We start from the raw sequence: 57,671 nt of genomic DNA on the forward strand, positions 1-57,671 counted from the left end.
CCGGWCAAGGATTACGCCGAGCTGATGGAAAGCCTGTTCGATTTCGAGGCGCTGCGTAAGCTCTTCAAGTCGGGCTTCCGCATGCGCTTCGACGCCATGCACGCCGTGACTGGTCCCTATGCCAAGGAGATCCTCGAACGCCGCCTCGGCGCGCCGGACGGCACCTGCCGCAACTTCAAGCCGCTGCCGGATTTCGGCGGCCACCATCCCGATCCGAACCTGGTCCACGCAAAGCACCTCTATGACGAGATGATGGGGCCCGACGCGCCGGATTTCGGCGCCGCTTCCGACGGCGACGGTGACCGCAACCTGATCATCGGCAGGGGCATCTTCGTCACGCCGTCGGATTCGGTGGCGATGCTTGCCGCCAATGCCAAACTGGCGCCGGGCTACAAGGACGGCTTGAAGGGCATTGCCCGCTCAATGCCCACCAGCGGCGCCGCCGACCGCGTCGCCGAAAAGCTCGGCATCGGCATCTACGAGACGCCGACCGGCTGGAAGTTCTTCGGCAACCTGCTCGACGCCGGCATGGCGACCATCTGCGGCGAGGAAAGCGCCGGCACCGGCTCCAACCATGTGCGCGAGAAGGACGGGCTGTGGGCCGTGCTTTTGTGGCTCAATATCCTCGCCGCGCGCGGCGAGAGCTGCAAGGACATCGTCACCAAGCATTGGGCGACTTACGGCCGCAACTACTATTCGCGCCACGATTATGAGGAGGTCGAAAGCGATCGCGCCAACGCGCTGGTGGACGAACTGCGGGCTAAGCTCGGCTCGCTGCCGGGCTCGACCATGCGCGGCCTGAAAATCGCCAAGGCCGACGATTTCGCCTATCACGATCCGGTCGACGGCTCGGTGAGCGAGCATCAGGGCATCCGGATCCTGTTCGAAGGCGGCTCGCGCGTCGTGCTTCGCCTCTCCGGCACCGGCACCTCGGGTGCGACGCTGCGCGTTTATATCGAGCGCTACGAGCCGGAGAAGACGCGCCACGACCTCGACACCCAGGAAGCGCTCGCCGATCTGATCGCCGCCGCCGACGACATCGCCGGCATCAAGAGCCACACCGGCCGCGACAAGCCGAGCGTGATTACTTGAGGGTGCAAGAGAAGGCTCCCCCTTCTCCCCTTGTGGGAGAAGGTGGCCGAGCGAAGCTCGGACGGATGAGGGGTGCTCCAGCTTGGCGCACACCGACGCCTGAAGCACCGGCGCCTCATTCCTTCCAACACCCCTCATCCGTYTCGGCGCTGCGCGCCGATCCACCTTCTCCCACAAGGGGAGAAGGGGAGGCGCGCGCATGACCCAGCTCGGCGCCACCATCACACCCGACGGCATCCGCTTTGCCGTCTGGTCCTCATCGGCGCGACGCCTCTGGGTCTCGCTTTTCGACGACAGCGGGGCTCGCGAACTCGATCGGCTGGAGCTGAAGCCGGAAGGCGAGGGCGTGTATGCGCTGCTTGTCTCTGGCCTCGGCGACGGCACGCGTTACGGCTTTCGCGCCGACGGCGACTACGCGCCCGAACGGGGTCTGTGGTTCGACCCGGATAAGCTTCTCACCGACCCCTATGCCGTTGAGGTCGATCGTCCATACCAATACCATTGGCGGCTTGCCGCCAAACGCAACGAAGGCGCCGATACAGCCTCGCTGATGCCGAAGGCCGTAGCGCGGTCCCTGCCCAAGCCGGTGCCGGCCAAGCCGCCGCTGTTCCAACCCGGCGGCCTGATCTACGAGCTCAATGTCCGCTCTTTCACCAGGCTGCACCCGGACGTCCCGGAAGCGCAGCGCGGCACCGTCGCGGCGCTTGCCCATCCGGCCATCATCGAGCACCTGAAGCGTCTCGGCGTCTCGGCCGTGGAACTGATGCCGGTCACCGCATGGATCGACGAGCGGCATCTGCCGCCGCTCGGCCTCGGCAACGCCTGGGGCTACAATCCCGTCACCTTCATGGCGCTCGATCCACGCCTGGCGCCTGGCGGCCTTAAGGAGTTGCGCGACACCGTCGCCGCGCTGCGCAAGGCGGGCATCGGCACCATCCTCGACCTCGTCTTCAACCACACCGGCGAGAGCGACCGGCTCGGGCCGACGCTGTCGCTGCGCGGGCTCGACGCGCTGGCTTACTACCGGCATCAGCCGGATGGCAGGCTGGTCAACGACACCGGCACCGGCAACACCGTCGCCTGCGACCATCCGGTGGTGCGCGAGATGGTGCTCGATACGCTGCGCCACTTCGTCCGCTTCGCCGGCGTAGACGGCTTCCGCTTCGATCTGGCGCCGGTGCTCGGCCGCGTCGACGGCGCTTTCGATCCGGAAGCGCCGCTGCTCCGGGACATTGCCGGTGATCCTGTGCTCGCCGACCGCGTGCTGATCGCCGAACCGTGGGATATCGGCCCGAACGGCTACCAGCTCGGCAATTTCCGCCCGCCCTATCTGGAATGGAACGACCGCTACCGCGACGATGTCAGGCGCTTCTGGCGCGGCGATGCCGGCGCGATCGGCGCCTTGGCCACCCGGCTTGCCGGTTCTTCGGATGTCTTCGGCAGGGAGGACGGTCCGGTCAGCCGCACGGTCAACTTCATCGCCGCGCATGACGGCATGACGCTGGCCGACATCGTCGCTTACGAGCGCAAGCATAACGAAGCCAATGGCGAGCAGAATCGCGACGGCCACAACGACAATCTGTCCTGGAACAACGGCGTCGAGGGCGAAACGGGCGATGAGGCGATCAGCRTGTCCCGTTCCGGCGACCGGCGCGCGTTGCTCGCCACGCTTTTCGCCTCGCGCGGCACCATCATGCTGACGGCCGGCGACGAGTTCGGCCGCACGCAGAAAGGCAACAACAACGCCTATGCGCAGGACAACGCCATCACCTGGCTCGACTGGGYCGGCCGCGATCACGCGCTCGAGCAATATGCATCGTCGCTCGCTACGCTGCGCCGGGCCTTTCCTGCGCTGACGGATAYGCACTTCCTGACCGGCGAGCCCGCCGACGGATCGGAAATCCCCGACGTCGCCTGGCTGACCGAGACCGGCGCGCCGCCCGGCGAGGCCGACTGGAACGATCCCGGCCGCCATCGCCTCGTCATGTTGCTCGGCGACAACGAGGGCGGCCGCCTTGCCGTGATGATCAATGGCGACCGCCGGCAATGCGTCTTCACCTTGCCCGCGCGGGATGGCTTCGAGTGGCTCCCGGCGGTCGAGACGCAGCCGGTCGATCTTGCGCGGCCGTTACCCGGCCGCAGTGTCGGTTTCATGATCGAGCGGCGTGCCGCTGGATCAGGCAACAGGAAGGGCTCGTGATGGCTGGCGACAATTCCGGGCAAGGGAGYGAATGGTGGCGCGGCTGCGTCATCTACCAGGTCTATCCGCGCTCATTCCAGGATACGACCGGCAACGGCAGCGGCGACCTCAAGGGCATCACCGCGCGGCTCGCCCATWTCGCCTCGCTCGGTGTCGACGCGRTCTGGCTGTCGCCCTTCTTCAAGTCGCCGATGGCCGACATGGGCTATGATGTGTCGGACTACCGCGATGTCGATCCGATGTTCGGGACGCTGGAGGATTTCGATGCGCTGGTCGCCGAGGCGCACCGGCTCGGCCTGAAGCTCATCATCGACCAGGTGATCTCGCACTCTTCCGACAAGCACGAATGGTTCGTCGAAAGCCGCGCCAGCCGCGACAGCGCCAAGGCGGACTGGTATGTCTGGGCCGATGCGAAGCCGGACGGCAGCGCGCCCAACAATTGGCAATCGCTGTTCGGCGGCCCCGCCTGGGAGTGGGACGCCACCCGCCGGCAATATTACATGCACAACTTCCTGGCCGCCCAGCCGGACTTGAATTTCCACAACCCGGCGGTCCAGGACGCGCTGCTCGACACCGTGCGCTTCTGGCTGGAGCGCGGCGTCGACGGCTTTCGGCTCGATACGGTCAACTACTATGTCCACGACCGCTGGCTGCGCGACAACCCGCCTTTGGCCTCAAGCGTCGCCGGCACCAACGGGGCGACCAGCACCTATGCCTTCCAGGAGCATCTCTTCGACAAGACGCGCCCCGAGAACCTCGATTTCCTGAAACGCTTCCGCGCGCTGCTTGACGAATATCCGGGCCGCGCCGCGGTCGGCGAGGTGGGTGACGAGGAGCGTTCGCTGCAGACGCTCGCCGCCTATGTCTCCGGCGGCGACAAATTGCAGATGTGCTACACGTTCGACCTGCTCAGTCCGCAATTTTCCGCCGCCCATGTGCGCGGCTGCGTCGAGGCGTTCGAGACGACCGCCCCGGACGGCTGGGTTTGCTGGGCCTTCTCCAACCATGATGTCGTGCGCCATGTCAGCCGCTGGACGCGGCCCGGCGAGAGCTCCGACGCGGTGGCGAAATTCTCGATCGCGCTGCTGTCATGCCTGCGCGGCTCGATCTGCCTCTATCAGGGCGAGGAACTGGGGCTGGAGGAGGCGGAGCTCGCCTATGAGGATCTGCGCGATCCCGTCGGCATTCGCTTCTGGCCGGGCGTGAAGGGCAGGGACGGCTGCCGCACGCCGATGGTCTGGGAAGCGGAGGCCGAGAATGCCGGTTTTTCGACGGCCAAGCCMTGGCTGCCGGTGCCGCAGGCGCATCGCGCCCGGGCGGTCGACGTCGAGAATGGCGAGGAGCGTTCGGTGCTTGCCGCCTATCGGTCGATCCTTGCCCTGCGCAAAGCCCATCCGGCGCTGATCGAAGGCTCGATCCRCTTTCTCGATGCCGACGGCGATGTGCTCGCTTTCCTGCGCGAGCGCGACGGCGAAAGGCTGCTTTGCGTTTTCAATTTCTCGGCCGAGGCCACAGGTTGGGCGCTGCCCGCGGAGATCGGCGAGGCCGAGATAACGGCCTTTGACATCGACGCCGCCGGCGTTCTTACCGGTGTCGTCGAGGAGAGCGCGGTGGCGCTGCCGCCTCTGGGCAGTTTCGTCGGCAGAGTTGGCTGACGCTTGACCTACTGGACGAGCACCGAGCGACCGCAGGTCGCGCCGGTCACGCGCACATCGGCCTCGCCGACCCGGACGCCAAGCGCGCCGAGCACATTGTAGAGCAGGCTGTCCACCGGCGCGGTCACGCCGTTGAGCAGCGTCGTCACCGCCGGTTTCACCGTGCCGAGCAGGGCGGTCACGTCGAGGCCGAGCCCCAGCGCGTTGACCGAAAGCGACAGCTTGTTGACCAGCGATGTCGTCAGCGACTGCGTCAGGTTCTTCGTCGACACCGTCTTGATCGCCTTGTTGGCGATGTCGGTAGCGTTGTAGGTCAGTGTGGTCGGCGTCATGTTGGTGGCCGAGAAGGCCGACGATCCGGTGATCTGCAGCAGATTGAGGTTGATCAGCAACAGCTTGAGGCTGACATCCGCAATCTCCGCGTCGGAAAAGGTTTGCGGCTTGGTGAAGTCGGCGAAACCGCTGGCGCTGCTGTTGGCGAGATGGGCTACGACCACGCCCGGCTGCGCGGCGATCGAGACCTTGATGCTGGAGGGACCGGTCGGGCAGGTGATATCGGTCAGCTTGGCCTCCGCATAGGCGACTTCGACATTGAGCGGCAGGTTGACGGCAAGCAGGTTGATGCCGCCGCCGAGATTGGAATTGCCGAGCGTAACGCTGGYGTTGAGCTTGATGCGGGTCTGCGCCGTGCGCACCACGGTGCCGGCTTCTCCCACCGCCAGCCAGRCCGAGTTCTGCATCGGCTCGCCGATGGCGATCGCAAGCGTCGTCGATGCYAGCCCCGGTATGGTGGCGCCGAGATTGACCGCGACCTGGTTCGTGCCGTTGGCCAGAGCGGCGGCGGCGGTGAGCATGGTGAGCGCGCTGGCATTGACCGACAGCCCGGCCGGCTTTTGCCCGATGCCGAGATCGCCGACGGAGCCGAGATCGATGAGGGTGCTGAGCGGAATCTTGACGGTGTTGGTGGCGCTGGAAGCCATGGTCTGCAGGGCGATCTTGGCCGTGCGGTCCAACCCGGGCACGTTGGCCATGGCGGTGGCGATCTGGCCGATCGTTGCCTTGGAGGCGAGCACGTCGGAATAGCTCACACCGGTCAGGTGCAATTGCGTCGCCAGCGCGTCGGTGAACGAAAGAACGTCGACATCGGCCGACACCAGTGAATTGTAGTCCATCACGCTGAGCGAGATGTTGCCGCCGAGAAGGCCGCCGAGAAGCGCGTTGAGAATGCCGCCATTGAGGCTGGCAAGCCGCGAGCCGACCGAAAACGCCGCTTGCGGCTGCGCACTGGCGATTGCGGTCGTGCCGAGGGTGGGCGGCGCCATGATCGAGCCGGCGAAGTAGAGCGTGCCTCGCTTCTTCAGCGAAACCTGCACGGCATTGTAGGGCAGCTTGCCCGCCTCGAACCGGCTGCCGGCGGCAATGGTGCTGACGCCCGTGTAGCGCCCCGGCACGATCTGGACGACAGCCTTGGTGGCGGTCGGCGCCACAGTGGTGCCTTGTTGCTGTACGGCGACCGAGGTGATGCCATTGTCGGCGAGCGTCGTCAGCACCGCCTGCTGGGCATTGGTGATGTTCGAGGCCGCGGCGATGGCGGCAAGGTCGACGATCGACTGCGCGGCCCGGCGCTCGTTGTAGAGCGAGCCTTCGTCGATCGCGAAGGCGGTCAGCGCCAGCGCCACCGGCGCGCATAGCGCCGTCATGACGGCGAAATTCGCGCTACGGTCGGCGACGAGCCTACGCGTCGCCGCCATCAATCCCCCCTTGACCGGCATCATATGCCTCCGACACGGATCGTCGACTGGCGCTGGATCGTCGTGCCCGGCAGCGGCAGCGTCTTGAACAGGTTCCAGATCGGCAGGTTGCGTGCATCGTAGGTGACCGAAACCACGAACTGGCTGCCGTCGGCGACACTGTCCTGCGCTTTGACGGTCAGCTTGTTGGGATCGACGAAGGGATAGCCCGAGACGTCGTGTGCGATGAAATCGGTGACCAGCGCCTGTCGCTCGGTCTGGTTCAGGCCGGCAATCGCCGTGCGCGCCGCGTCGGCGGCGATCTGCTGCACGGAGTGGCTGGCGCCAAAATAGATTCCGTATGCAACCATGCCGAGCAGAAGCAGGATGAAGATCGGCGCAAGCATGGCGAATTCGATTGCCGATGTGCCCGTGGCGTCAGCCCGGAAACGACACCACGAAGCAGGGAATTTTCGGTTTTTCAGCATGATGCGGAGAATGCCAAAACCTGCCTGCAAAAACAGAAAACGCGTCGAACAACCGGCAGGTGTGCCAAGTTGAAGACAAGCTCTAAGCTTTAGTTTTCGCTGTTTTAGCGTGATGACGCTCACTCTGCGTCAAGCAGGCAATGGTTGAAATAAGATTTCCCTCTGTCTAGTCTCCTGCCACCAGCTGCCGGATGGGACCGGCGGCACGCCTGAAACGGGGCCGTTTCAACGGTTCCGGGGTGTCAAAACTTAAGAAGGCGCGGCTGAGGGGCTGCGCCGACAGGGAGAAACTTCATGCTGAAAAACATGCTGAAGGCGACGGCGTTCGCCACCACCATGGCTCTGGCCACAGGCTCCTTTTACACGCATGCTTTTGCCGAAACCGTCTACAACCGCGGGGCCGCTGCCGAGGCGGAARCGGTCGATCCGCACAAGACGTCGACGGTCTACGAAGCCGATATCATACGCGACCTGTTCCAGGGTCTCGTCATGCATGACCAGAAGACGAACCTCATTCCGGGCGCCGCCGAAAGCTGGACGGTCTCCGACGACGGCACTGTCTACACTTTCAAGCTGCGCAAGGACGGCCTCTGGTCGGACGGCACACCGGTGACGGCGGACGACTTCGTCTATTCGTTCCACCGGCTGGAAGATCCGGCCACCGCCGCGGAATACGCTTCGATGCTCTATCCGGTGAAGGGCGCCGAGGACTTCAACACCAAGAAAGGCAAGGCCGAGGATATGGGCGTGAAGGCGATCGACGCCAACACGCTTGAAGTCACGCTCAAGGCGCCGACGCCCTACTTCCTGGAGATGCTGACCCACCAGGCGACCTATCCGGTCAACAAGGCTTCCATCGACAAGCTCGGCGCCGACTGGATCAAGCCTGGCAAGCTGGTCTCCAACGGCGCCTATACGCTGGCGGAGTGGGTTCCCAACGACCATATGAAACTGGTCAAGAACCCGAAGTTCTGGGACGCCGCGAGCGTCAAGCTCGACGTGGTCAACTACATTCCGACCGAGGATCGCTCATCGGCGATGAAGCGTTTCGAGGCCGGCGAACTCGACAGCTATGGCGACCTGCCGACCGAACAGCTCGCCGATCTCAAAACCAAGTTTGGTGACCAGGTCCGCGTGGGGCCATATCTCGGCACCTATTATTACGCGATCAAGACCGACAAGGCGCCTTGGGACAATGTCGAACTGCGCAACGCCATCTCGATGGCGATCGATCGCGACTTCCTCGCCGAGAAGGTTTGGCAGAACTCGATGCTGCCTGGATATTCGATGGTGCCTCCGGGCATCGAGGGTTACACCCCGGCGCTGGCCAAATACGCGGACATGCCGCAGATCGACCGCGAGGATGAGGCCAAGAAGATCCTGGAGAAGCTCGGCTACACGCCCGAGCATCCGTTGAAGATGGAGATCCGCTACAATACTTCGGAAAACCACAAGAACACCGCGGTCGCCATCCAGGAACAGCTGAAGCCGCTCGGCGTCGAGGTGACGTTGCTCAACACCGATACCAAGACCCACTACGGCTTCCTCGAGCAGAAGGGCAATTACGACGTCGCCCGCGCCGCCTGGATCGCCGACTACAAGGATCCGGAGACGTTCCTCGGCATCTCGCGCAAGGCGAGCGGCAACAACTACTCGAACTACAACAGCCCGGCCTATGAGGCCGCCATGGACAAGGCAGCCGCCGCCGGCGGCAAGCCTGAGGAGCGCATGAAGGACCTCGCCGCGGCCGAGCGTATCCTCGTCGACGATGTCGGTGAGATCCCGTTGCTCTACTACAGCTACCACGACATCGTGTCCTCGAAGCTGCATGGCTTCGACGACAACGTCATGGACATCCACCCGTCCCGCTTCATCTCCAAGGACTGACAAGTAACCTTGGYCGTGCCGCCGCTCCTTTTTGGGAGCGGCGGCCGCGGTCTGTCGTCGTGCCGGGCCGAAAGTCGGGTTGGATTTTCAGGCTGCCCGGTGCGAAGATCAGAGATGCCAGCGCGCCACGGTCTCGTCTGGAGAGCTGTCGCCCTGGCTGAAGCGGGGCGCCGATGCTGCGTTATGTCTTCCGGCGGCTGTTGACCGCCATCCCGACGCTATTCGTCATCGTGACTGTGGCGTTCTTCCTGATCCGCGTCGCGCCAGGCGGCCCGTTCAACCAGGAACGGGGCCTGAGTCCCGAGATCAGGGCCAATCTCGAAGCCCAGTTCGGCCTCAACGATCCGCTCTGGCTGCAATATGTCCATTATCTCGGCAATCTTTTGCGCGGCAGTTTCGGCCCGAGCTACAACCTGCCGGATTTCACCGTCACCGAGCTCTTCGCCAAAGGCCTACCGATCTCGGTGCAGATTGGCACCTCGGCGCTGGTGCTGGCGCTGCTGCTGGGCTCGATTCTCGGCACGATCGCGGCGCTCAACCAGAATAAAATAGCCGACTATTCGGTGATTGCCTTGGCAACCGCCGGCAGCACCATCCCGACCTTCGTCACCGCCCCGGTGATCCAGCTCGTCTTCGGGCTTTCCTGGAAGCTGTTGCCGATCGGCGGTTGGGGTGACGGCGCCTTGATCAACAAGGTCGGCCCGGTGCTGACGCTCGCCTTGCCGCAGATCGCCATCGTCGCGCGGCTGATGCGCGGCTCGATGATCGAGAGCCTGCGCTCGCACCATATCCGCACCGCCCGCGCGCTCGGCCTCTCCGACTGGTCGGTGGTGGTCAAGCACGCGCTACGCGGCGCGGTGTTGCCGATCGTCTCCTTCACGGGTCCGGCGGCCGCCGCGCTCCTGACCGGCTCGATCATCGTCGAGACAATCTTTTCCATTCCCGGCGTCGGCCGCTACTTCGTCGATGCAGCGCTTAACCGCGACTACACGCTGGTCATGGGAACCGTGGTGGTGATCGCGCTCTTCACCATCGTTTTCAACCTGATCGTCGACCTGCTCTACGCGGTCGTCGATCCGAGGGTGCGCTATGACTGAACTTGCCGTCGCCGTGCCCGAGCCGATCGTCGGCCGCTCACTCTGGGGCAATGCCTGGGCGCGGCTCAAGCGCAACCGCGCCGCCATGCTCAGCCTCTATTATCTGGCTTTCATCGCCGTCATCAGCGTGTTCGGCCCTATGGTCGTGCCGCATGAATACACCACCATCTATGGCGATTATGTGCGCACGCCGCCAAGCCTCTCGGCCTATCCGAAGCCGGACATGATCCAGGGGGCGCTGGGTGACGCTATCAAGCGCATGCGCGCCGACATCAAGGAATGGCACCAGGACGGCAATCGCGTCATCGTCACCATCACCGCGACCAAGCCCATCGACGACCGCAACATCCGCTATCTCGACCRCTCCGACGCCTTCGACGACACCAGGATCGAGAACAAGTCGCCCGACGGCCGCGAAATGACGATGAGCTCGGCCGTGAAGCAGCAATATTTCTTCTTCGGCACCGACAACACCGGCCGTGACCTGCTCTCGCGCACGCTGATGGCCGGACGCATATCCCTGGCGATCGGCCTGCTTGCCGGTGTCGTCGCTGGTGTCATCGGAGTCATCTACGGTGCGACCGCGGGCTTCGCCGGCGGCAGGGTCGACGAGGTGATGATGCGCATCGTCGACGTGCTCTATTCGCTGCCCTTCATCTTTTTCGTCATCATGCTCGTGGTGTTCTTCGGCCGCAACTTCGTRCTGATGTTTCTGGCGGTGGGCGCTGTGCTGTGGCTCGACATGGCCCGCATCGTGCGCGGCCAGGCGCTGTCGATCCGCCGGCAGGAATATGTCCAGGCGGCGGAAGCCATGGGCGTCGGCCAGCGCGGCATCCTCTTGCGTCACGTCATTCCGAACCTGCTCGGACCGGTGGTCATCTACATGACGTTGCTGGTGCCGCAGGTCATCATCCTGGAAAGCTTCCTCTCTTTCCTCGGCCTCGGCGTGCAGGAGCCGATGACCAGTTGGGGCGTGCTGATCTCGGTCGGCGCCAAGAACATCGGCTACGCCAACTGGCTGCTCCTGTTCCCGGCCTTCTTCCTCGTCTCGACACTGTTCGCGCTGAATTTCGTCGGCGACGGTCTGCGCGACGCGCTCGATCCCAAGGATCGATGACGATGGGGACCGCTGACATGACCGCTCCCGAAACGATCCTCAGCGTCAAGGACCTGCGCGTCCGCTTCCAGACCCTCGACGGCACCGTCGAGGCGGTCAAGGGCATCAACATCAAGGTCAATGCCGGCGAGACGGTCGCCGTCGTCGGCGAATCCGGCTCCGGCAAGAGCCAGACGATGATGGCGGCGATGAGCCTGTTGTCCTCCAACGGCGAGGCCACCGGCCAGGTCGACTATCGCGGCCGCAATCTTCTGGAGATGACCAAGAGCGAGCTCAACAAGGTGCGCGGCCGCAAGATCAGCATGATCTTCCAGGAGCCGATGACCTCGCTCGACCCGCTCTACACCATCGGCAACCAGCTGATGGAGCCGATTCGCCGGCACCGCGGGCTTTCCGCGCCGGCTGCACGGGAAGAAGCGCTGAAGCTCTTGAGGCTGGTGCACATACCCGATCCCGAGCGGCGGATGAAATCCTATCCGCACGAAATGTCGGGCGRCCAACGGCAGCGCGTCATGATCGCCATGGCTCTGGCCAACGACCCCGACATCCTGATCGCCGACGAGCCGACGACGGCGCTCGACGTTACCATCCAGGCGCAGATCCTGATGCTGCTGGCAGAGTTGCAGCGCAAGCTCGGTATGGCGATCGTCTTCATCACCCACGATCTCGGCATCGTGCGCCGCTTCGCCGATCGCGTCTATGTCATGCGTCAGGGCGAAGTGGTGGAGGAGGGCCAGGCGGAAGCGCTTTTTGCCAATCCGCAGCATGCCTACACCAGGATGCTKCTCGCGGCCGAGCCGACCGGCAGCAAGGCGCCGCCGCCTGCCAATTCGCCGGTGCTGCTCGAGGGCCGCAATGTCGAGGTCGTCTTCAAGATCGGCGGCGGCTTCCTCGGCGGCGAACCGCTGATGCTGCGCGCGGTGGACAAGATCTCGGTCCGGCTGAAGCGCAATCAGACCATCGGCATCGTCGGCGAGTCCGGCTCGGGCAAGTCGACGCTCGGCCGCGCGCTGCTGAGGCTGCTCCCCRGCGACGGCGTCATCCGCTTCAGCGACCGTGACATTTCCGAGGCGGACCGCCAGGCGATGYGGCCGCTGAGGCGCGAATTGCAGCTCGTCTTCCAGGATCCGTTCGGCTCGCTGTCGCCGCGCATGACCGTCGGCCAGGTCATCACCGAGGGCCTTTTGGTGCATGAGCCCTCGCTCACCGGCAAGCAGCGCGACCAGCGCGCCGTCGAGGCGCTGCGCGAGGTTGGCCTCGATCCCAACGCGCGCAACCGTTACCCGCACSAATTCTCCGGCGGCCAGCGCCAGCGCATCGCGATTGCCCGCGCCATGATCCTGAAGCCGAAAGTGGTGGTGCTGGACGAGCCGACCTCGGCGCTCGACCGCTCGGTGCAGAAGCAGATCGTCGAGCTGCTGCGCAAGCTGCAGGCCGATCACGAACTTTCCTACCTCTTCATCAGCCATGACCTCGCGGTGGTGCGCGCCATGGCCGACTACATCATCGTCATGAAGCAGGGAAAGATCGTCGAGGAAGGCCCGACGCAGGAGATCTTCGACAATCCGCGCGAAGCCTACACCCAGACGCTGATGAACGCCGCGATCGATTCGACACGGTTCCGCATCAGCGCTTGAAGCCGGTCCGGTCCGGCTCGCCTCACTGCGCGGAGGGGCACCTTTGCTTTCGCGTCGCGACGATCACCTGCTGCTGTTGCTGCAGCCTGTCGATCCGGGCGGTTTCGCGGTTGGCGACCGCCGTCTTCACGCGCTCGCCGCCAAGCAACCACGTTGGCACGGAGGTATTGGCGACCTTGCCGCGGGCGATTGCGGTGCGTGAAATATCGGTGGCGGTGTCGCCGACCGCATTGTTGAGCTCGGGGCAGTCCATCTTGTCGTATTTCGCCGGGCTGATCGACGCGGTGGTCGACGAGCAGCCTGCGGCGAGCGGCAGAATGGCGGTCAACATGAGCGGCAAGGCTGTCATCGRCATGAATTTCATTCTTGCTCCTCGGTCGACGCGGTGACGGCGCGAGGCCCAGCATAGCCGCCTAGGGCCATCTTGTCTCAATTGGCAGCCTCGAATCCTCTGCTGCGCGCCCGAAGGTCGTCCAGTTGATCACAGAGTCCGGCATCTTCCCCGTGCTCGATCTTGCGGCAGAAGAACGCTCCGGACTTGAGGATATCCGGAAGATCGGTGCGGGTCAGGAGCTTGGGAAAGCGRCCATTCTCGTCCGTCGCGGTGTAGCGCAGATTGTCGGTCGCGCGGTTGCCCCAGTATTTGCTGTTGCGCAAAAGCATATGGGGCTCCATCTCGTCGGGGATTGCCGTCCACGCAAAGAACCGCTTGATCTCGGGGTCGAGCATTCCTTGCACAACTGTCTCGATCGCTTTGCGGGTGAGCGTGAACCACTGCGAACCGAATGTGGGCAGCAGACCGGCCGGGAGCTTTCGGTCAATGCCCAGCGCGCCTTGCAGGCGGATGCTCGACAGGCGTTTGCGGHGGGACGATACCAGCCGTTCATATGGCCAATAGCAGGAGAACCTGTTGCTGAGATTGTCCGGTGTTTCGCCTGGCAGTCCTTCATGCGTGACCAGGACGTATTCTTGAGGATGGTTCTGGTGAAGATATGTCGCGAAGTCGTCGATGCTTCGCACGGGGTAGTCGGCGCCGCTTAGCAGCGAACCATACAGGAATGGGTGATCGAGCAGGCGTCGCAGGGCCTGGAGGGTCGCCTCGACGATAGAGTAGCCTCCCCACCGGCAGGMCACCATGCTGAACACGTCTACGTTCGGCAGGTCGGAAAGTCGGGTCTGAAAGCTGGCAATTGCCGGAGCGCCAACCCTCGTATCGAGATGGACGACGATCCTGTCCTGTGGCCGCGAGATCGCCCGGATCAGCCGCTCGGTGTGACCGAGTTGGCGGTGAGCCAGGATGGCAAAGCCCAGTCCTATATCGGTTGGATCACTTCGCACGATTTCTCTCGCCTCCATGCCGCGCGCACAGCCCTTACCGACCCTTCGGGCCATCCGCAACGGGTTCGTCGCCGCCGGTGCCGATGTTCAGAAATTCGTGGCGGAAGCGATAGCTGCGGGAGCATTCCTTAGGGCGCGACGCGGACAGCTGCGATCTGGCTCTTTAGACCTCGGATAGGTTTTGCCTATATTCATCGGAGAAAAGGAGCAGGAARGTCATGACCGAAATCTGGCGATCACTCCTCGCTAATCTTGCCCTGGTCTCCATCCTGGTCGTCGCTTGGGACCYTTTGGCTGATTTTACCGGACGTCTTCCACGGCTGATACAGTCGCTGTTACTCGGCATGGTCATGTGCGCTGGCTCGGTCATCTCCATGGCGACGGCCTTGTCCGTCTYGGGCTTCGTCGTCGATCTGCGGGCCGCCTTCATTGRCGCGGCCGCCTTCTTCGGCGGATGGCCGGCAATGTTCGTCGCGACCGCCGGCTCCATTGCCTATCGCGCCTATCTTGGCGGGCAGGGCACGAGTGTGGGCATCATGAGCATCCTGATCACGGCCGTCGCTGGGCTGGCTTGGCACCATGTCGTCGCGGTCCGCTCGCGTACCATGCTCGACATACTCGGCCTCGGCGTGACGGTCGCGCTTGCCGGGCTGATCACGCTTGTGGTCATTCCCCAGCAGGTCCTCGCAGGCTTCCTTCAGCAGAGCACGCTCCCGTCCGTGGTGTTCCGGTTCATCGGCACCTTCATCATCGGCGTGTTGCTCGATCGGCAGCAGCGGCGTCGCGATCTCACCATGTCCAACATGATCTACCGTGCCATGGTTCGCGAGCTGCCGGATTGCCTCAACGTGAAGGATGCCGCCRGCCGCTTCGTCGTTGCAAACCCGGYCACCGCCGAAATGATGCGCGCAGCCTCACCGGAGGACCTTATCGGCAAGRCGGATTTTGATTTCTATCCGAAGGATGTCGCCGAGCGCTTCAGGCAGGATGAATTAGGTCCACTGGAAACGGGGCAGACACTGCGCATCGACCAGCCCGCGCTTTTCCCGGACGGCAGCCAGGGCTGGCTCTACACCTTGAAGGCGCCCTTTCGCGACGAGACCGGCAAGGTCGTCGGYGTCATCACCTACAACCGCGACATCACCGARCAAAAGAAAAACGCGCAGCTCAAGAACGACTTCATCTCGACCGTCAGCCACGAACTGCGCACGCCGTTGACATCCATTCGCGGCTCGCTCGGGCTGATCGCGGCGGGCGTCGCGGGCGAATTGCCGCCCAAGGCCGCCAATCTCGTCAACATCGCCCACAACAACAGCGAGAGGCTGGTCCTTCTCATCAACGACATCCTCGACATGGAGAAGATCGAATCGGGCGTCATCAGCTTCAAGATCAAGCAGATGCYCCTGCGTCCGGTCCTGGAGCAGGCCATCGCCGCCAGCTCCAATTACATGGCCGAGAGCAGGATACGCATCGTCCTCGTCGACGATGCGCCGCGCGCGGAGGCCAATATCGACCCTGACCGCCTGCACCAGGTGATGGCGAACCTCCTGTCCAATGCGATCAAGTTCTCCGATCACGGCGGCACCGTGATGGTGAAGCTGCAGCGCCGCGATCGCGACATGCTGCGCGTCTCCGTGATCGATCAGGGCGCCGGCATTCCCRAAGCGTTCCGCAGCCGCATATTCGGCAAGTTCGAGCAGGCCGACGCGTCAAGCACCCGCAGGAAGGGAGGAACCGGTCTAGGCTTGAGYATCGTCAAGACCATCGTCGAAAAGCTGGGCGGCGCTGTTTCCTTCGAAACGGAGGAAGGCAAGGGAACGTCGTTTCACGTCGACCTTGCCGAAGCGCAGAGGCAAGAGGCGAAACCGGTCCTTGTCGAGCGCCGGTCGAAGAAGCGCGATCGCCGCCTGCGTGTCCTGATTTGCGAGGACGAGCCCGATGTCGCCGCGGTGATCGCAGCGCTTCTCGAAGCGGAAGGCTTCTCAAGCGACGTCGCCCCCGACATCGACACCGCCAAGGCGCTGCTCAACTCCCGCGATTACGTGGCGCTGACGCTCGACATCAAGCTGGCGKGGGAATCCGGCATCAAGCTCTTCCATGATATCAGGGCGTCGAAGGTCAATTCCGACATTGCGGTCATCGTCATCTCCGCCGTCGCCGACGAAGCCAGACGCTCGCTGAACGGCACCGCCGTCGGCATCGTCGACTGGCTGGAGAAGCCTGTGGATCCGAAGCGTCTTCACGCCGCTTTGGCAAAGATCGTCGGCCGCAGGGTCGAGYTGAAGCCGAAGATCCTACATGTCGAGGACGACGAGGGCGTGCTTGCGGTGATGTCGGAGGGTTTGGGTTCGGGTGTCTCGATTATCTCGGCGAAAACGCTGAAGGACGCGCAGCAGGCAATCGCGAACCATCGCTTCGATCTGGTCATCCTGGATATCGCGCTCCCCGACGGATCGGGGTTGGACCTGCTTGCCGATCTGCCGCTCGAAACAGGGGTTATCGTGTTTTCAGCGGCGGAGCTGGACGACAAGCTGGGCGATCGGGTCCAGGCGATCATGACCAAGACCAAGGCGTCGGAGATCGACGTCGCGAAGCTGGTCAGGAACATGTTGGCTTCGGCCCGCGAGGGCGCCGAGGCCACCGCGCAAGCCAAGGAGTAACCCTTATGCCGGCAAGAATCCTTTATGTGGACGACGAGGACGATATCCGCGAAATTGCCCAGATGTCGCTGGAGCTTGAGCCGGAATTCGAGGTGYGGTCCTGCGCTTCAGGCGCCGCGGCGCTGGTCGATGCGGCGACATGGCGACCCGATCTCATCCTGCTCGACGTGATGATGCCGGACATGGACGGACCGGAAACGCTGAAGCGCCTGGCCGCGTCGCCGCCGACGGCATCGATACCCGTGGTGTTCATCACGGCGCGCACCCAGACCCATGAGGTCGAACGCTATCTGAACATGGGCGCGGTGGGCGTCATTGCCAAACCCTTCGATCCGCTGGCGCTTGYCGGTGAAGTGAGGAAGCTGCTTGCCTCGCGCGGCGGTGGCCCGGCGAACTAGTCGGAGACAGCGCCGAGAAGCTTGCCGGCAAGCTCCGTCTGGTGTTTACGCCTCCTATACCATGYGCCGATATTCATCTACTGATTGCATCGAAATGCGGCCGCCGCGAATCAGCCTGTCTATGATTGAGCAGCAATTGGTCGGCTCGGGTGACTGTGCGCACCTGGTTTCAGGGGCGCGGTTCATGGTTGGTTACTCCGGGGGGCGACGGAACCGGAGCAGGACTGGTGGATGGAGCAAAGGCAAGAATTCTGATCTGCGATGATGACCCGTTGCTGCTCGAGCTGATGGAATTCAGGTTGAGGGCGAAGGGATAYGATGTCGTCAAAGCGGTCGACGGGGCGGAGGCGCTGGAGAAGGCGCGGCAGGACGCCCCCGATGTGGTCGTGCTCGACGCGATGATGCCTAAAGCCGACGGCCTTGAAGTGCTGGCGCGCATCAAGGGCGACCCGGCCTTGTCTGAGACGCCGGTGGTGATGCTGACGGCCCGCAAGGGCCAAAGGGACATTGTCTCGGCCCTGGACAAGGGCGCCGAYGACTATCTGGTGAAGCCGTTCATTCCCGAGGAGCTTCTGGCCCGGCTGGCGCGTCTCATCGCGCGCAAGAGCGGGAAGCGCTGATGCGGCGCGGCCGGCGCTTGAGCTTTGCCGCATGCCTGATCCTGGCCGTTGCCGCCGCTCCGTCCGCGTCGTTGGCGCAGACGGTGGACGATCTCTACGCTTCGGCCGTCAAGGCGAGRCAAGCGCAGCATTTCGACGAGGCCGCCGACCTGCTCAAGCGCGCGCTGGCGCTCAAGCCCGATAATGCCGACGCGCTGGTTCAGCTAGGCTTCGCCGAGCTCGGCCGCAACGACCTTCAAGCGGCGCGCGACGCCTTTTCCAGGGCGCTGTCCATCGCGCCGACCTATCGGGACGCCTCCTTCGGCATGGCCGAGGTCGAGTTCCGGTCCGGCAACCTGGACGCAGCACTGCCGCTCGCCGAAACCGTCGCCAACGCCGACCCCGGCAATGCCGACGTAGCAAAGCTGGTCGAAAACATCCGCGCGGCGAAACAGGCGGCCGGCAGCAAGCCGAAACCGGCTGCCGCGGCTCCGGCGGYGGCGAAGAAACCGCCGCATCGGCGGCCCGATCCCGTTTCTGGCTTGATGAAAGAGGGCAGGCGCCTGCGCCAGGCAGGYAGGCTGCCCGAGGCGGAAAAGGTCTATCGCCGCGCCCTCGGGCTGGCGCCGAAGGACACCGACATCCTGGTCGCGCTTGGCCTTGTCGTGGGCTCCAGCCAGCGCTTCGACCAAGCCGGGCAGTTCTTCGACCGGGCACTGGCGATCAAGCCCGGCCTTCTCGATGCGCGTCTGGGCAAGGTGCGCTTGGCGATCTGGCAGGGGAACACCGCTCGTGCCCGCGCCCTGATCGACGGCGCGCTGGCCAGCGCGCCGGACAATGTCGAGGCGCTCGACCTCGACGGCAAGGTCGCGCTGCTGGAGGGTGACCATGCGCGGGCCGAGGGTTCGTTCCAGCGCGTGCTGGCGCTCGAGCCGCGGAATGCCGAGGCGCTGGTGGGGATCGGCGACGTGCGCCGGGCCGAGGGCGACGACGAGGCCGCGCGGCAGGCCTATCATCAGGCGCTTGCCATCGAGCCGGGCTCAGCCGACATCGAGCAGAGGCTCTCCGTGCCGCCGCCGCGCAAATGGCGGCTCGACCTCGGCAGCGAGGTGAGCGATCTCACCAATGGTCTGGGCGATTGGACCGACAGCTCGGCGGGTCTTGCCTATCGGCTCTCGCCGCGCACGACGATCTCCGGCCACACCAGGCTGGCGACCCGTTTCGGCCGCACCGACTTCCAGATGGAGGGCCGCATCGACCGGGCGTTCACGCCGGTCTTCTCCGCCTATGCGCTCGCGGYAGTGACGCCGGATGCCGACTTCCTGGCCCGCTATTCGATCGGCGCGGGCGCGTCCTGGCAGGTCGTGGCGCCGGCAAAGGCGTTCGGCCCGCTCTCGCTCAACATCGATGCCCGCTACGACGACTTCGCCGACACCAGCGTCACCAGCATCCAGCCTTGGATCCAGGGCTACGTCCTCGACGGCCGCCTGGGCCTCTCCGCCCGCTGGGTGCATGCGCAGGACRACATCGGCACGCGCGCCGACGGCTATGTGCTCCGCGCCGACCTCGCGGTGACRCCACGCTTCAACGTCTTCGCCGGTTATGCCGACGCGCCCGAGATCGAYGACGGCGCGCTGGTGCCGACGCGCACCGTGTTCGGCGGCATTTCCTTCGACGTCAGYGACCCGCTGACGCTGCGCGCCAGCATCGCGCACGAAGAACGCCCGGCCTTCGACCGCAACATATTCGGCCTCGGCCTGACGGCGCGGTTCTGACCATGTGGTATATCTGGGACCTCTCGATATTGCTGAGCGCACTGTCGCTGGCGATCATGCTGCTCCTGATCGCGCGCCGTGTGYTGCAGGAACGCCGGGGCAGGGCGGCGGCTGACCAGCGGCGCCAAGTGCTGACGGCGCTGATCGCCTTTACCGAAAGCCGCGATCGCGAGGCCTTGAAGGCGACGGTGCTTGGCGTGCCGGCAGGCGTGGCGATCGATGYCGRCTTCGAGTTCATTGCGCTGCTGCGCGGCGAGGAGAGGGACGACGTGCTGGTCGCCTTCAACGAATGCGGCCTGCCGGCGCGTGTCGCCAGGCAGCTGCGCAAAGGCAACATCGCTGAGCGCATCCACGCCGCCGAGATGCTGGCATCGCTGGGTTCGGACGATGCCTCGGCAAACCTGCTAGCAGCACTCGCCCAGGACCGCGCGCGCGAAGTCAGGATCGCGGCGGCCATCGCGCTCTGCGATCTGGGCAGCCTGCCCCTGYTCGGCACAGCGCTGGACTTCATCGGCGTGGCGGGGCAGCGCTCGCGCCGGCTGATCGAGCTGTTCCGGCGCTTTCCGCGTTCGCGCTTCAACGAGCTTGCGGTCCACGCGTCGCGTGCGGACGCCTCGCCCTTTGTCAGGGCGGCCGCGATCGACGCGCTTGCCCATGCCGGCGGCTTCGGCTTTGCCGATTTCTTCGCCGGCCTGACCGGCGATGCCGCGCCCGAGGTTGTCGCCGCCGCGTTGCGGGCGCTGGGCCTGACTGGTCACGGCCAGGCGCCGGCCATCCTGAAGCGCGCCATGGCCAACGACGACTGGGACGTGCGCGCCGCCGCCGCCGAATCCGCGGGGCGCCTCGGATTGCCCGAACTCGCCGCGCCGCTCTCCAGGCTCTTGGACGACGAGGTCTGGACCGTGCGCTACGCCGCCGCCAACGCGCTGCGGTCCTTCGGCCATCCAGGAGAATTGCTGCTGCGCGAGATCGCCGCCAGTGAGGTTTCGCGCAGCCAGCGCACCGCTTCGCTCATCCTTGCCGAGGGGCCTGCCGCATGATCGCCGACTGGAGCCACGAGGTCGTTCTTGCCGCCACCATCCTGTCCTGGTTCATCATCGGGGCTGGGCTGGCGCAGACGACCGTCTACCTCCTGCAGCTCGTCTTCGCCGGCTATGCGCTGTCGAAGCGCCCGCCGGTGGCGCGCTCGGCGCTGCTGTGGCAGCGCTATGGCGACGTCGCGCCACCGATCGCCCTGCTGGTGCCGGCCTATAACGAGGCGCTGAACGTGGTCGAGAGCGTGCATTCGATGCTCGCGCTCGAATATCCGAATTTCGAGGTGGTCGTCATCAATGACGGCTCGAAGGACGACACCTTGCAGCGGCTCATCAAGGCTTTCAAGCTCGTGAAGTTCCACCGGCCCTACGAGGAGGCGCTCGCGCACCAGCCGATCCGTGGCCTCTATTCCTCGCCCATGACCGAGCGGCTGTTCGTGGTCGACAAGGAAAATGGCGGCAAGGCCGATGCCCAGAATGCCGGCATCAATGTCTGCCGCGCGCCGCTCTTTTGCGTCATCRATGGCGACTCCATCCTTGAGCCCGATGCGCTGATGCGCGCCGCCCAGCCTTTCATCGACGACCCCGAGCGCACCATTGCCGTGGGCGGCACGATCCGCATCGCCAATGGCTCGAGCATCGAGGCGGGCAGGGTGCGCGAAATCCATCTGCCGCGCCGCCTGCTGCCTTTGTTCCAGGTGGTCGAATATCTGCGCGCCTTCCTCATGGCGCGGCTGGCCTGGAGCAGCATCAACACGCTGATGCTGGTGTCCGGCGCCTTCGGCATGTTCCGCCGCGCGGAAGTGGTGGCGGTTGGCGGCTTCACCAAGGGTTCGATGGGCGAGGACCTCGACCTCGTCATCAAGCTGCACCGCCATATGCGCGATAAAAAGCGCAAATACCGCATCCAGTTCATCCCTGAGCCGGTGTGYTGGACCGAGGCGCCGGAAACGCTGAGCGTGCTCGCCCGCCAGCGCTCGCGCTGGCAGCGCGGCGCGCTCGAATGCTTCTTCCGCTACCGTTCGATGCTGTTCAACCCGCGCTATGGCCGCGTCGGCTTCCTCGGCTTTGGCCACATCCTGATCGTCGACGTGCTGGGGCCGGTGGCGGAGGTGCTGGGCTACGTCCTGATCCCGGCCTTCTGGCTGCTCGGAATCCTCTCGGCCGAATATCTCTTGGCTTTCACCGCTCTCATCTTCACCTATGGCGTCTGCGTCAGCGTCTGCTCGCTGATCCTGGAAGAGGCCGAGCTGCAGCGCTTCCCCCGCGCCAGCGACCTCGCCGTGCTGACGGTCGCCGCCGTGATCGAGAATTTCGGCTACCGCCAGCTCAACAATTTCTGGCGCGTGAAAGGTTGGTGGCAATTCCTGCGCGGCAACCAAGGCTGGGGCGAGATGACCCGGACCGGCCTCGGCGCCGCCAAGAAATAGGCGCGGCCGGCGGCATCAGGCCGGGGCAATTCCAGGAAAAATGTGCAACGGTTGGGTTCGGCGCCTTCGCCATAACCTTCCGTCCGGAATTGCAAAAGAACAAAGAGTCACGCCAGCGTGCGCTCAATCTCCGCGATCAAGCCATCGAGCGCCGCGCGCACGCTCGCGCCATCCGCCTGCTCGATAAGCAGCGTCTCCAGCGCCGAAGCCCGCGCGCTGATATCCGTGAAGCCGAACGTGCCGGCCGCGCCGGCGAGCGAGTGGGCGAGCCGGATGAGCGAGTCGTTGCCGGGAAGGGGAGCAGCCTGATGCGCGATGGCCTTCAGCTCGGCGAGCTGATCGACGCACCTGGCGAGGAAGCGTTGGCGAAGCGGGGCGAAAGGGTCGTTTGCGATGAGGCTGGCTCCATTGCGGGATATGYGCGCGAGCAAGCTGGACCGAGAGGTTCAGGTCCTGTTCTATTCTTCTGCGGAGACAGAAGTTAGCGGACTGCAATACCGCTAATCAATTGTTTTTCTGGTCGGAGTGGCAGGATTTGAACCTGCGACCCCCTCGTCCCGAACGAGGTGCGCTACCAGACTGCGCTACACTCCGTGACCAGACCGCGGGCTTATAGCTGCCACTTTCCGATCCTGCAAGCGTCAATGACAGCACTTCTGTCGCATTTCCTTTCTTTCGCGAAGCTTGGCCGAATGGCATAGGATTTGGCTGCCGGGTAAAGGTGGGCTTAAAGGCTTTTGTCGTAAGTCCAGGGCATCGGAGCCGGACTTTTTGACAAGGTCGTTCATGAGCCAGCGCATCGTCAGTTTTGTCATGAGCGGCGGCGTCGGCTCGCGGCTGTGGCCGCTGTCGCGCGAGGACAACCCCAAGCAGTTCCACGATTTTTCCGGCGACGGCTCGATGCTGGCAAAAACCCTGCGGCGGCTGGCGGCGCGGCCGCAAGGCGAGACGCCGATTTTCCTGATCGCCGCGGAGCGTCACGCCGAGCRCGTCCATGCCGACCTTGCCGGCGTCGATCTTGCCGGCGGCGGGCCGCTGTTCGAGCCGACGGGGCGCAACACGGCGGCCGCGGTGGCGCTGGCCAGCCTGCGCACGCTCTCCGAATATGGCGACGAGCTTGTGCTGGTGGTGCCGTCCGATCATGAGATTTCGACGCCTGACCAGTTCTGGCAAAGCATCGAGGCCGGCGCGGCGGCGGCAAATGCCGGCCGTCTGGTGGTGTTCGGCCTCAAGCCGACCCAGCCCGAGACGGGCTATGGCTATATCGAGGTCGGGACCGACAAGGGCGGCGTCTTCGACGTCTCTCGCTTCGTCGAGAAGCCGGATCTCGCCACTGCGCAGGCCTATCTCGACGCCGGCAGCTTCTACTGGAACACGGGCATCTTCCTGTTTCGCGCCGGCGCCATGCGCGACGCCTTCGCGGCCCATGAACCGAAAATCTGGCAGGCGACGGAGGCCGCCTACAAGGCTGCGACCATCGATCTGTCCGGCCTCTATATGCCGCTCGAGCTTTATTCCGCGATCCCATCGACCTCGATCGATTACGCCATCATGGAGCGGGCCAAGGACATCGCCATGGTGCCGGCCGGCTTCCGTTGGAATGACCTCGGCTCCTGGCAGTCGCTGCTCGATGTCGGCCCGTCCGATGAACAAGGCAATGTCATCATCGGCGACGTCGTCGCCATCGATTGCGAGAACTCCTACATACGCGGCGACGGCCGTCTGCTGTCGGCCATCGGCATGAAGGACGTGGCCATCGTCTCCACCGCCGACGCCACCTTCGTCGCCCCGGTCAGCCACAGCCAGCACGTCAAGAAGGTCGTCGAGCAGTTGGAGAAATCCGGCCGGCTGGAGACGCGGTTCACGCCCGCGCATGACCGCGTCATCGAGAGCGGCGCCTGGCGGCGTCGCGTGCGCCACTGGCTGTTCGAGGAGACGCTGCCGCTGTGGTCGACGGTCGGCGTCGACGAACGCCATGGCGGCTTTCACGAGGCGCTGGGCTTCGATGCTTCGCCGCTGATGAAGCTCAAGCGCATGCGCACGCAGGCGCGTCAGGTCTATGCCTTCGCGGTGGCCAAGGAGCGCGGCTGGGACGGCCCGGCGGACCGGCTGATCGCGCATGGCATCGACTTCATGGCAGGGCAGGGCCGCACGAAGCGCGGCGGCTGGGTGCGCACGCTCAACATCGATGGCTCGGTCGCCGATCCCGTCGAGGACGCCTACGATCATTCCTGCGTGCTTCTGGCGCTGGCGCATGCGCATATGTCGGGCCATCCCGACGCCTTGCGGCTCGGCGAGGAGACGTTCGCCTTCCTCGATGCGCATCTGGAAGACGCCCGCATGACCGGCTTCCTGGAAACCTCCGACGGGGCGGAAGAACGGCGTTCCAACCMGCATATGCATCTGCTCGAGGCTTTCCTCGCCTGGCACAAGGCGACGGGCGRGCGCGCCTATCTGCGCCGCGCGGCGCGCATCATCGACCTCTTCCGCAGCCATTTCTTCGATGCCGAAAGCTGGACGCTGGGCGAATATTTCGACGAGGGCTGGAAGCCGGTAGCGGGCGAGAAGCGGAGCTGGACCGAGCCGGGCCATCATTTCGAATGGGCCTCGCTGCTCGTCGATTTCGCCGCCCGCAGCGGCCAGGGCGAACTTACCGCCTTCGCCCGCAAGCTCTATGCCTCGGCCGTTGCCAACGGCCTCAACCGCGCCACCGGCCTCGCCTATGGCGCCGTCTCTCGCCAGGGCCTGCCGCTCGACACGGTCTCGCGCAGCTGGCCGCAGGCCGAGGCGATCAAGGCGGCGATCGCGCTGGATGGCACGGGCGGGCCGGACCTCAAGCCCGAGATCGAGGCGCGCGTCGGCCGCCTGTTCCGCTGGCACATAGACCCGGCGCCGCTCGGCCTGTGGATCGACCGCATCGACGAACGCGGCCGCTCACTGGCAACCGAGGTGCCGGCCAGCATCTTCTATCATCTGGTCTATGCGCTGACGCAGTATCTGGACGGGACGGCGGAGAGGTGATGAGGGATTGGAAGAGGCTGACTCCAGCGATTTTATAGAGATTCCAGGCGATACATCGCTTTGGAAGACGCAGGGCATTCCGCCAAAAAGAATCAGGCTCCCCATAGAGGCCAGCTGCCGGTTTCCCTGGTATTTTCCCATCTTCGGCTTAGCGGCGATGTGGGCACTGTTTTCTTCAKTGAAGTTCTACTCCGCCGCTACCCAAAACTGGGACGCAGGAAATTCACTCGACCGAATAGGTTGGGTCGCAGGGCTATTCGGGTGCCTTTTTCTCTGCGTTCTATTCGTCGGAACGTTAGTAAGGGCGGCATTGGACGCGGCAAGTTCACGCCCTCTGCTCATTCTCACCAAGGAAACGTTGTGGGATAGGCGTCAGCTGGATGAACCGATGCCTTGGAGCAACGTCGACCGCGTAAGATTTCAATCGGCTAGGGTTTCAGTTATCGCTCATCTGAAACTTACCCAACCTGTGTATGTCAGGAGCGGATTGTTCCGGCTTGGCGGGGCGGTCACGAGCGGGCTCAGGTCGAATGTGAGCGTCTTGATTTCGGACCTGGACGCGGATGAGGAAGTCATCGAGAAGGTGATGGCGGCCCTTCCTAAGAATGCGAGACCGGAATCGGTTCAATAAGGTGCCGCCACGTCGCCCGTCTCGACATAGACCGCCTTGAGCTGGGAGTAATGCGCCAGCGCCGCGAGCGAGTTCTCGCGGCCGATGCCGGATTGCTTGACGCCGCCGAAGGGCATTTCCACCGGCGTGAGATTGTAGGCGTTGATCCAGCAGGTGCCGGCCTGCAATTCGGCGATCACCCGATGCGCGCGCGGCAGGTCGCGCGTGAACACGCCGGCGGCCAGCCCGAACTCGGTGTCGTTGGCGCGCTCGATCACCTCGTCCTCGCTGTCGAATTTCAAGACGCTCATCACCGGCCCGAAAATCTCTTCGCGCGCGATCCGCATGCCGTCCGTCACGCCGGTGAACACCGTCGGCTCGATGAAGAAGCCGCCCTCGAAACCCTGCAGCGACGGCACGTTGCCGCCGCAGGCGAGCGTGGCTCCATCCTGCTTGCCGGCGGCGATGTAGGAGACGACCTTCTCCTGCTGAAGCCTGTTGACCAGTGGCCCCATCTGCGTGTCCGGATCGAGCGGATCCCCGATACGGATCTTCTTGGTGCGCTCGACCAGCCGCTCGACGAACCGGTCATGCAGGCCCTTTTGCACGAAGACGCGCGTGCCGTTGGAACAGACCTGACCGGTCGAGTAGAAATTGCCGAGCATGGCGCCGCCGATGGCGTTCTCGAGATCGGCGTCGTCGAAGACGATCAGCGGCGACTTGCCGCCGAGCTCCATCGTCGCGTGCTTCATCTTCGAGCCGGCAAGCGACAGCACCTTGCGGCCGGTCGGCACCGAGCCAGTGACCGAGACCTTGGCGACGACATCATGGCCGACAAGGCCGGCGCCGACATCGCCATAGCCCTGCACCACGTTGAACAGCCCGTCGGGCAGGCCGGCCTCCGAGTAGATCTCGGCCAGCGCCAGCGCCGACAGCGGCGTGTTCTCCGACGGCTTGAACACCATGGCATTGYCCATGGCCAAGGCCGGCGCAGACTTCCAGCCGGCGATCTGGATCGGATAGTTCCAGGCACCAATGCCGACACAGACGCCGAGCGGCTCGCGCCTTGTGTAGGCGAAGGGCCCGCCGAGATCGATCATCTCGCCATTGAAGGCGGCGACCGCTCCGGCGAAATATTCCAGGCAGTCGGCGGCCGAAGGCGCATCCGCCACCAGCGTCTCCTGAATCGCCTTACCGGTATCGAGCGTCTCGATGCGGGCGAGGTCGGCGTTGCGGGCGCGCAGAATGTCGGCGGCGCGACGCAGGATGCGGCCGCGCTCGACCGGCTTCAGCCGCGCCCAGGCCGGCTGCGCGGCTCGTGCCGCCTCGATAGCGAGTTCCAGCACATTCGACGTCGCCGAATGCAGCGTGGCGATAGTCTCGCCCGTCGCCGGATAGATCACCGGCAGCGGCGCGCCGCCTTCATCCTCGATGTAGCGGCCGTTGACGTAGTGCGATGCCGTGGGCTGGGCGCGCATGATCTTCTCCGYTCGTAAATCGCCGGGCGGGGAGGGCGCCCACCGGATCATGCGCTATCTGTCCGACACCTGCCAGCGCGGATTGATCCAGGGTTCCTGGTTGGACGGCGCCAGCGGCGTGCGGCCGAGAATGTGGTCGGAAGCCTTCTCGCCGGTCATGATCGAAGGCGCGTTGAGATTGCCGTTGGTCACCCGAGGGAAGATCGAGGAATCGGCGACGCGCAGGCCCTCGACGCCGATCACCCGGCATTCCGGATCGACRACGGCGGTTGGATCGTCGGCGCGGCCCATCCTGCAGGTCCCGCAGGGATGATAGGCGCTCTCGGCATGGTCGCGGATGAAGGCGTCGAGCTCGTCGTCGGTCTGCACATGGCTGCCCGGCGAGATCTCCTTGCCGCGGAAGCCGTCGAAGGCCTTCTGGCCAAAGATCTCGCGCGTCAGGCGGATGCAGTGGCGGAACTCGCTCCAGTCGTCCGGATGCGACATGTAGTTGAAACGGATCACCGGCTTCGTCTTTGGGTCGGGAGAGCGCAGCGTCACCGAGCCGCGCGACTTCGAGCGCATCGGCCCGACATGCGCCTGGAAGCCATGCGACTTCGCCGCCGACTTGCCGTCATAGCGCACCGCCGCCGGGATAAAGTGGTACTGGATATCGGGGTAGTCGACGCCGGCTTGAGAGCGCACGAAGGCCGCCGCCTCGAAATGATTGGTCGCGCCGAGGCCGCTCTTGAAGAACAGCCACTGCGCGCCGATCAGCGCCTTGGAGAAAGGATTGAGCACCGAGTTCAGCGTGATCGGCCTGGTGGATTCCTGCTGGATATAAAGTTCCAGATGGTCCTGCAGATTGGCGCCGACGCCTGGCCGGTCGGCGATAACCTTTATGCCGTTCTCCTGCAGATGCGCGCCTGGGCCGATGCCGGACAGCATCAGGATCTTCGGCGAGTTGATCGACGATGCCGCGACGATCACTTCACGCCGCGCCTTAACGACCTGAATCTTTTTGTTAGCTTCGATCTCGACGCCGACGGCGCGTTGATTCTCGATCACCACGCGGCGGGCAAAGCCCTTGACCAGATTCACATTTTTGCGTTTGAGGGCCGGCTTCAGATAAGCGTTCGCCGCCGACCAGCGGCGGCCGCCAAGAATGGTCTGCTCCATAGGCCCGAAGCCTTCCTGCTTCGCGCCGTTATAGTCGTCGGTGAGCTCGAAACCGGCCTGGCGACCGGCCTCGACGAAGGCGCCGTAGAGCGGATTTTTCCGCGTGCCGCGCTGCACATGCAGCGGGCCGCCTTTGCCCCGCCAGCCGTCCTCGCCGCCGTCGGAATCCTCCATGCGCTTGAAATAGGGGAGCACGTCGGCGAAGGCCCAGCCGGCGGCGCCCTGTTCGGCCCAGTGGTCGAAGTCATGCGCATGCCCGCGCACATAGACCATGCCGTTGATCGAGGAGGAGCCGCCGATCACCTTGCCGCGCGGCGTGGCGAGCACGCGCCCGCCGAGATGCGGCTCGGGCTCGCTGGCGAAACCCCAGTCGTAGAGACTCATGTTGAGCGGGATCGACAGCGCCGACGGCATCTGGATCAACGGCCCCATATCGGTGCCGCCGAACTCGATGACGATCACCGAGTGCTTGCCGTCTTCCGACAGGCGATAGGCCATGGCCGAGCCGGCGGAGCCGGAGCCGATGATGACGAAATCCGCTTCAAGCATTGTTCATATGCGCCATAAAATCGGCGAGCGAGACATTGCCGCCGGTTGCAATCACAAGGACGGTTTTGCCCGCCACATCCACCTTGCCGCCGAGCAGCGCCGCAAGCGATGCGGCACCCGAAGGCTCCAGCACCAGCTTCATCCGCTCGAAGGCGATCTTCATCGCCCGCCGCACCGAGGCGTCGTCGACGGTGACGCCGCGCACGCCTGCGGCACTCACTGCCGCGAAGGGCGCATCGCCAGGCTTGCGCGCCATCAGCCCGTCGCAGATCGATTTCGGTCCGATCGGCATGGTCTCGATAGCGCCATGCGCCAGCGAAGAGCCCATGCCGTTGAAACCCTCCGGCTCGACGGCAATGATTTCAGTCTTCGGCGACAGATAGTGGAAGGCGAGCGAAACGCCGCCGATCAGCCCGCCGCCGCCGACCGAGCAGAACACCAGGTCGGCATGTGCTTTCTTCGCCGCGAGCTGTTCGAGCGCCTCAAGCCCCGCGCCGGCCTGGCCGGCAACGATCTCCGGATCGTCGAAGGGGTGGAGCAGCGTAAGATGCTCGGTTTCGGCGATCTCCCGCGCCTTTGCAGCCGCAACTTCCTCGCGCGCGCGGTCGCCATGATCCGTCAGCACCACGCGCGCGCCATAACCGGCCGTCGCGTCACGCTTGGCGGCGGGCGCGTCGATCGGCATGACGATGGTGACGGGAATGCCGAGCGCCTGGCCTGCGGCCGCCAACCCTTGCGCGAAATTGCCGGAGGAATAGGCCACCACGCCCTTTTTCGCTTGGTCCGGCGTAAGCCGCTTCAGCCGCCAATAGGCACCGCGCACCTTGAAAGAGCCGGCCCATTGCAGCGACTCCGGCTTGACGAAGACGCGCGCGGCGYCGGTCTCCTTGGTCAAAGCCGCCGACTCCAGGAGCGGCGTCACCTGCGTGGCCGCCGAGGTGACGGCATAGGCTTGCTTCAGGTGGTCGAGGGTAGGGACGAGAATGTCTGTCATCATTCGCCTCTCGGATACCGTTTGCTCTCTTCGAGATTGTCGAGGTTCATGTGATTGCGCATGTAGCGTTCCGACGCCTTCTGCAGCGGCTGGAACTCCCACGGATAGTAAGCGCCGTTGCGCAGCGCCGGGTAGACGACCCAGCGGCGCGCCTGGCTTTCACGTACGGCGGCGTCGAAGCTCGCCATGTTCCAGCGCGCGCGGACCTTTTCCATGAAGGCCGAGACCAGGTCGGCGTGAGCCGGATTGGTGGCGAGATTGTCGAGCTCGCGCGGATCGGCGTCGAGGTCGAAGAGCTGCGGCGGATCGAGCTCGCAATGGACAAATTTGTATTTGCCCTCGCGGATCRCCACCATCGGCGCGTAGGAGCCTTCGGCCGCATATTCCATCAGCACCGGCGCCGAGCGCTCCTTGCCGTGGGCAAGCGGCAGCAGCGACTGGCYGTCAGTCCATGGCGCGATCGCGCTCATGTCGATGCCGGCGAGGTCGCAGAGCGTCGGCRCCACATCGAGATTGGAGACGGGCGCCCCGATCAGCCCCGCCTCGATGCCCTTGCCGGCCATCATCAGGGGCACCCGCGCCGAGCCCTCGTAGAAGCACATCTTGAACCACAGGCCGCGCTCGCCCAGCATGTCGCCATGGTCGGAGCAGAACAGCACGATCGTGTCGTCGGCCATGCGGGTGCGCTCCAGCACCGACAGCAACTCGCCGAGCTTGTCGTCGAGATAGGAGATGTTGGCGAAATAGCCGCGCCGCGAGCGGCGGATCTGCTCCGGCGTGATGTCGAAACTGTCGTAATCGGACGCCTTGTAGAGCCGCTTCGAATGYGGATCCTGGCTGTCATAGGGGATGAAGCCCACCTCCGGCTCCAACGCCGGGCAGTCTTCATAAAGATCCCAGTATTTGCGCCGAGCGACATAGGGGTCGTGCGGATGGGTGAAGGAGACGGTGAGGCACCAGGGGCGCCGCTCCGCGTCATCCGACACGCGCGCGAACTCATAGAGCTTCTGCGCCGCGTGGAAGGCGACCTCGTCGTCATATTCCATCTGGTTGGTGATTTCGGCGATGCCGGCGCCGGTCACCGAACCCAGATTGTGGTACCACCAGTCGATGCGCTCGCCCGGCTTGCGGTAGTCGGGCGTCCAGCCGAAATCGGCAGGATAGAYGTCGGTCGTCAGTCGCTCCTCGAAGCCGTGCAACTGGTCGGGGYCGACGAAATGCATCTTGCCGGAAAGCACCGTGTGATAACCGGCGCTGCGCAGATGGTGCGCGTAGGTCGGTATCGAGGAGGCGAATTCGGCGGCGTTGTCATAGACTTGGGTGCGCGAAGGCAGTTGGCCGCTCATGAACGAGGCGCGGCCAGGGGCGCAGAGCGGCGATGCTGTGTAGTTGTTGGCGAAGCGCGCCGAGCGCGCCGCTAGCGCCTTCAGATGCGGCGCATGCAGGAACTCTGCGGGACCGTCGGGGAAGAGCGTGCCGTTGAGCTGATCGACCATGACGATCAGGAAATTGGGTCGCCGGGTGGTCAAGGCAGGCTCCGTCCGTTGAGCTTGGTTTCGAGATAGTCTTCGACGAGCGCGATGGCGCTCTGCGCGTTGGGGGTGCCGTCCTTCAGCGCGCGGCGGATATAGAGCCCGTCGATCAGCGCCGCGGTCGCTTCCGCCACACGGTCGGCCTCGCTCCGCGGCAGGATGCCGGTCAACCCGCTCATCAGGTTCGAATGCAGCCGCCGCGCGTAAATGCGCAGCAGCCGCCGCAGCTCGGTCGACTTCTGCGCCTCGACATAGAAGGCGAGCCAGGCGGYGATGATCTGAGGCTGGAACTGGTCGTCGGAAAAGCTGACGGCGACCACGGCCGAGACACGCTGGCGCGGCGTCGCGGCAAGGCTGAACGCGCGCCTCGTGTCGGTGTTGAGCTCGGCCAGGATGTGCCGCATCGTCGCGAACAGCAGTTCATCCTTGGCCCCGAAATAGTGATGCGCCAGCGCCGACGATACGCCGGCGCGGCCGGCGATCTCCGACATCGTCACGTCCAGCGATCCGCGCTCGCCGATCGCCGAGATCGTCGCATCGATCAGCGCCTTGCGGCGCACTGRCTCCATTCCGATTTTCGGCATTTGGGGGGTCCGGTTCGAGCCAAGATTATTTTTTATTGACGCATCAATCAATAAAAAATCGACACCGGGATCAACCGATCCTGTCGTTCTGGCCCATGGCATGGACTGGAAAACGGTTCACTATTGAACAATATTGAATCACGTGCCGCGAAGGATCGTGCTAGGCTGCGGCGCAAATGGAGGTTGCCATGACCGCATGCATCGTCGGCTGGGCGCATTCGCGCTTCGGCAAGCTCGAAGGCGAGACGCTGGAGGGCCTGATCACCAAGGTTGCCGTCGAGGCGCTCGACCATGCCGGTATCGGTCCGGATGACGTCGACGAGATCGTGCTTGGCCATTTCAACGCCGGCTTCTCGCCGCAGGATTTCACCGCGAGCCTGGTACTCCAGGCTGACGACCGGCTGCRCTTCAAGCCGGCGACGCGCGTCGAGAACGCCTGCGCGACGGGCTCGGCCGCCGTACGACAGGGTATCCGCGCCATCGATGCCAACGCCGCCCGCATCGTGCTGGTGGTCGGCGCCGAGCAGATGACGACCACGCCAGGTCCCGAGATCGGCAAGAACCTGCTCAAGGCGTCCTATTTGCCGGAAGATGGCGACACGCCGGCTGGCTTTGCCGGCGTCTTCGGCAAGATCGCRCAGGCCTATTTCCAGCGCTATGGCGACCAGTCGGATGCGCTGGCCATGATCGCCGCCAAGAACCACAAAAACGGCGTCGACAATCCCTATGCGCAGATGCGCAAGGATTTCGGCTATGAATTCTGCCGCCAGGAGAGCGAGAAGAACCCGTTCGTGGCCGGTCCGCTGAAGCGCACGGATTGCTCGCTGGTCTCGGACGGCGCGGCGGCACTTGTGCTCACCGACACCGCGACGGCGTTGAAGATGCGCCGCGCTGTCACCTTCCGCGCCAACGAGCACGTGCAGGACTTCCTGCCGATGTCGAAGCGCGACATCCTCGCCTTCGAGGGCTGCGAGCGCGCCTGGGAGCAGGCGCTGAAGAAGGCCGGCGTCACGCTGGACGATCTCTCTTTCGTCGAGACGCATGACTGCTTCACCATCGCCGAATTGATCGAATATGAGGCGATGGGCCTGGCCAAGCCCGGCGAGGGCGCCAGGCTGGCGCTGGACGGCACGACGGCCAAGGACGGTCGCCTGCCGGTCAATCCCTCCGGCGGTCTGAAGGCCAAGGGCCACCCGATCGGCGCCACCGGTGTGTCGATGYATGTGCTGACCGCGATGCAACTGACCGGCGAGGCCGGCGGCATCCAGGTGCCGGGCGCCAAGCTCGGCGGCATCTTCAACATGGGCGGCGCGGCGGTCGCCAACTACGTTTCCATCCTCGACCGGATCAGATAGAAGCGGCCCGCATTAAGGCGCGCCCTCTGGGTGCGTGCGGGAGGCAATATGACAAATCCGGTTGTTGTCGAAGTCACACGCGGCGCGGTGGTCGAAAGCAGGCACCGCGGCGCGATCTCCGTCCTCGACGCCGACGGCAAGACCGTCTGGGAGATCGGCGACACCGACCGCCCGGTGTTCCCGCGCTCCGCGGTGAAAGCGATCCAGGCCTTGCCRCTGGTCGAAAGTGGCGCGGCCGACGCCTATGGCTTCGGGAACCGCGAACTGGCGTTGGYCTGCGCCTCGCATTCGGGCGAGTCGGCCCATGTCGAATTGGCAACGGCGATGCTTGCCAAGGCCGGTCTCGACAAAACCGCGCTGGAATGCGGCGCGCATTGGCCGTCGAACCATGCCGCCGAGATCGCGCTCGCCCGCGCCGGCGGCGTGCCGAACGCGCTTCACAACAATTGCTCAGGCAAGCATTCCGGCTTCCTTTGCACCTGCGTCCATTTGGGCATCGCGCATGGCGGCTACGTCAAGGCGGGTCATGCACTGCAAGAGATGGTGCGCGGCGCCATGCAGTCCGTGACCGGCGCGGCGCACGGCGTCGACAACAGCGGCATCGACGGCTGCTCGATCCCGACCTATGCCGTGCCGTTGAAGAGCTTCGCGCAGGGCTTTGCCCGCATGGCGACGGGAAGGGGCTTTGCGCCCGAGCGCGCCAAGGCGGCGAAGCGTCTGCTCTCGGCCTGCATGGCCGAGCCGTTCCTCGTCGCCGGCACCGGCAAGGCCGATGTCGCGCTGATGCAGGCAGCACCCGGCCGCATCTTCGTCAAGACCGGCGCCGAAGGCGTCTATTGCGCGGCATTGCCCGAGCTCGGTCTCGGCATCGCCTTGAAATGCGATGACGGCGCCGGCAGGGCGGCGGAGGTGATGATCGCCGCGGTTCTGGCAAAGCTGTTGCGCGCCGATGAAGCGGTAGCGGCAAGGCTCACCCAACTCGCCCATCCCGCAGTCGAAAGCCGCATAGGCGCCAAGGTTGGCGTGCTGCGGCCGACGGCGGCGCTCAGCTAGCGCGCGGACTTGCTCACCCGCATCAGCCTTGCGGGTTAGCCCAACACAGAAATTATGTGCTAGTTTCCGTGGCTATCAAACGGGCGCCGGGTGCTGGCCATGCTGGAAGCGGACAAGGTGTTTGCCGGGTCGATCCCGGAAAATTACGATCGCCATATGGTGCCGTTGATCTTCGAGGCCTATGCTGCGGAGACCGCACGGCGGGCGGCGTCCTTCTCGCCTTTGGCCGTTTTGGAGACCGCCGCGGGCACCGGGGCCGTCACCCGCGCCTTGGCACCGGAACTCGTTCCCGGCGCTAGCTACATCGCAACCGACCTCAATCAGCCGATGCTCGACTACGCGGCATCGCGCCAAGGGCCCGACAGCCGCATCACCTGGCGCCAGGCCGACGCCTTGAAGCTGCCCTTCAGGGATGCGGCCTTCGACCTCGTCTGCTGTCAGTTCGGCGCGATGTTCTTTCCCGACCGCGCTGCCGCTTATCGCGAGGCAAAGCGGGTCCTGAAGCCCGGCGGGCATTTCCTGTTCAGCGTCTGGGATCGCATCGAGGAGAACATCTTCGCCGACGACGTGACGAATGCTCTCGCCAGCATCTTTCCGCACGATCCGCCGCGCTTCCTGGCGCGAACGCCGCACGGCTATCACGACAAGGCGCTGATCCGCAGCGATCTGGCTATCGCGGGATTTTCCGACGTGGCGATCGACACCATAGCCGAGCAGAGCCGGGCGTCCTCGCCGCGCGTTCCCGCCGTCGCCTATTGCCAGGGAACTGTTCTTCGCAATGAGATCGAGGCGAGGGAGGCCGGGAGCTTGGCATCCGCGACCGACTATGCTGAATCCGTGATTGCGGACAGGCATGGTCGTGGCGAGGTGGCCGCCAAGATCCAGGCCCACATTATCGTGGCCGCGGCTTAGCTTACCTTGTTTCGCTCTACTGTGAGATGCGCGTAGCCGGTATCTGTCGACTGGGATAGGTCGCCGGTCACCGGATCGGCCCAGCGCTGACCGATAATGGCGCCGTTCTTAGCGCCATCGATGATATTGTCTGAGATGACCGCGGTGCCGGACCCTTCAACGACCGAAACGACGATGCCGGTGCCGGCCTTACGGATGATATTGCCCGTCGCCACGACATTGCGCAGATAGGGGCCCCAGCCGAGCTGCATGCCGTAGAGCGGCGCGTCCTCGACGACGTTGCCAGAGACGGTGGTGTCAGCCTCGGCGCTGATGYCGACGCCGAAGCCGGGCGGATCGGCGGTATAGGGACCGGCGGTCGAAAGGTTGCGCACGATGTTGTTCGAGCAGACCGCCATGCGGCCGCCTTCGTTGAAATTGACGATCGAGATGCCGTTGGCTGCGCCATCGACCAGATTGTTGCTGAGGATAGCGCCTTCGAAGGAGAATTCCGAGTAGATGCCGGTCTCGCCCGAGCGCGAGCAGGTGTTGCCGGTGATCTGCAGATTGCTGGAACTGTTGGCGCGGATCGCGGTGAAGGCGCAGTCGGAGACGACATTGYCCGAAATGATGACGTTGCCGGCGCGGAAAGCGTTGATGCCGTTGCCGTTCTGGCCGGTGCCGCCGCTGCGCGCGCCGATACGCTGGACACGATTGCCGCTGACGACGGTGCCGTCCTCCGCCGCCTGCCAGCGATGCACCAGAATGCCGCCATTGGCGCAGTCGGAAACGGTGTTGCCGGAAATCTCCAGCCCACCGGCCTCGACCGAATAGATGCCGGCATCCGCGGCACCCGAAATATCGCAGCGGCCGACACGGCCGACGGCATGCTCGAGCGCCAGCCCGTTCTTGCCGCTGCCCGTTACTTGGCAATTGTCGACGACGAGATGCGCGACGCGGCGCAGGTCGAGCAGCCCTTGCGCGTAATCGGCCAGCCAGCGGTTGGCGCCGTCGAGCATCAGTCCGCTCAGCTCGATATGCTCGGCCTGCTCGGCCATCATCAGATGACCGTTGCCGCCATAGACGATGCGCGTCGCGCCGGGCACGCCCGACAGGCGCACGCGTGCAGGCAGCTTGAGATTCGAGACGAGATAGGTGCCGGGCGGCAGGAACACCGGCTGGTCGCGGTCGCTGGCTTCGGTCAGCATCCTGGCGAAAGCCTTGCTCTGGTCGTCGACCGCGCCGGGCTGCACGCCGATCTCGGTCGCGTTGATCGAGCCGCGCATCGCTGCCATCTCGATGCCCGGCAGCGACTTCGCCGATGCCTTGCCGGCAAAGACGCCGGCGGCGGCAAGGCCGGCGGTCCGGGCAAGCAGCGTTCGTCTGTTCAACATCGGCACAGGTCCTGGTGTTTCGCCCTGTCTGTCGCAGGAATCGTGCCAGGGTTGGCTTACCTGCAAACCGCTTGTGCAGTCGCCTCGCCAAGCCTAAGTTCATTGCATGAGCAGAGCTTTTACCMGCGAAGAAGACAGCGAAAACRCCATCGCCGGCGTCGGCGAGCRCCCGGTCAGCACGCACCGCAATCTGGTGACGGAGCGCGGGCTCGCGATGATCGAGGAGAACCTCGCCGAGCTGCGCGACCTGATGGCCAAAGCCGAAAGACGCGGCGATCGCGAGCGCCTTGCGGTGGTTTCCCGCGATCTGCGCTACTGGACCGCGCGACGCGAGAGCGCCGAGCTTTCGGTGCCCGAGCCGGGCAGCGACGTGGTGCGCTTCGGCATGGGCGTCACGCTGGAAGGCGACGACGGCAAGAAGGTGCATTGGCGCATCGTCGGCGAGGACGAGGCCGATCCGTCGAAGGGCTCGATTTCCCATGTTTCGCCGATGGCCGTGGCGCTGTTYGGCAAGAAGGTCGGCGAGGTCATTACCGTCAACGGCAAGGAATGGGAAATCGTCAAGCTCTCGGACAAGGCCGAGAATTAGTTCCTCAATACAGAAGTTTTGACCGGTTGGTTGGAGCGTTGCAGGTCTCCTATCTTGGCGATTGGCCGAGACGCCTATCGCGGTCGTCATCCACGGGCGGAGCAAGGAGCGAAGCGACGCGCGCAGACCCGAGGATCCATGCCGTGACTTGGAAGCGCCGCGGCGGTCCCGAAATTCTGCACCGTTGCACACTTCGGTCCAGGTAACGGAATGGATTCCAGGGTCTGCGCGACGCCGCTTCGCCCAGGAATGACGAGGTTGGGATGCTTTGGCTAGAGCGGGATGGGATTACCATCGGTCATATCCAGAGTTTGCGAAGTAGTTTGAGCACTCGATCGGTGTGACACCGTTGAGGATCTGTCCGATCGCCTGGCAGACGGTTTGAACCGTGCGACTTGCGGCCTTTCTGAGCCAGTGCTTGAGCTTGGCGAAGAGCTGTTCGATCGGATTGAGATCGGGCGAGTATTTCGGCAGGAAGAAGAGGCGTGYGCCGGCCTTGCGGATGGCGCGGCGCACTGCCTTGGCCTTGTGACTACCGAGATTGTCCATGACGACGATGTCGCCCGGCTGCAGGGTCGGCACGAGTGCCTTCTCGACGTAGAKGAGGAACCTCTCGCCATTGATCGGCCCGTTGATGAGCCAGGGCGCCTCGACGCGGTCATGACGCAGTGCCGCCAGAAAGGTCATGGTCTTCCAGTGACCATTCGGCACCTTGGCCTTGATCCGCTGCCCGACCGGCGCCCAGCCCCGCAACGGGGCCATATTGGTCTTGGTCCACGTCTCGTCGATGAACACCAGGCGGGCGGGGTCGATCCGGTCCTGATACTGAACCCACTGCGCCCGTCGGCGCGCCACGTCCGGACGATCCTGCTCGGCTGCAATCAACGTCTTTTTTTGTGACTGAGCTTCTCGGCGTGCACGAACTCCCAVACCGAGCGGTAGTCGACCTTCAGGCCGCGCTCGCCAAGCTCGGCCACAAGGCCGCGCAAGGTGAAGTCCTTCGTCCGGCAGCGCTCGACCAGCCAATCGCGCCAAGCGCCCGATATCTTCTTCGGCTTATAGCCGCCGACCTTGAGCGGCGCCACGCTGCCGGTCTCGTCCACCCGCTTCAACCATTCAATCGCCGCGCTGTAGCTGACGCCAAATCGAGCAGCCGCTGCGCGCCGCGAAAGCCCTTCAACCTTGACTGCCGCGACAACCCGCTCGCGCAAATCCATCGAATATCCAGCCATCGATGCTGGCCTCCTGCCCAGCAGCGATGTTGAATCAGATCATTGCTGATTTGGGAATCCAACGACTCCTACAAACCTCATCCCGCTCTAATCCGCAACGGTTGCGCTGATTTTCACCGAAACGCGCAGTGAAAATCGTCTCTGCCGGGCCTCTATTTTGCTAGCTTGCGCAGTGCAGCTTCGTATTTGTCCATGACAACGCGAGYCGCGTCCATTTGCCGTTGGTGGTTGTCGTGGCGGATTGGCCTTAGAATGAGGCCATCGTCGGTTTCGATGATCTGGAGCTCATCGCCAACTTGAAGGTCCAAGCTGTCAAGCATTTCGCGTGGCAGCAGCAGGGCCCCCGATCCGTCCTCAAGCCCGTGGATGGTTGTCTTGAACATCATCGCGCCATGGTTGTGTCTATTTCCATGGAACAACCTTTCGGCCAAATCAGCAAGCCCTCACTGATCGGCCAGCAACCGATCCATCAGCCGGTTCGCCGCTTCCGGGATGACCGTCCCTGGCGGAAAGATCTCGGCAGCACCCGCCGCAAGCACCGCGTCATAGTCCTGCGGCGGGATAACGCCGCCGGCGACGATCAGCATGTCGCCATGGCCGAGCTTCTTCAGCGCTTCCTTGAGCTCKGGGATCAGCGTCAAGTGCCCGGCGGCCAAAGAGGAGGCGCCGATGATGTCGACGTCGTGCTGCACCGCGAGCTTCGYGATCTCGTCCGGCGTCTGGAACATCGGCCCGACGGTGACATCGAAGCCAAGATCGGCAAAGGCGCTGGCGATTACCTTCTGGCCGCGGTCGTGGCCGTCCTGGCCCATCTTGGCGACCAGGATGCGCGGCTTGCCGCCGGATTTCTTCTCGAACGCTTTGATCTTCTCCTGCAGCGGGTCGAGCGCCGGGTTGTCGCCGAGCGCGTCCCGGTAGACGCCGGAGATCGTCTGCACCGCCGCCGTGTGGCGGCCGAACACTTTTTCCAGCGCCAGCGAAATCTCGCCCACGGTCGCGTTGGCGCGCGCCGCGCGGATCGCGAATTCGAGTAGGTTCTCGTCGCCCTCGGCCGCGCGGGTCAGCGCCGCCAGCGCATCCTCCAGCGCCGCGACGTCGCGCGTGCCCTTGAGCCGCTGCAGCTTCGCCAATTGCCTAGCCTTCACCTCGGCATTGTCGATCTTCAGCACATCGACTTCGATATCCGTCTGCGGCCGGTGCGCATTGACGCCGACCAGAATTTGCTCGCCCGAATCGATGCGGGCCTGGGTGCGGGCCGCCGCTTCCTCGATGCGTAGCTTGGGAATGCCYTTTTCGATCGCGGCCGCCATGCCGCCGAGGTTTTCGACCTCCTCGATATGGGAGAGCGCTCGCGCCGCCAGATCATGYGTCAGCCGCTCGACATAGGCCGAGCCGCCCCACGGGTCGATCATGCGCGTGGTGCCGGATTCCTTCTGCAGGATGAGCTGCGTGTTGCGGGCGATCCGCRCCGAATGGTCGGTCGGCAGCGCCATCGCCTCGTCGAAGGAATTGGTGTGCAGCGACTGGGTGTGCCCCTGCGTCGCCGCCATCGCCTCGATCATGGTTCGGGTGATGTTGTTATATGGGTCCTGCGCCGTCAGTGACCATCCGGAGGTCTGGCAATGGGTGCGCAGCGACAGCGAGCGCTCGTCCTTCGGCGCGAAATTCTTCTTCATCAGGCTCGACCACAAGAGCCGCGCGGCCCTGAGCTTGGCGACCTCCATGAAGAAGTTCATGCCGATCGCCCAGAAGAAGGAGAGCCTTGGCGCGAAGCGGTCGATGTCGAGACCGGCGGCAACGCCCGCGCGCGCGTATTCGATGCCGTCGGCGATCGTGTAGGCGAGCTCGAGGTCGGCCGTCGCGCCGGCTTCCTGCATGTGATAGCCGGAGATCGAGATCGAGTTGAACTTCGGCATGTTGTGCGAGGTGTAGGCAAAAATGTCCGACACGATCCGCATCGAAGGCTTCGGAGGGTAGATGTAGGTGTTGCGGACCATGAACTCCTTCAGAATGTCGTTCTGAATGGTCCCGGCCAGATCCTTCTGCGCGACGCCCTGTTCCTCCGCCGCCACGATGTACAAGGCCATGATCGGCAGCACGGCGCCGTTCATGGTCATCGACACGGTCATCTCGTTGAGCGGAATGCCGTCGAACAGCTGCCGCATGTCGAGAATGGAATCGATCGCCACGCCCGCCATGCCGACATCGCCGGCGACGCGTGGATGGTCGCTGTCATAACCGCGATGCGTGGCGAGATCGAAGGCGACCGACAGGCCTTTCTGGCCTGCCGCGAGATTGCGCCGGTAGAAGGCGTTGGATTCCTCGGCCGTCGAGAAGCCGGCATATTGCCGGATTGTCCAGGGCTGCTGGACATACATTGTGGGGTAGGGRCCGCGCACGAAAGGCGGCATGCCCGGATAGGTGTCGAGATTGGCAAGCCCCTTCAGGTCGCCTTGAGTGTAAAGATGTTTTACGGCGATGCCTTCCGGCGTCATCCGCTGGCCTTTGAGCTCGACCGGCGCGCGACGCGGCGCCGTCCAGCCGATCTGGCTGAAATCCGGGATCATGATCCGGCTCCGATCGACTGGTCGATGCGCACCGGAAACAGCGGCTCGCAGGTCGCGACGCCTTCGGTCAGGGCTGGGCGCCGCTCCTGCGGCAGCGTCTCGACCGGGCGTTCCGTGCCGACGCGGTAAAGCGTTGTTCCGACAATGCCGCGTTCGCCCGACCGGTAGGCGCCGTTGCGCTTGGCGGCAGCAGTCTGGACCCGATTCTGGATATAGCCCTGCTGCAGGCTGGCGAGCACGCCGCCCTCGGCCTCGATGCGCTGGAATTCTTCCCAGGCGGCGGCGCAGAGGTCGTTTGTCAGCGCCTCGACCGCGCCCGAGCCGCTCGCCGGATCGGCGACATGGCCGATATGGCTCTCCTCGGCCATGATGAGCTGGGCGTTGCGGGCGATGCGGCGGGCAAAGCCCGCCGGCAGCCCATGCGCGATCGTGTGCGGCAGGATCGAGATCGAATCGGCGCCGCCGGTCGCCGCCGCGAAGGCCGCGATCRCAGTGCGCAGGATGTTGGTCTCCGGGTCCGCTATGGTCATCATGCGGTAGGAGGTCTCGGCATGGATGCTGGCGGTCGAGGCCGGGATCGAGCAGGCTTCCTGGATGCGCGCCCAGAGCTTGCGCAATGCCCGCACCTTGGCCATCGACAGGAACTGGTCCTGGTCGACGCTGAGGGCGAAGCCGATATGGGGCGCCGCATAGACCAGAGGCTGGCGCGCCTTCTCGAACATCCTGAGATAGGACACGACAGAGGCCATCATCGTGCCGAGCTCCTGCRCCTCGGTGGCGCCGGCATTGTGGAAGACGCGCCCGTCGGCCTCGAGCAGCACGCCCGGCACACCCATCGAGAAGAAATGCGCCAGCGACTGCGGCATCGATTCCTGCAGCGCCTCGATCGAGGTGCGCAACCGCCCGGTTCCGGCGAAGATCGCCGCCGGGTCGATGCCGAAGGAGAGGTTGAGCTTGGTCGGGTCGGAGCGGCGTTTGCTCAAGAAAGCGAGCAGCCAGTCGGCCACGGCGCGGCTCCAGGGATGCGCGTCTATGCGCACCTGCACGCGGTTGAGCGGCACGCCGTCGAGCACCCTTTCCAGCGCTTCCGCGGTGCGCGGCAGGCCGTAGCCGAAGGCATTCGGCGCGCCCTCGAAGACGAGCGACAGGCCGGTGGCGCCTTGGGCGATGTCTTCCAGGGCCTGAGCGCTGGCCCGGGCGATGTCCGGGTTGTCGACACGCTGGCTGACGATCCAGGGCGCGGTCGGATTTGCGCGCGGCAACGGCTCGCCGGCCGTCGAGCGTTGGCTGAGCGGTTCGATGCGGATTCCGTCATCGGTGTGGGAGACGAGCTTTTCCTCGAAGGAACCACCGGCAAGCGCCTTTTCCGCCAGCGCCTGCCAACGCTTGGCATCCGGGTTCGGAAGGTCGACATCCCTGGTCAAGGCGCCGGCGCCCATCGCTCTCCTCGCTTATCGGCCGCATCAGCCGGTCCAGCCAATCTAAGGTCAGGAACCGGATATCACAATGCGTCATCCGGCCGGGTTCTCTCGCGGCCAGCCAATCGATTGCCAAACAAGCGCGGAATCCGCAAGCGCCAAGAGCCAAATTCGGGTGTGCCGCAAAATCGATACTGGGCATTGCCGCATGCGACGAGCGTTACTATACCTCCGGGTGAGGCCCTTTGAGCGGAACAGATTGCGGAGACCGGATATGGTTGACGAGACCAGCATCTTCATCGGCGCCAGCCGCAAGCCCGACGATTCTTATCAGCGCGCGGAGGAGCTGCTGCTGCGCTACGGCAATCGCCACGGCCTTGTCACTGGGGCTACGGGCACCGGCAAGACGGTCAGCCTGCAGGTCCTGGCCGAGGGCTTTTCGAACGCCGGCGTGCCCGTCTTTTGTGCCGACATCAAGGGCGACCTTTCCGGCATATCCATGATGGGCGAGGCCAAGGATTTCCTGGTCAAGCGCGCCGAGCAGGTGAAGCTCGATCCTTACCAGTTCCAGGAATTCCCGGTCATCTTCTGGGACCTGTTCGGCGAACAGGGCCACCCGATCCGCGCCACCATCTCCGAGATGGGACCGCTGCTGATGTCGCGGCTGATGAACCTCACGGAAGCGCAGGAAGGCGTCATGAACATCGCCTTCCGCATCGCCGACGAAGAGGGCCTTCTGCTGCTCGATCTCAAGGACCTGCAGGCGCTGCTCGCCAACATGGCCGAGCGCTCCGACCAGCTCAGCGCGCGCTATGGCAATGTCACCAAGCCCTCCGTCGGCGCCATCCAGCGCACGCTCCTGGTGCTCGAGAGCCAAGGCGCCGCGAACTTCTTCGGCGAGCCGGCGCTGCGCATCGCCGATCTGATGCGCACGACGCGAGACGGCCGCGGCGCGATCAACGTGCTCGCCGCCGACAAATTGATGATGAATCCCAGGCTCTACGCCACCTTCCTGCTCTGGCTGATGTCTGAGCTGTTCGAGGAACTGCCCGAGGTCGGCGATCTCGACAGGCCGAAGCTGGTGTTCTTCTTCGACGAGGCGCATCTTTTGTTCGAGGACGCGCCGAAGGTTCTGATCGACCGCGTCGAGCAGGTGGTGCGGCTGATCCGTTCCAAGGGCGTCGGCGTCTATTTCGTCACCCAGAACCCGCTGGATATTCCCGAAAAGGTGCTGGCCCAGCTCGGCAACCGCGTCCAGCACGCGCTGCGCGCCTATACGCCGCGCGAACAGCAGGCGGTGCGCACCGCGGCCGAGACCTTCCGGCCCAATCCCGATTTCGATTGCGCCACCGCCATCACCCAGCTCGCCACCGGCGAGGCGCTGGTCTCGATGCTGGAGGACAAGGGCGTGCCGGCCATGGTCCAGCGCACGCTGATCCGCCCGCCATCGTCRCGGCTCGGACCGATCACGCCCGACGAGCGCCGCAAGATCATCGCCGAGAGCCCGGTCGCYGGCCAGTACGACGAGGCTGTCGATCGCGAATCGGCCTTCGAAATGCTGCAGAAGAAGACCAAGGAGGCGCAGGACGCCGAAGCGCAGGCAAAGCAGCAGAACAGCGGCGGCTCGCGCTGGACCATTCCCGGGTTCGACGATGTTTTGGGAACCGGCAATCGGCGGTCCTCCAACCGCCAGACGGTCGCCGAAGCAGCCATCAAGTCAGTGGTGCGCTCCGTCGGCTCCTCCGTCGGCCGCGCCATCGTGCGCGGCATCCTGGGCAGCCTGGCCAAGGGACGGTGACGGCCGTCAGCCAGGCCCCTGAGAGGTCACACCGGAATGAGTGGCGCGACCTCGCGATCGGACGGCCGCTCGCTCGCTGCCAGGCCGGCCAGCACGCCGGCGCGATCGGCCGCGTTGCGGTTCTGGCTCATCTTGCGCTTGCCTTCGAGCTTCGTGATCGGCATGCGCAGGCCGACAATGCCTTTCAACTGCGACTGGATGAAATCCGCCGGCGCGTCCGACACGGCCCAGGGTGTGCTACGCTCGCCTTCATGCAGGTTGGTCAGGCGGGTCACCACGTCGAGCAACCTGCCGGCGTCCTCGAAGAATTCGATCGGCCCATGGGCGTGGACGGCGACGTAGTTCCAGGTCGGCACCACTTTCCCGGTCTCCTGTTTGGTCTGGTACCAGGCCGGCGTCACATAGGCGTCCGGCCCCATGAACATCGCCAGCCCGCCGCCCAGCACCGGTGCGCGCCATTGCGGGTTTGCCTTCGCGACATGGCCATAGATCACGCCTTGCTCGCCCTCGTTCTCGTCAAGGAAAAGCGGCAGAGGCGTCGCCAGCGGGCCTTCCGCCGTGGCGGTGACCAGGATTGCAAGTCGCGCGGCGCGGATCGTGGCCGTCAGGCTCTCATGATCGTCGTCGCGGAACGCGGGCGGTGTGTACATGGCTAAACTCCTCGGGGCATAAAATGCACGAAGTCCGGCCCGCTTAGAACATCCAGTCTTGAAAGTTTTGTGTGGTCCAGCCTGGCTGGAGGCCTGGAGCCTGCCCGGATAACCGATGTTCGTCCCAGCGCCGGGCCGCGGTGCCGGCCGCCATACTGGCCAAGCACCGCTGAGAGATCGGGGTCGTTAGAAAATCTCGTTGGYGAGCTGCTTCACCGGGCCGAGCAGGATCGAGCCCGTCGGCACGCCGTTGTCGATCGGGATCGCCTTGCGCTCCGGCATGTCCTCTTCCGGCGCGCCGATATTGGCCGTCACGATGACCGGCGTCTTGGTCGGCACGCGGTCGTAGAGGTCGATGATGTCCTGGTTGATCAGGCGCACGCAGCCCGACGATACCGACTTGCCGATCGACCACCATTCGGGCGAGCCGTGCAGGCGGTAGAGCGTGTCTTGGTTGCCCTGGAAGAGATAGAGCGCACGCGCTCCGAGCGGGTTTTTCAGGCCGCCCGGCATGCCGCCATTCTTGGCGCTGTATTGCGTCAGCTCCGGCTGGCGGGCAACCATCTCGTCCGGCGGCGTCCATTTCGGCCACTTCTGCTTCCACTGCACGACCGCGTCGCCCGACCATTCGAAGCCGGCACGGCCGAGGCCGACGCCGTAGCGGATCGCCTGACCGCCCTCGCGCACCAGATAGAGGAAGTGGCCGGTGGTATCGACGACGATGGTGCCCGGGCGCTGTCCGGTCGGATCGGGAACGATCTGGCGCAAGAATCTGTGATCGATCTTGTTCACCGGGATGGCCGGCAGGTCGAAGCCATTATCCGACATCGCGCCATACATCGTCTCGTAGTCGCCGAGCGGCGGCTCGACATAGGTGGGCGGCGGCGGCTGGATGGGAGCAGGGGCCGGACCGGTGGTGGTGCAGGCGGACACGGCGGCCGAAGYAGCGCCAAGGGCCGTGAAATTGAGGAAGCCACGGCGGCTGATGCGGAAGGAAGCGTCTGACATGGTTGCCTTTTCTAGGTCTTAATTCGCAAGAAAGCATGAATCCGCGGGCAGGTCGCCGGGGGCATTCATAACAGTCGGCGGCGATAGGCGGTTCCAATTCTGGCCTGAGGGTGGACAGAAAAAGGCGAAGCTGTGACCGAGCAGCCGCTGTTGCGCTGCAGCAACAGCGGCGTCAGACGCCTCGCCCTTGCTCTATTTTTCCGGCAGGCCCGCGGTCATCGCCAGATGGCGGACGTCGTTAGGGGCCGTCCCGTAGCGAAGCCTGAACTGGCGGTAGAAGGTGGAAGGCTCGACGAAGCCGGCCTCGAAGGCGATGTCGGCGATACGCCGCAGGACCTGCCGGCGGTCGATCAGGCAGCTGTGCACATAGGCCAGTCTGAGCTCTGTCAGGTAATCGGAAAAACTGGTGTTTTCGGCGGCGAACAACTGGCGGATATAACGAGTGCTGATGGCGAACTTACGCGCGACCTGGTCGACGTTCAGCCCCGGTTCATGGAATGCGGTGGAAAGGTGCTGCTTGATCGCGGCCAGTCGCGCCGCCCTGACACCGGACGACGCGGTATCGTGGCGCGCGCCGAGCGCTAGGACGAGCAAGTCGGTGACATGCCGGGAAATCAGCGCGGTCAGTGCCGGCGGTGCCGTGTCCGGTGACAGCGACGAAAGGTAGCTGAACARCAGGCGATGCACCGGATTGCTGCCGTCGATGTAATCGGGGCGGATGTCATCCAGGTTCCTGACGAAGGGCGTCACCAGCGAACGCTTGAATTGTATCGCCATCGACCAGGTCGAATCTTCGGTGGAAACGGAAAAACGGCGATCGAGCGCCAGCAGCGCCGGAACCGCTRGCCGGGCCGCGAAATCGCCCAGGCCGGGCATCGAGACGTGGGAACCGCCCCTGTTCCACGACAGCATGATGTCGTCGTTGCCGTCATCCATCAATTCGGCCGTCCGTTCCCATGCCATGAGGGAAACCGACCCTTTCGTGCACATCATATCGGGCAGAAGCACGGTCGTGCCGTCGAACTTGAGCGTGTGGTCGCGGTGCGGCGAAACCTCCATCCGCCTCTGGGTGCGCCCGCAAACATCGCGGATGAACGCTTCGCGATGCTGGACCGGAACGTCATCGAGGCTGAAGGATACGACGTTGTCGGCGCTTGAGAACACGCACCGTTCCCCCCAGAACTGTTGATCGTCCTATGTATGATAGGGCCACGTATGATTTGCAACCAAAAGGTGTGCCAGGCGCGTGTGGCCCTGCGTGCAAACCGGCCTCGCACGCGTCTCAGACGCCCGCCAAGAGGCCCTCGAGCGAAGGCAGGATAAGCCCGGGCGGAAAGTCGCGGTATTCGTCCGGCTGGTTGGTCCGGTTGATCCAGACCGTGCGGAAACCGAATTTCGTCGCGCCGGCGACGTCCCAGCGGTTGGACGATTGGAAAGACACCGCGCCCGGGTAGAGCCGCCAGTTGGTGACCACCATGTCGTAGACCGACGGGTCGGTCTTGAAGCGTTTGACCTGGTCGACCGAGAACACGTCGTCGAGGATCTGGTCGAGCGCGGCGGATTTGACCGCCGCGGYGAGCATCTCCGGCGAGCCGTTGGAGAGGATCGCGAGCTTCGCGCCCGACGCCTTGAGCGCCTTCAGCACGGCCGGCACCTCCGGGTAGCAATCGAGCCGCCAGTAAGCTTCGAGCAGTTTCGTCCGCAGCGCGGGATCGGCCGAGGGCACCTTGCGCAAAGCGAAATCCAGCGCCTGCTCGGTCAGTTGCCAGAAGTCGGCGTATGAGCCCATCAGCGTCCTGACCCAGGAATATTCGAGCTGCTTGGCGCGCCAGATTTCCGACAGCAGCTGGCCATCCGGACCGATCTCGCCGGCATGGCGGCGCACGGCGGCGTGCACGTCGAACAACGTTCCATAGGCGTCGAAGACATAGGCCGCATGATGCATGGAAAGAGTTTTGCGGCGGCAAGCCGCGCCGTGCAAGCGCTGATTGCCGTTAAGTACCGCTGGCCTCAACGATTTTCGGCCATGTCGGTTGACGCCGACCCTGAAAACATCGTCCTATGCCGGCCCGAAATCACTCATTTGGACGGCAAACATGACACTGGCGGCGGCGGCGCAAACCGCGACTTGGACCTATGTGGACGGCGACTGGTATGAAGGCAATGTCGCTATACTGGGGCCGCGCAGCCATGCCATGTGGCTCGGCACCAGCGTCTTCGACGGCGGCCGCTGGTTCGAAGGCGTCTCGCCCGACCTCGAGCTTCACGCCGCTCGCGTCAACGCTTCCGCGACCGCGCTTGGCCTGAAGCCTTCGATGACGACGCAAGAGATCGTCGGCCTGACCTGGGATGGTCTGAAGAAATTCGACGGCAAGACCGCGGTCTATATCAGGCCGATGTATTGGGCCGAGCATGGCGGTTATATGGGCGTGCCGGCGGACCCGGAGTCGACACGCTTCTGCCTGTGCCTCTATGAAGCGCCGATGATCCCGCCATCCGGCTTCTCGGTCACGGTCTCGCCGTTCCGCCGCCCGACCATCGAGACCATGCCCACCAACGCCAAGGCGGGCTGCCTCTACCCCAACAATGGCCGCGCCATACTGGAAGCCAAGGGCCGCGGCTTCGACAACGCGCTCGTGCTCGACATGCTGGGCAACGTCGCCGAGACCGGAACCTCCAACATCTTCCTGGTCAAGGACGGCCATGTGATGACGCCGGCGCCGAACGGCACCTTCCTGTCGRGCATCACCCGCTCGCGCACCATCAACCTGCTCGGCGACTACGGCTTCAGGACGATCGAGAAGACGCTTTCGGTTCGCGATTTCCTCGAAGCCGACGAGATCTTCTCGACCGGCAACCACTCCAAGGTCGTGCCGGTCACCCGCATCGAGAACCGCGACCTGCAGCCCGGACCCGTGGCTAAGAAGGCGCGTGAGCTCTATTGGGAATGGGCGCATTCGGCGTCCGCCGCCTGAGCCGTCGGAGCGTTTTTCCGTTTCGCGGAAACGGCGAACCGCCCATCTCCTTGTTTTGCGCAATTCCGGGCGGAAACCGTTTCACACTTTTCCCGGAATTGCTCTAAAAAGTCGCTCGGCGCTCCATTCCGGAGTTGCCCCGATCCATTCCAGACCTATCTTAGCTCGGTAGTATCACCGGACTTTTTTCCTCGAGGGAGTACCATCCATGGCTTTTGAGTTGCCCGCTTTGCCTTATGACTACGAGGCCTTGCAGCCTTACATGTCGAAGGAGACGCTGGAGTATCATCACGACAAGCATCACAAGGCCTATGTCGACAACGGCAACAAGCTGGCCGCCGAGGCCGGAATGGGCGACCTGTCGGTCGAAGAGGTCGTGAAGCAGTCCTTCGGCAAGAATGCCGGGCTCTTCAACAACGCCGCCCAGCACTACAACCACATCCATTTCTGGAAGTGGATGAAGAAGGGCGGCGGCGGCAACAAGCTGCCCGGCGCGCTGCAGAAGGCTTTCGACAGCGACCTCGGCGGCTACGACAAGTTCAAGGCGGATTTCATCGCCGCCGGCACCACCCAGTTCGGCTCCGGCTGGGCCTGGGTCTCGGTCAAGAATGGCAAGCTCGAAATCTCCAAGACCCCGAACGGCGAGAACCCGCTGGTCCATGGCGGCTCGCCGATCCTCGGCGTCGACGTCTGGGAGCACTCCTATTACATCGACTACCGCAACGCGCGGCCGAAATACCTCGAGGCCTTCGTCGACAGCCTCATCAACTGGGACTATGTCCTGGAACTCTACGAGAAGGCCAAAGGCTGATCGATCTTACTGAAAAGCCCCGGCATGCCGGGGCTTTTCTTTTCGGGCGATGGAAACGGCAAGCCAGYAGGCAAAATCGTCACGGCGARGGGGAATAATCCCGTTGTGACGTCCGTTAACGTTCAGTCGCGTACTCTCCTTCCTCACCACGGAGCCAATTGAATGAGAAAGCTTGTCCTCGCCATCTCTATGCTTGCCTTTGCCGGTTCGGCCGCTGTTGCCGATCCGATTCAGGATCGCCAGGCCCTGATGAAGGAGCGCGGCAAGCTCGCCGGCCAGTTGTCCAAGGTGGTCAAGGGCGAGGAGGATTTCGATGCGGCCGCCGTTCTGGCGACGCTGAAGGCCCTGCAGGCCAATGCCGAGAAATTCGATGCCGAAAAGCTTTTCCCGGCCGGCTCCGACAAGGGCGACACGACGGCCGCGCCGAAGATCTGGGAAGATATGGCCGGCTTCAAGGCCGCCGAGGACAAGTTCCTGGCCGATGCCAAGGCCGCGGTCGCTTCCCCGCCGGCCGATGCCGACGCGCTGAAGGCGCAGCTCAACACGCTGGGCGGCGATTGCGGCACCTGCCATCAGACCTACCGTATCAAGAAGAGCTGATCGCCTGACGATGGCCTGGTTGAGGAAGCTTGTCGGCGCCGTCATCGTGCTTGGCGGTGCCGGGGCGGTCGCCGGCTGGGTCCTGTCGGCGCCGGTCAGGCTGGACGCCGGCACCATCGCACAACTCGGCCCCGGCGACGCTGCAAAGGGCAAGCGCATCTTCTACGCGGGGGGCTGCACTTCCTGCCACGCCAAACCGGGCGCCCAGGGCGACGCCCGCCTCGAACTCGCCGGTGGCCTGGAGCTGAAGACGCCGTTCGGCACCTTCGTTCCGCCCAACATCTCGCAAGACCGGAAGGACGGCATCGGCGCCTGGAGCGAGGAGGACTTCRCCAACGCCATGCTGAAGGGCGTTTCGCCTTCCGGCGAGCATTTCTACCCGGCCTTTCCCTATGCATCCTATGCGCGCATGAAGCCGGCCGACATCGCCGATCTCTATGCCTTCATGAAGACGTTGCCGGCGGTTGCCGGCAAGGCGCCGGACCACAAGCTGTCCTTCCCCTTCACTATCCGCCGCGGCATCGGCCTTTGGAAGCTTCTCTATCTCAGCCCGGACCCGGTGATCGCGCTACCCGGCGGCATGCCGGACAAGGTGCTGGCCGGGCGTTACCTGGTCGAAGGGCCGGGCCATTGCGGCGAATGCCACACGCCGCGCGATTTCGCCGGCGGCGTCAAGAAGAGCGAGTGGCTGGCGGGCGCCGTGGCCGCGGAAGGCTCAGGGGTCGTGCCCAACATCACCCCGCAAGGCGRCACCAAGGACTGGTCCRAGGCCGACATCGCCAACTATCTCGAAACCGGCTTCACGCCGGATTTCGACTCGGTCGGTGGCGCCATGGTCGACGTGCAGCGGAACATGGCCCAACTGACGGCCGACGACCGGGCGGCGATCGCGGCCTATCTGAAGGCTGTCCCGCCGCACTCCAACGGCTACCCGGCGCGCAAGCCGGCGAGTTGACCTTCCGCCTGCATCTTACGGATGACGGTCGCCCAGAAAATCGAAGCCGTTTTCGAAGAAATGATTGTAGTTGCAGGTGAGTTCCTCGCCCGGTGCGATGTCGCGCAGCGCGTAAGTCTCCTCGGGCGAGGAGACGTCGCAGTTCGGATCGTCGTCGTGGTTCATGTAGCGCGCGTCGTCGGCTTCGAACACGATGTAGCTCGGGTCGTGCCGGTCCGGATAGGAATAGCGGTCGAGATAGGATTTCACCGGTCCCGTCTGGCTCTCATAGGTGTCGACGGGAATGYGCCGGTCGAACCGCGGGTCGAGCTTCCAGATCAGCGTTCCCTTCGGGATGCGATTCCTGGCGAAGACACCGATGCCCTGGATGGACGATTTGTCGAGATAAGTGTCGACGAGAAGCATGACGAACCTTGTTGAATGCAGATTAGCCGGCCCGAACGCGGGATCCAAATGACCGCGCCCAAGACGACCGTGCATTGCGTAACGCGCGGTCTTGCGGATTGCGAGCGGAAAATCAGGCTTTGCCCGTCACTTTCAACGCATAGGCGTAAATGTAGGCGATCTCCTCCAGCCGCGAGAACCGGCCGGAGGCGCCGGCRTGCCCGGACTCCATGTTGATCTTGAACAGGACCGGATTGCCGCCCGTCTTGCGTTCGCGCAGCCGCGCCACCCATTTCGCCGGCTCCCAATAGGTGACGCGCGGATCGGTGAGGCCCGCCAGCGCCAGGATCGGCGGATAGTCGAGCGCCGCCACATTGTCATAGGGCGAATAGGCCGCGATCGTCTCGTAGTCGTCGGCGGACGCGATCGGATTGCCCCATTCCGGCCACTCCGGCGGCGTCAGCGGCAGGCTGGCGTCGAGCATGGTGGTAAGCACGTCGACGAAAGGCACCTCGGCGACGATGCCGCCGAAATCCTCCGGCGCCATGTTGGCGATCGCCCCCATCAGCATGCCGYCGGCGGAGCCGCCCTGCGCCACGATGCGGTCGTGCCTTGTGTAGCGCTCGGCGACAAGATGGCGGGCGCAGGCGATGAAGTCGGTGAAGGTGTTCATCTTCTTCGCCCGCTTGCCGTCCTCGTACCAGCCGTAGCCCTTGTCCTTGCCGCCGCGCACATGCGCGACGGCATAGACGAAGCCGCGGTCGACCAGCGACAGGCAGTTGGTGTTGAAGGCGGAAGGAACGGTGATGCCGTAGGAGCCGTAGCCGTAGAGCAGGCAGGGCGCGGAACCGTCGAGCTGTGTCTCGCGATGGTAGAGCAGCGAGATCGGCACCAGCTCGCCATCGRCTGCCGGCGCCATCAGCCGGCGCGTGACATAGTGCTCGGGATCGTGGCCGGAGGGCACTTCCTGCGTCTTCAAAAGCACGCGCTCGCGACTGCGCATATTGTAGTCGAACACCTGCGCCGGCGTCGTCATCGACGAATAGGTGAAACGCATCACTTCGGTGTCGTATTCGTAGGAGCCGGAAAGGCCGAGCGAGAAAGCTTCTTCGTCGAAGGAGATGAAATGTTCCTCGCCRCTTGAGCGCTCGCGCACGACGATGCGCGGCAGGCCGTCCTTGCGTTCGAGCCGGACCATGTGATGCTTGAAACCGAGCACCGACAGGATCAGCCGGCCCGGCTCGTGCGGCACCAGTTCCTCCCAGTTGGCGCGCACCGGATTGTCGACCGGCGCGGTCATGATCTTGAAGTCCTTGGCGCCGTCGGCGTTGGTGAGGATGAAGAAGACGTCGCCGCCTTCTTCCAAATCGTATTGTAGGCCGGTCTCGCGCACCGCCACCAGCTTCGGCGCTGCGGTTGGATCATTGGCGGGAAGCAGGCGGCATTCCGAAGTTTCATGATCGTTGATGCCGATCAGGATCCAGTCATTGGCACGCGTGCCGCTGACATCCATGAAGAAGCCGGGGTCGGTTTCCTCATAGATCAGCCGGTCGTTTTCCGACTTGTCGCCGAGCGCGTGGAAGAACACTTTCGACGGGCGATGATTGTCGTCGAGACGGGTATAGAAGAAGCCGTCGTGGCCGGCGTTCCAGACCCCGCCGCCGCCCGTATCCGGAATCTGGTCGGCAAGGTCCTTGCCGCTCGTGAGATCGCGCACGCGCAGGGTGAAGAACTCCGAGCCCTTCTCGTCGAAGGCCCACAGGAGCTGCCTGTGGTCGCCCGAATGGTCGACGCCGCCGAGCCTGAAATAAGCCTTGCCCTCGGCCTCCTTATCGCCGTCGAGCAGGATCTCCTCGGCGCCGCCGTCGCGCGGCGTGCGGAAATAGCGCGGCTGCTCGCCGCCTTGCCGGAAGGAAGAGCCATAGGCAAAGGGGCCGTCCTTCATCGGCACGGTCGAGTCATCCTCCTTGATGCGCCCCTTCATCTCGGCAAACAGCTTGCCGCGCAGGTCCGCCGTGCCCGCCATCAGCGCCGCCTGATAGGCGTTTTCAGCCTCGAGATGAGCCCGGATGCGGCCGTCGAGCAGGGAAGGATCACGGAACACGGCCTGCCAGTTGTCGGCCCGCATCCAGGCATAGTCGTCGTTGCGGGTGACGCCGTGATGCGTGTCGGRAACCGGATGTTTCTCAGGGATAGGCGGGCTGGCGGCCGGGAAGGCGGAAGTCAAGGCGGGAGCTCTGGTCATTACGTCTCGCTGCGGAATTTGCTTGAATGACGAATGAACACGCCGCTCAGCGGCGGTTCAAGAGGCGCGGCTCAAGATGGTCTACAGAAGCTAAGTCGAAGGGGGAAAGATGAAATCCTGTGTTTCTACCGCAATGTCTGTCGCCGTCCTCGCGGCGGGTCTGGCTTTTTCCAGCCAGTCTCATGCAACCGTCTTTGCCGCCTGGCAAGTGGCGGGCGTGCCGTTCGGCGACACGCTCAATGCGCGAAAGTATCCGTCCAACGCATCCCAGAAACAGGCTGCCTATCCGAACGGCACCGTGCTGCAGATGACCGGCCGCTGCACCGGTGGCGTAAACCTGCTCGATATCGCCCGCCAGCCGCAATGGAAGCAGCGCCAGACGATCCGTTATCGCTGGTGCGAGGTCTGGYACGATCCGGCGCAGAACGGTCATTTCGTCACCGGCTGGGTCTACGGCAAATATATCGCGCCTCACTGAGGGATACCATCGCGCCGCCTTGTCGGGTCCAGCCGCCAAGGCGACGTCCTTGCGCTTCGTTGCGCCACAGGATTCGTTGTGCTGGCGCAACGGCGCCCAAGCATTGGCCAAGCATTGAACGCCGTGTAGAGCGGCGATCGGATGTCTAACATGCGGATGACGCAACGTCACGGCATGCTGGTCTGGCCAGAAAAATCTCGCGAAGTTACACGGTGCACGAATTTTTGAAGCTGAATCGGCAATATTTGATGAATATCGACCAATATAAGTCAATATGCGAATTGACTTACTTTCAATGCGGCGTCATTAAGATAACCGACGCGAATCTCAGAGCCTTTCCTGAATGAAATTCGCGCGATGCCCGATCCAAGAAAAAGGGCGCAGTTTTAGAAACAAACTCTCGTTGGGGCCTTAGCACTATGGAAATCGTCGAAACACCTTCGAAAAACGGTGATGCGCTGATCGAGCTGACTGCCGATGTCGTCGCCGCCTATGTCAGCAACAACCCGGTGCCGGTCGGGGAACTGCCGAACCTTATTGCCGACGTCCATGCCGCGTTGGGCCGCGTCGGCGRCTCGTCGGAGYAGCCRTCGGCCGAAAAGCAGAAGCCGGCCGTCAACCCGAAGCGCTCCGTCCACGACGACTACATCGTCTGTCTCGAGGACGGAAAGAAATTCAAGTCGCTGAAGCGGCATTTGATGACCCATTACAATCTCACGCCGGAAGAGTATCGCGAGAAGTGGGGTCTGGACGCCAACTACCCGATGGTCGCCCCCAATTACGCGGCTGCCCGCTCGCAGCTGGCCAAGAAGATGGGTCTGGGCCGCAAGCGCAAGGGCCGCTGATAAGCCTCGCCTGCTGCAGTTCGACGGCGCCCTCCGGGCGCCGTTTGCTTTAAAGATCTGAGGTCAGGCCGTCTGCTTCAGCGCCGCTTCCGCGTCGCGTTTGATGCGCTTGACCATCGAGCGGAGGCCGTTGGCGCGTTGCGGCGACAGGTGCTCATCGAGGCCGAGCTCTTTCAGCGTCGCCTCGGCGTCCGTGTCCTGGATCTCGCTTGCCGGCCGGCCCGAAAACAATGCCAGCATGATGGCGACGAGGCCGCGCACGATATGGGCGTCCGAATCGCCCTGGAAGCGGATGACCGGATCGGTACCTGCTCCCTGCTCGGTGGTCAGCCACACCTGGCTCACGCAGCCGGGCACCTTGTTAGCGGCCGTGCGTTCCGCCTCGGGAAAAGGCGGCAGGCCTTCGCCGAGCTCGATCACATAGCGATAGCGGTCCTCCCACTCGTCGAGCAGGGAAAAGTCGTCGCGGATCGTCTGGATCGACGGAGTCATCGCACCGCATATAGTGGCCCGGCACCGCCACGTCACGGAAAAAGAAAGACGCCGCGGGCGTCGAGAGGTCGGACGGGCCCGCGGCGGAGAGCAATTCCAGGAAAAGTGCGTAGCGGTTTTCCGTCCGGAATTGCGCCAAACCGAATAAAGAGCAATTCCAGGAAAAGTGCGGAGCGTTTAGGCTCGGCGACTTCGCCGCAGCCTCTCCGTCTGGAATTGCGCCAAAACCAAAGAGCCGAGCAAACGGCCGAGAAAGCTCTCAGTTCTTCGCCGTCAGCATCACCGGAATGTTGACCTTGGCGGGCAGCACGACCTCCTCGGCGATGCTGCCGGTGGTCGCGACGGCGCCATCCGCGACCTTCGTCTCGGGCGCGGCGGGCTGCCCGGACTGCTGCTTGTCGTCGATCATGGCCGCGGCGATCTTGGCCGTTTCCTTGGCGCGAACGGTGATGGTGTACATGGCCGATTTGCCGGTTTCGCAGACATCCGGCTTGCGCTCGCAGAGCCCGGCAATGTCGCCGACCGCCTCGCGCGCCGCAAACAGCGCCTGGATCGGTCCGACGCTCTGCTRCCCGTCTTCGCCCGGGCCGACGCCGAGCGGCAGCGCCAGCAGCACCAGCGAGAACCAGAAAGCCATCCTGATCAGAAAGCCCATCTTACTTGCCTCTCATCCGGGATGGATGATGCATCCATCCGTCACGGATCATGCATCCCTTGGCATGACCTCTTTTATGGGCGCGATAATGGCACAGTCACGCAAAGGACGACTTGCATCGAAGCCGCCAATTTTCCTCAAATTTTAGGCAAATTCGAAAGGAATTGGTTTTGAAACGGACTTGTCTCGAATCTCGTGGACCACGTTTACTTTATGATAACCATATATCCTATTGCTATTAAATGATTTTTCCTCATGTGACGGTTAGCCGGATCAAGGTGCGGCCCGTTTTGGAACAGGCCTCGCGGCTAACTCGCCGTTTACCATGGCGGCAACTCGGCGTGCTTTGCGGGGCCGGCGTCACAATATTTGCCTTGGACGGGTCGCCGGCCCCACCAGCCTTATCCATTCCTTAAACGCTGGATGCGAGTTTCAAGTCATTGATTGAGTCACCTGCCAGGCAGGGCGTTTTTTACCACCGGGTACGCGTGCGTTGAGTTCGATTTCAGCCAGATACGTTCAATTGCCCGGGGCGGTTTCAGCCGGCTGCGAACGCATGGTTCACCCGACCGTGACGGGTGAGGCCGAACGCTTGCGCCAGCGCCGCTTCATCGGCGTCATGCTCGCCGCTCCGTTCCTGGCCGCGGGCGCCGCGGTCACGCTCGTCACATCCGGCCTCGGCGCGGCCGTCACGATGGCCGCGATCTTTGCCGCTTTCGGCCTGTGCTGGTTCGCGGCGCTTCTGGTGGCGGCCACCGGCCATATGGCGCTCGCCGGCCGCATGGCGGTCGTGCTGGGCGGTTTCGCCCTTGCCGGGGCTGTTGCCGCGGCGGGCGGATTGGCCTCGCCGGCAGCACTCCTTGCCATCGCCTTGCCGGTTGAGACCTTGTGGGTCTCGGGATCGCGGCGGGCCGCGCTGTCGGGCGCGCTGGTGGCCATTGCCGCCATCGCGCTGCAGCCCTTTGTCGGGCAGTTCCTGCCGCTCGGCGAAATCGCCGCCTGGCATTGGCTGCTGCCGCTCGCCTGGGCGCTGACGCTGTTGCCGCGGGCCGCCGCCTTCGCCAACCCGGCAGGCTCGCAGCTGACGGAGCCTGGCGGCGATCGCCTTGAGGACGTCATCGACGCCGTCGTCCTGCGCGTTGGGCGCCAGGGCGACGTGCTCGACGCGTCCGCCAAGGCGCGTTCGATCCTAAAATTGGCGCCGGAGCTCCTG

The 57,671-nt window shown here is 64.1% G+C and carries 49 protein-coding genes and 1 tRNA gene (2 of these 50 running past the window's edge); 26 read left to right on the forward strand and 24 right to left on the reverse strand.

Annotation, left to right across the window (positions count from 1 at the left end; genetic code table 11):
• The 3 genes from LCM4576_RS27395 to LCM4576_RS27405 all read left to right on the forward strand — a co-directional run.
• Window positions 1-1,092, forward strand: partial view of an alpha-D-glucose phosphate-specific phosphoglucomutase gene (locus LCM4576_RS27395; RefSeq protein WP_071035575.1) — the 3' portion only. 537 nt of this gene lie to the left of the window's left edge; only the last 1,092 of its 1,629 coding nucleotides appear in the window; its start codon lies beyond the left edge, outside the window; it ends in the stop codon at window positions 1,090-1,092.
• A gap of 199 nt (window positions 1,093-1,291) precedes the next feature.
• Window positions 1,292-3,292, forward strand: a complete 2,001-nt coding sequence (glgX, locus tag LCM4576_RS27400) for a glycogen debranching protein GlgX (protein WP_071035576.1) — start codon at window positions 1,292-1,294, stop codon at window positions 3,290-3,292.
• Window positions 3,292-4,947, forward strand: coding sequence for an alpha-glucosidase family protein (locus tag LCM4576_RS27405; RefSeq protein WP_071035577.1), 1,656 nt, complete (start codon window positions 3,292-3,294; stop codon window positions 4,945-4,947). The genes glgX and LCM4576_RS27405 overlap by 1 nt, the downstream gene beginning before the upstream one ends.
• Window positions 4,948-4,955: 8 nt before the next feature.
• Here LCM4576_RS27405 and LCM4576_RS27410 read toward each other — a convergent pair whose 3' ends face one another.
• Entirely contained in the window at window positions 4,956-6,698 is a 1,743-nt protein-coding gene (locus LCM4576_RS27410; protein ID WP_244510936.1) for a pilus assembly protein TadG-related protein, read from the reverse strand.
• A 20-nt stretch (window positions 6,699-6,718) separates the two neighbouring features.
• On the reverse strand, window positions 6,719-7,288 hold the full coding sequence (locus LCM4576_RS27415; RefSeq protein ID WP_244508428.1) for a TadE/TadG family type IV pilus assembly protein: 570 nt from the start codon (window positions 7,286-7,288) through the stop codon (window positions 6,719-6,721).
• Between the two features lie 171 nt (window positions 7,289-7,459).
• Between LCM4576_RS27415 and LCM4576_RS27420 the strand changes: the two genes are divergently transcribed.
• From LCM4576_RS27420 to LCM4576_RS27435, 4 genes are all read left to right on the forward strand, one after another.
• Window positions 7,460-9,052, forward strand: a complete 1,593-nt coding sequence (locus tag LCM4576_RS27420) for a peptide ABC transporter substrate-binding protein (protein WP_071035579.1) — start codon at window positions 7,460-7,462, stop codon at window positions 9,050-9,052.
• A gap of 173 nt (window positions 9,053-9,225) precedes the next feature.
• Complete coding sequence (locus LCM4576_RS27425) at window positions 9,226-10,149, forward strand: ABC transporter permease subunit (protein ID WP_041002282.1); 924 nt, start codon at window positions 9,226-9,228, stop codon at window positions 10,147-10,149.
• On the forward strand, window positions 10,142-11,266 hold the full coding sequence (locus tag LCM4576_RS27430) for an ABC transporter permease (protein WP_071035580.1): 1,125 nt from the start codon (window positions 10,142-10,144) through the stop codon (window positions 11,264-11,266). The genes LCM4576_RS27425 and LCM4576_RS27430 overlap by 8 nt, the downstream gene beginning before the upstream one ends.
• 17 nt (window positions 11,267-11,283) lie before the next feature.
• Complete coding sequence (locus LCM4576_RS27435) at window positions 11,284-12,903, forward strand: ABC transporter ATP-binding protein (protein WP_071035901.1); 1,620 nt, start codon at window positions 11,284-11,286, stop codon at window positions 12,901-12,903.
• Between the two features lie 22 nt (window positions 12,904-12,925).
• On the opposite strand, the gene LCM4576_RS27440 is transcribed toward LCM4576_RS27435, so the two are convergent.
• Window positions 12,926-13,267, reverse strand: a complete 342-nt coding sequence (locus tag LCM4576_RS27440; RefSeq protein WP_083361546.1) for a hypothetical protein — start codon at window positions 13,265-13,267, stop codon at window positions 12,926-12,928.
• Window positions 13,268-13,332: 65 nt separating this feature from the next.
• Window positions 13,333-14,295, reverse strand: a complete 963-nt coding sequence (locus tag LCM4576_RS27445) for a beta-1,6-N-acetylglucosaminyltransferase (protein WP_071035581.1) — start codon at window positions 14,293-14,295, stop codon at window positions 13,333-13,335.
• 164 nt (window positions 14,296-14,459) lie between these two features.
• On the opposite strand from LCM4576_RS27445, the gene LCM4576_RS27450 reads away from it, so the two are divergent.
• The 6 genes from LCM4576_RS27450 to LCM4576_RS27475 all read left to right on the forward strand — a co-directional run bounded on the left by LCM4576_RS27450 (window position 14,460) and on the right by LCM4576_RS27475 (window position 22,137).
• Complete coding sequence (locus LCM4576_RS27450; RefSeq protein WP_071035582.1) at window positions 14,460-16,901, forward strand: ATP-binding protein; 2,442 nt, start codon at window positions 14,460-14,462, stop codon at window positions 16,899-16,901.
• Between the two features lie 5 nt (window positions 16,902-16,906).
• A complete protein-coding gene (locus LCM4576_RS27455) occupies window positions 16,907-17,299 on the forward strand; it encodes a response regulator (RefSeq protein WP_071035583.1) in 393 nt (130 codons plus the stop codon).
• Window positions 17,300-17,526: 227 nt separating this feature from the next.
• Window positions 17,527-17,919: a response regulator transcription factor gene (locus tag LCM4576_RS27460; RefSeq protein WP_071035584.1), complete on the forward strand. Its 393-nt coding sequence runs from the start codon at window positions 17,527-17,529 to the stop codon at window positions 17,917-17,919.
• Window positions 17,919-19,673, forward strand: coding sequence for a YaiO family outer membrane beta-barrel protein (locus LCM4576_RS27465; RefSeq protein WP_071035585.1), 1,755 nt, complete (start codon window positions 17,919-17,921; stop codon window positions 19,671-19,673). Before LCM4576_RS27460 ends, LCM4576_RS27465 begins: the two co-directional genes overlap by 1 nt.
• Before the next feature lie 2 nt (window positions 19,674-19,675).
• Entirely contained in the window at window positions 19,676-20,713 is a 1,038-nt protein-coding gene (locus tag LCM4576_RS27470; protein ID WP_071035586.1) for a HEAT repeat domain-containing protein, read from the forward strand.
• Window positions 20,710-22,137, forward strand: coding sequence for a glycosyltransferase family 2 protein (locus LCM4576_RS27475; RefSeq protein WP_071035587.1), 1,428 nt, complete (start codon window positions 20,710-20,712; stop codon window positions 22,135-22,137). The genes LCM4576_RS27470 and LCM4576_RS27475 overlap by 4 nt, the downstream gene beginning before the upstream one ends.
• Window positions 22,138-22,244: 107 nt before the next feature.
• On the opposite strand, the gene LCM4576_RS27480 is transcribed toward LCM4576_RS27475, so the two are convergent.
• Both LCM4576_RS27480 and LCM4576_RS27485 read right to left on the reverse strand, forming a co-directional pair.
• The gene (locus LCM4576_RS27480) at window positions 22,245-22,568 is read right to left on the reverse strand and encodes an Hpt domain-containing protein (protein WP_071035588.1); all 324 of its coding nucleotides are present in this window, start codon (window positions 22,566-22,568) and stop codon (window positions 22,245-22,247) included.
• Window positions 22,569-22,654: 86 nt separating this feature from the next.
• Window positions 22,655-22,731 (reverse strand) — tRNA-Pro (locus LCM4576_RS27485).
• Between the two features lie 192 nt (window positions 22,732-22,923).
• Here LCM4576_RS27485 and LCM4576_RS27490 point away from each other — a divergent pair.
• Window positions 22,924-25,158 (forward strand): mannose-1-phosphate guanylyltransferase/mannose-6-phosphate isomerase, encoded by a 2,235-nt coding sequence (locus LCM4576_RS27490; protein WP_071035589.1) that lies wholly within the window; start codon window positions 22,924-22,926, stop codon window positions 25,156-25,158.
• Between the two features lie 624 nt (window positions 25,159-25,782).
• On the opposite strand, the gene betB is transcribed toward LCM4576_RS27490, so the two are convergent.
• From betB to betI, 5 genes are read right to left on the reverse strand one after another with little or no spacing between them, the layout of a single operon-like run.
• Complete coding sequence (gene betB / locus LCM4576_RS27500) at window positions 25,783-27,246, reverse strand: betaine-aldehyde dehydrogenase (RefSeq protein WP_071035591.1); 1,464 nt, start codon at window positions 27,244-27,246, stop codon at window positions 25,783-25,785.
• 54 nt (window positions 27,247-27,300) lie between these two features.
• Window positions 27,301-28,953, reverse strand: coding sequence for a choline dehydrogenase (gene betA, locus LCM4576_RS27505; RefSeq protein WP_071035592.1), 1,653 nt, complete (start codon window positions 28,951-28,953; stop codon window positions 27,301-27,303).
• Window positions 28,946-29,947, reverse strand: a complete 1,002-nt coding sequence (locus LCM4576_RS27510) for a threonine/serine dehydratase (RefSeq protein ID WP_116398036.1) — start codon at window positions 29,945-29,947, stop codon at window positions 28,946-28,948. The genes betA and LCM4576_RS27510 overlap by 8 nt, the downstream gene beginning before the upstream one ends.
• Window positions 29,947-31,476 carry a choline-sulfatase gene (betC, locus tag LCM4576_RS27515; RefSeq protein WP_071035594.1) on the reverse strand — a complete coding sequence of 510 codons (1,530 nt, stop codon included), beginning with the start codon at window positions 31,474-31,476 and terminating at the stop codon, window positions 29,947-29,949. The genes LCM4576_RS27510 and betC overlap by 1 nt, the downstream gene beginning before the upstream one ends.
• Window positions 31,473-32,063 (reverse strand): choline-responsive transcriptional repressor BetI, encoded by a 591-nt coding sequence (gene betI, locus LCM4576_RS27520; protein WP_071035595.1) that lies wholly within the window; start codon window positions 32,061-32,063, stop codon window positions 31,473-31,475. Before betI ends, betC begins: the two co-directional genes overlap by 4 nt.
• A gap of 188 nt (window positions 32,064-32,251) precedes the next feature.
• Between betI and LCM4576_RS27525 the strand changes: the two genes are divergently transcribed.
• The 3 genes from LCM4576_RS27525 to LCM4576_RS27535 all read left to right on the forward strand — a co-directional run bounded on the left by LCM4576_RS27525 (window position 32,252) and on the right by LCM4576_RS27535 (window position 35,383).
• Complete coding sequence (locus LCM4576_RS27525) at window positions 32,252-33,418, forward strand: acetyl-CoA acetyltransferase (protein WP_071035903.1); 1,167 nt, start codon at window positions 32,252-32,254, stop codon at window positions 33,416-33,418.
• A gap of 48 nt (window positions 33,419-33,466) precedes the next feature.
• Window positions 33,467-34,471, forward strand: coding sequence for an asparaginase (locus LCM4576_RS27530; RefSeq protein WP_071035596.1), 1,005 nt, complete (start codon window positions 33,467-33,469; stop codon window positions 34,469-34,471).
• A gap of 99 nt (window positions 34,472-34,570) precedes the next feature.
• Window positions 34,571-35,383, forward strand: coding sequence for a class I SAM-dependent methyltransferase (locus LCM4576_RS27535; protein WP_040991301.1), 813 nt, complete (start codon window positions 34,571-34,573; stop codon window positions 35,381-35,383).
• Here LCM4576_RS27535 and LCM4576_RS27540 read toward each other — a convergent pair.
• On the reverse strand, window positions 35,380-36,756 hold the full coding sequence (locus LCM4576_RS27540; RefSeq protein ID WP_071035904.1) for a TIGR03808 family TAT-translocated repetitive protein: 1,377 nt from the start codon (window positions 36,754-36,756) through the stop codon (window positions 35,380-35,382). The two genes, LCM4576_RS27535 and LCM4576_RS27540, sit on opposite strands and share 4 nt — an antisense overlap.
• 106 nt (window positions 36,757-36,862) lie before the next feature.
• Here LCM4576_RS27540 and LCM4576_RS27545 point away from each other — a divergent pair, with 106 nt between their 5' ends.
• Window positions 36,863-37,345 carry a GreA/GreB family elongation factor gene (locus LCM4576_RS27545; RefSeq protein WP_071035597.1) on the forward strand — a complete coding sequence of 161 codons (483 nt, stop codon included), beginning with the start codon at window positions 36,863-36,865 and terminating at the stop codon, window positions 37,343-37,345.
• 288 nt (window positions 37,346-37,633) lie between these two features.
• Here LCM4576_RS27545 and LCM4576_RS35300 read toward each other — a convergent pair.
• From LCM4576_RS35300 to LCM4576_RS27570, 4 genes are all read right to left on the reverse strand, one after another.
• Window positions 37,634-38,577 (reverse strand): IS630 family transposase gene (locus tag LCM4576_RS35300; RefSeq protein ID WP_116398024.1). Its coding sequence is split into 2 segments (ribosomal slippage): window positions 37,634-38,241 and window positions 38,241-38,577, totalling 945 coding nucleotides; the frame shifts between segments, so codons are not numbered across the junction.
• Between the two features lie 152 nt (window positions 38,578-38,729).
• Window positions 38,730-38,960, reverse strand: coding sequence for an AbrB/MazE/SpoVT family DNA-binding domain-containing protein (locus LCM4576_RS27560; RefSeq protein WP_071035905.1), 231 nt, complete (start codon window positions 38,958-38,960; stop codon window positions 38,730-38,732).
• A 60-nt stretch (window positions 38,961-39,020) separates the two neighbouring features.
• Entirely contained in the window at window positions 39,021-41,144 is a 2,124-nt protein-coding gene (gene scpA / locus LCM4576_RS27565; RefSeq protein WP_071035600.1) for a methylmalonyl-CoA mutase, read from the reverse strand.
• A complete protein-coding gene (locus LCM4576_RS27570) occupies window positions 41,141-42,583 on the reverse strand; it encodes a methylmalonyl-CoA mutase subunit beta (protein ID WP_071035601.1) in 1,443 nt (480 codons plus the stop codon). Before LCM4576_RS27570 ends, scpA begins: the two co-directional genes overlap by 4 nt.
• Before the next feature lie 253 nt (window positions 42,584-42,836).
• On the opposite strand from LCM4576_RS27570, the gene LCM4576_RS27575 reads away from it, so the two are divergent.
• Window positions 42,837-44,360: a helicase HerA-like C-terminal domain-containing protein gene (locus tag LCM4576_RS27575; protein WP_071035602.1), complete on the forward strand. Its 1,524-nt coding sequence runs from the start codon at window positions 42,837-42,839 to the stop codon at window positions 44,358-44,360.
• A 26-nt stretch (window positions 44,361-44,386) separates the two neighbouring features.
• On the opposite strand, the gene LCM4576_RS27580 is transcribed toward LCM4576_RS27575, so the two are convergent.
• The 4 genes from LCM4576_RS27580 to LCM4576_RS27595 all read right to left on the reverse strand — a co-directional run bounded on the left by LCM4576_RS27580 (window position 44,387) and on the right by LCM4576_RS27595 (window position 47,963).
• Entirely contained in the window at window positions 44,387-45,010 is a 624-nt protein-coding gene (locus LCM4576_RS27580; RefSeq protein ID WP_071035603.1) for an FMN-binding negative transcriptional regulator, read from the reverse strand.
• Between the two features lie 186 nt (window positions 45,011-45,196).
• Window positions 45,197-46,018, reverse strand: coding sequence for a L,D-transpeptidase (locus LCM4576_RS27585; RefSeq protein ID WP_071035604.1), 822 nt, complete (start codon window positions 46,016-46,018; stop codon window positions 45,197-45,199).
• A gap of 192 nt (window positions 46,019-46,210) precedes the next feature.
• Complete coding sequence (locus tag LCM4576_RS27590; RefSeq protein WP_071035605.1) at window positions 46,211-47,182, reverse strand: helix-turn-helix transcriptional regulator; 972 nt, start codon at window positions 47,180-47,182, stop codon at window positions 46,211-46,213.
• Window positions 47,183-47,300: 118 nt separating this feature from the next.
• Window positions 47,301-47,963: a haloacid dehalogenase type II gene (locus LCM4576_RS27595; RefSeq protein WP_071035606.1), complete on the reverse strand. Its 663-nt coding sequence runs from the start codon at window positions 47,961-47,963 to the stop codon at window positions 47,301-47,303.
• A 151-nt stretch (window positions 47,964-48,114) separates the two neighbouring features.
• Here LCM4576_RS27595 and LCM4576_RS27600 point away from each other — a divergent pair, with 151 nt between their 5' ends.
• From LCM4576_RS27600 to LCM4576_RS27615, 4 genes are all read left to right on the forward strand, one after another.
• Window positions 48,115-48,993: a branched-chain amino acid aminotransferase gene (locus tag LCM4576_RS27600; protein ID WP_071035607.1), complete on the forward strand. Its 879-nt coding sequence runs from the start codon at window positions 48,115-48,117 to the stop codon at window positions 48,991-48,993.
• Window positions 48,994-49,201: 208 nt separating this feature from the next.
• Window positions 49,202-49,804 carry a superoxide dismutase gene (locus LCM4576_RS27605; protein ID WP_071035608.1) on the forward strand — a complete coding sequence of 201 codons (603 nt, stop codon included), beginning with the start codon at window positions 49,202-49,204 and terminating at the stop codon, window positions 49,802-49,804.
• A 162-nt stretch (window positions 49,805-49,966) separates the two neighbouring features.
• A complete protein-coding gene (locus LCM4576_RS27610) occupies window positions 49,967-50,404 on the forward strand; it encodes a cytochrome c (RefSeq protein ID WP_071035609.1) in 438 nt (145 codons plus the stop codon).
• A gap of 10 nt (window positions 50,405-50,414) precedes the next feature.
• Window positions 50,415-51,359: a cytochrome c gene (locus LCM4576_RS27615; protein ID WP_071035610.1), complete on the forward strand. Its 945-nt coding sequence runs from the start codon at window positions 50,415-50,417 to the stop codon at window positions 51,357-51,359.
• Between the two features lie 15 nt (window positions 51,360-51,374).
• Here the strand turns inward: LCM4576_RS27615 and LCM4576_RS27620 are convergent, their stop codons facing one another.
• The gene (locus LCM4576_RS27620; protein WP_071035611.1) at window positions 51,375-51,764 is read right to left on the reverse strand and encodes an SET domain-containing protein; all 390 of its coding nucleotides are present in this window, start codon (window positions 51,762-51,764) and stop codon (window positions 51,375-51,377) included.
• Between the two features lie 112 nt (window positions 51,765-51,876).
• Entirely contained in the window at window positions 51,877-53,988 is a 2,112-nt protein-coding gene (locus LCM4576_RS27625) for a S9 family peptidase (RefSeq protein ID WP_071035612.1), read from the reverse strand.
• A gap of 133 nt (window positions 53,989-54,121) precedes the next feature.
• On the opposite strand from LCM4576_RS27625, the gene LCM4576_RS27630 reads away from it, so the two are divergent.
• Both LCM4576_RS27630 and LCM4576_RS27635 read left to right on the forward strand, forming a co-directional pair.
• Window positions 54,122-54,466 carry an SH3 domain-containing protein gene (locus LCM4576_RS27630; RefSeq protein ID WP_198540322.1) on the forward strand — a complete coding sequence of 115 codons (345 nt, stop codon included), beginning with the start codon at window positions 54,122-54,124 and terminating at the stop codon, window positions 54,464-54,466.
• A 419-nt stretch (window positions 54,467-54,885) separates the two neighbouring features.
• Entirely contained in the window at window positions 54,886-55,311 is a 426-nt protein-coding gene (locus LCM4576_RS27635) for a MucR family transcriptional regulator (protein ID WP_071035614.1), read from the forward strand.
• A gap of 63 nt (window positions 55,312-55,374) precedes the next feature.
• On the opposite strand, the gene LCM4576_RS27640 is transcribed toward LCM4576_RS27635, so the two are convergent.
• Window positions 55,375-55,803 (reverse strand): SufE family protein, encoded by a 429-nt coding sequence (locus LCM4576_RS27640; protein WP_040991332.1) that lies wholly within the window; start codon window positions 55,801-55,803, stop codon window positions 55,375-55,377.
• Window positions 55,804-56,062: 259 nt separating this feature from the next.
• Window positions 56,063-56,458: a DUF5330 domain-containing protein gene (locus LCM4576_RS27645; RefSeq protein ID WP_071035615.1), complete on the reverse strand. Its 396-nt coding sequence runs from the start codon at window positions 56,456-56,458 to the stop codon at window positions 56,063-56,065.
• 556 nt (window positions 56,459-57,014) lie between these two features.
• On the opposite strand from LCM4576_RS27645, the gene LCM4576_RS27650 reads away from it, so the two are divergent.
• A protein-coding gene (locus LCM4576_RS27650) for a HAMP domain-containing sensor histidine kinase (protein WP_071035616.1) crosses the window boundary here: on the forward strand, window positions 57,015-57,671 show its beginning. The gene runs 1,080 nt beyond the window's last position; only the first 657 of its 1,737 coding nucleotides appear in the window; it begins with the start codon at window positions 57,015-57,017; its stop codon lies beyond the right edge, outside the window.

It is taken from the genome of Mesorhizobium sp. LCM 4576, assembly GCF_001854815.1.
Taxonomy (GTDB): Bacteria; Pseudomonadota; Alphaproteobacteria; order Rhizobiales; family Rhizobiaceae; genus Mesorhizobium; species Mesorhizobium plurifarium.

Bases quoted from the DNA above. Each gene is read 5' to 3' on its own strand.
- LCM4576_RS27610 (WP_071035609.1), top strand. From the start codon at position 49,967: ATGAGAAAGCTTGTCCTCGCCATCTCTATGCTTGCCTTTGCCGGTTCG.
- LCM4576_RS27580 (WP_071035603.1), bottom strand. From the start codon at position 45,010: ATGTACACACCGCCCGCGTTCCGCGACGACGATCATGAGAGCCTGACG.
- LCM4576_RS27605 (WP_071035608.1), top strand. From the start codon at position 49,202: ATGGCTTTTGAGTTGCCCGCTTTGCCTTATGACTACGAGGCCTTGCAG.
- LCM4576_RS27535 (WP_040991301.1), top strand. From the start codon at position 34,571: ATGCTGGAAGCGGACAAGGTGTTTGCCGGGTCGATCCCGGAAAATTAC.
- LCM4576_RS27425 (WP_041002282.1), top strand. From the start codon at position 9,226: ATGCTGCGTTATGTCTTCCGGCGGCTGTTGACCGCCATCCCGACGCTA.
- LCM4576_RS27640 (WP_040991332.1), bottom strand. From the start codon at position 55,803: ATGACTCCGTCGATCCAGACGATCCGCGACGACTTTTCCCTGCTCGAC.